Raw genomic sequence first — 51,188 nt, forward strand, 5'->3', positions numbered from 1 at the left:
ATTAGCAATGACAGGTGCAGCAACGGGTAACTATACTGCAACATCAGCGAGTACTACAGAAATAGCATTTACTGCAACAACAGGTGGAGATAAAGCGGATTTATCAGCAACTGTAGTTAGTGCGACTGCTGCGAATACATTAGTGAATGTTTCAGCTCCAACAGTTACTGACGGTTATGGTGCAAATGCTGCAATTACAACAGTAGATCTTCAAGCAGGGGATGTATTAAGTAGTGATTTACTTACAAGTACTGATACAACACTTTCAACAGATATGATGTTAAAAGCAGAGAGTACTTTAAAAGCAGGTTCTAAACTTGCTGTAAATACTGAAAACTCTGGAACAGTAGGTTTAAGTAACACTAACTTTAGTAATCTTTCTGATATTGATGTAACAACGCTTGAAGGTGCCATGAAAGCAATCGATACTGTTAGTGCAGCTATTGGTAATCTTGATTCTATTCGTTCAGAACTAGGTTCTACTCAAAATCAAGTTGTTTCAACTATTAACAACATTTCTGTTACTCAAGTAAATGTAAAAGCAGCTGAGTCTAACATCCGTGATGTAGACTTCGCAGCAGAAAGCGCAAACTTCTCTAAATTTAATATCCTAGCTCAGTCTGGATCTTATGCAATGAGTCAAGCAAACGCTGTACAACAAAACGTGATGAGATTATTACAATAGTAATAGCTCTTAACTTTTACATTTTCCAAGCCAAAGACCTTTAGGTCTTTGGCTTTTTTTATTTCCTCAAAATTACTCGAGATATTTTTTTAGTCTATCAATAAAAAGATTTCCTATACGTTGAAGTTCTTTGAGTAAGATAGTATCTATATTCTTTATATGTTTAGTTTCATCTATTAACTCTTGCGTATTAAAAATATCAAAAATATAACTTGGAATCATTTGAAGATAATAACGATAAATCTTGGAAAGTAATTGATCTCCCTCATTCGCTTCTGTCAGTTTTGAAGATAATTTAAGTAAGTTAGCGAGATACTCTTCGGAATTATTATAAGTTTTACCTTTATATTTTTTAACGATCTTAAGTAAGTGACTAGCTCGATTTATTTGATATCTAATTAAGTCTTTATCAACTTCTCTAAATTCATTTGACCCTATAGAATAGAAAAAATCTTTCAAAATATTATGCAGATCAGACTTATCTAATATTTCAAAAGAAGTTGTATCTAGTTCTTCTGCATGTAAAGGTTCACATCCATTTAGTTTTGCTCCGTCACTAAGGTTAAAAGCTTCTTGAGATACATCTTTAAGTACAGATGAAAATACTTTAAAGTGTTCCAGAGAACCTGTGAATTCACTCGTCGTTGGGGCAAGAGGTCTAAAGTTTCCTGGAACATAACTTATTTTTTGAGTGATAATATTTGTGTCATTCTTTCCAACTTTAGAGGCATGATGATATTCATTATGTGTTTGAAGTGTTTGAGCGTCAAGTGCCATATCTATACCTAGAAGATATAATTTTTTAACATCAAAGAGGAGCATTAGAGCATATGTATACTCTCCAACACTATTCGCTGTTAAGGCATAGAAGTCTTTTTTAAATCCTTGCATATTTGGTATAATAAAAGTATTTTCTTTTGTAAAATATTGAGTTACATGTTTATGTACAGTTGAGGAGAAGAGAAACAAACTCTTTTTAAAAAACTCTTTTTCGATTCCATATGTTAAGAGTAGTGATTGCTCATCCTGTGGATCAATGTGCATAACAATATCTGGTGTGATTGAGAATTTGTGCAAAAGTTTACAAGCAGAGAGAGGAGATACGATAATAAACTTATCTTTTTCCTTTTTTATAAATTCTATATTTTTTAATGTTGATGGTCCAGAGAAGAGTAATAGTACAGGCTTTTTAGAAAATATAGAGTTAAGGTATTTGTGAGAAACATTAAGATAGGAATAAGATTGTTGTAAATAATAGGGACTGTCAATATAATTTAAAAGTAGGGTTGCGTATGAGTATTGCATATAGTCTTGAGAAAATATATGGAGTTGTAATTTTTGTAAATCTTCAAAGTAGTCTTGTGTTAAGGTTATATGTTTAATATATAGATTAAATTGGTTGTTTTCTTGTATGAAAGGCAAAAAATTTTCTTTTGATTCTGATTCATTATCTTCAATGCTAAAGTAGAACTTGCAAGATTTTGCCATTTCAGAATAGGACGTTGTAAAAAGTGATAATCTAAATACCTCTAAACCTTTTTCATACACAAAGATATATCTAGAGTGGAACTTTTGAATAATTGAAGACAGATGAAGCCCTAGTCGTACATCTAAAAATAAAACTTTATTTATTTCTTTTAATCTTGTTGTTTCTTTATTAGCATACTCAAAATTGTAATAAATGGGTTTTATTGCTCCCCAGTAACCATTTTTAAACTCTAATGGCATCTCATCAAGTTCTGCTAGCATTTGTGGATGATAGCCTATGAATCTTTGTCCCTCGAAAATAGAACCTTGCTTACTTAGTGTTAATGCATCTGTTATACTTTCACTGTAATCTATGCTATTCATACCATAGAGCCATTCATTGGTAATGAGATTTCGGGCATCAAAATAGCCATCTTTATACTCTAGTGAGTATTGCTCTTGGTAGATATTATTTGCGATGTTATTCTCTAGAGCATTTAATCTTTGATATAGTTGAGGATGATTCTTTTGGAAATATTGTAAATTATTTTGATAAGTTGTAATAGCTTGATGATTTATTTCATTCATATTTAATTTTTCTTTTCCATTAAAAACCAGTTTGAGTCATCTCGGTCAGCATGAGGATCCTTATGATAAAAAAATCCATAATCAATTAATTCTACATCAGGGAAACGAGACATGAATTCACCAGGGAAATCACGTTTGAAAAGTTTTTTTTGATGTCCCCTATACACTACTTGTACAGGGTTAGGATCATAATATTCTACCATTAATATGTATTTAGAACTTGCGTTATAGAGTTTATCATATGCTAAAGGAAGTAAATCAGGGTTAATATGTATTAGAACTCCTTTGGTAAATGAAAGATCCCTTTGAAAATCAACTTTAAAGTCAAAGAGAGAAGTGTTGTATACATTAGCTGAAGTAGTGCTCTTTACAATTAAAGCCGCGTCTTTGTTTATTTCGACAGCGGATAGACTTGCACTAGGAAGTAACTGTTCTAGCGCTTTAATATTTAATCCGATATTTGAACCAAATTCAATTACACTTTTAATTTTTGAAGTTTTTTGAATGGTTTTTGATAGCATCATAATATTTGAAGCTATTAAAGTATTACCTTGATTTCGTTGGATATAGTCTGTCCCAAAATCTCCTGACCAAAAATTTTCTTGCTCTGTTTCAAATTGTTTCATGTTACATCCTCTATTTTTAAAGAGATAGCAAATATTATTCCAAATAAATAATTATTTTATTGCAATAATCATCATATTCGAAGATAAGTTATTGGCAATTAAAAACTCTTGAAATTTAGTCCCAAGTTCATCATATCGTTCTACGCATAGATCCTTAAGAAAAGAGTTTGCTTCATATTTATTTTCTAAAATTTTGTTTCGTACCAAATCAACATCCATTACCCCTGGAGTCGAGATAGAAATATCTTGAAATCCTATCTCTTCGAGTAAAATTTTGATAGATTTTTCATTAAAATAATTAAGATGTTCCATTTCTACTGAGTCAGATGCATCCATAAGGGTGCTAATATCAAATCCATTATAGTTAGGGAAAGTCATTACAAGCATACCGTTTTTATCTAGGAGATGAAATATTTTTTTTAAAACACTTTTTGGATCAAATATATGCTCAATAACTTCAAAAGAGACTATTACATCGAAAGTATCATTAATATCTAGTTCTTCAAAAATACCATTATAAACATCAAAGCCCATTTCTATTGAACGTTTATGTAAAGAGTCAGAAGCTTCTATACCAACAATTTTTTTAAAAATATCTCTTTTACTCATTTCTTCAAGGAACAAGCCGTAGCCTGCTCCTATCTCTAGTATATTGGTTGTTGCGATATTTTTTTCTTTACAAGCTTTTAATACTTGATTGACTCTCGGGATAAATATCTTTTCTCTACGAATTTCTTTTGAGGCAGGAAAAATATAATCATTAAAAAACTTATAGTTTACTGAACTACTGTAAAAGTCTTTTAAAATATCGAATGTTGGTCTAGGGGAAATATATAACATACTACAATACATACATTCTAGATATGAAAAGCTATGCTTTATAAATTTAATATGAGTGTTCTTTGTAGAACAAACAGGACAATCAACATCAATAAAATTATTTTTTTTCTCTATTAAATATGCTAAGTCTTGTTGAAACATTTTTTCATGTTTTTCTTTAAAATTAAATGGTCTAATATCATTTTCTTTAAACATATATAACTCCTTTGGTGTGTTTAAGTTTTTTTCTATATTCATTATATACCTTTCCCAAATATAATAAAATCATTTTTTTGATTCTTCCCGCCTTTACATAATGAATCTAATTTTTTTGGAAGTTCAATATTTGTCATTTGATGATCTCCCAATAGGTTCTCAAAACCTTGAAGCTTATGTAAAATAAACCATTCTATACCGCTCTTACTCATGTCTAACCAATGAAAAAATTGATGGACATCTACTTGAGAATTATTATATTGGATTTCTAGTTGCTGAGCTTCTATTTTAGTAATTCTTCCATGTCTTATTTCTCTGACTAAATGATCTCTTATTTTACGATAGCCCACTCTTTTATATTTTAGCAAGTCATGAAATTGATAATAAACAGAACTACCAGCTCTCTCATATATATCAAAACTTGATGTATTGTGTTGAGGCATAAATCCAAATTTTATCATTTGAGTATTTTGTTTTAAGGGATCCCATTTCATATAGTTACTTAAATAAATTCCTTTTATGCCACTACTTTCTAGTTTTGAAATAGATGGATATTGATAATAGTTAAGGTCTCTCTCTTGAACTTGAGCACCATTTCCAATTAATGTATTGGTATCTATTCCAAACAAGTCATGTTCTTTACGACTCCAAGCACTCATCTGAACTTTATCATGATGTGAAAATTTGCCAACTTGTTCTATCGCTTGATGCTGCCCCCATATAATTAAGGGAATCTTTCTATCTTTAGCAATATGAATTGGAAATGATGTATGTAGCGTTAAGAAAGGCAATAGTATATGCTCGTATTTTCGAAGTGAAGTTCTCACTAAATCTTTATATACTCTTATGTCAGGATTAAAAACAATAGAGTCAACATCAAAATAGGTAATAAGTTGATGAAGATTATGCCAACCAATATCATTTTTAAAATAATCATTAACGCAGATCACTAAAGGATTTAAGCCAAGTTCTATAGTTTTTAACAAAACATAATAATCTTCTGCATCCCCAATAACAGGGACAATACAATCATAAGTTCGACTTTTCTTTTTAACTTCCTTTACGATACTTCGAAGTTCTTCTTCTTTTTGATTCCAATTTATAGAATATTTTTCTAAATGAGTTGAACAGCCAGAACATTCGTTATGATATATTGATAATCCGAAAGGATGATTTGTATCATATAAACATTTACTACATTGTTTATACATGACGATAGCCTTTGATTGAATATTCTTCATGGAGCACTTTGTTATCAATAAGTATTGATGCTATATTTTGTTTTTCACATAGGCCTATAGTTTCTTTGCCTACTCCTCCAGAAATAATAAGTTTTGAATTTTTAATTTTAATTTTTTTTAGTATTCTATCGGTAAACTTATTAGATAAGCCTTCGTTTTGTATATCTAATAAAATAATTTCATTTGCATATTCTTGAATAAATTCAACATTGATAGAGTCATAAGGTATAAATTTATTTAAACTCGATGAAAAAATTTGTACAGTATTGTTTTTAAGTGTAAATGGTAGCATGCACTGAATTGCTTGGTGTCCATACAAATTGGTTGCATAATGAATAATATCAATGTTAGTATGGATAAATGCAGAAGAAAAAACTAAACGCTCAATGGGTAAATTATGTAACATATCAATATGTTTAATATCTCTCAGACCTCCGCCAAAGCTTAAGGGAGTCATACACTTTAGTTTTGAAATCTCATCAATATCTTTTTGAAAAGATTCTATCGTGTCTATATCTCTAATTGGTCTAATAATAGTTATTTCATCGCACTCGTAGGCCTCTAAAAAATCTATAGCATTTTGTAATTTGCCTAATGGTCTTAAATATCTCCAATTATAGGATTGATAACAATAACCATTTAATAAGATTATACTTGATCCAATTCTCATACTACTCCTTATAAAATCATAGAGATAAGGTTTAATCCAGTTTGTTGACTTTTTTCCGGATGAAACTGCAAACCGATTATGTTTTCTTTTATTGTTATAGAACTATACTGATTATATTGATCAGATATAGTTTTCGTGTATGCTTTTTCTTCATGATTAACAACAGCATATTCATGGTTATAAAAGACTCTCCCTCGAATATTTTTTTTTCTTGTGAGTTTTAATTGGCTATTAAAAGATTGATTTTTCATCTCATTTGTTTTAAAGTCAAAGTTTTCCCAGCCATTATGTGTTGAGTTAAGTAGTTTTTTTGTATGAGAATTTAAGATACCTAATCCCTCTACTCCATTGTCTTCTTCTGAATAATGACCTAATATTTGAAAACCAAGACATATACCTAATAATCTACCGTTATTATTTATATGATGGAGTATTGCTTTGTCAAATTCTTTTTCTTTTAATCTTTTCATATATGAACCTGCTGATCCAACACCGGGTAATATTATAAGGTTTGATTTAAGATCAGATGTTTTTCTGACTATATTTGTTTGTACGTTTAAGTGCTCAATTAAATTTTGAATAGATTTAATATTACCACTCCCTATATCGATAATGTCAACAAGCATAATCAGTACCTACTTTAAATTTTTTTATTGGTCTCTTGCCTTTTTGAATATTAAAAAGCTTTTTATTTGTCCATTTATTTGCAATATTCCAAAAGTCAATAGATGTTATACCAACATACATACAATAGTCTTTAATAATTTCTTCAGAACAAACACCATCAAATTGTTCCACTATTTTTATACCTTCATCTCTTGATATTATTTGTGCTCTAATTCTTTGATTGATAAAATCTGTGGCTAGTCCAAAACCATACTTATAATATTTAAGCATAAAGTTAATATGAATAAATTGTTCATCAAGCATTGAAGCATTTGATATATCCCCGGTAATAGATTCTTCTCCTGGTCTAAGCTCAAGACCTTGTAATGCTGCATATAAAGCATTATTATCATTACTCCAATCATCCCAAGCAGGACCAAGATAAAAGATATTAATATGCTTTTTATCAAATTCTAATTTTTCTGGATATATATAATGATCCTGAAGGTGTTTTTTAGCTAAACAATCATGAATCCAAGAATTACCTCCATCAGTAAGTGTATTGAGATTTCTTAAACTATTTCCATCAAAAGGGTCATTTCCTTCAACAGCAGAATCCCCTACCTGAAGAGCTGGGTTTTCACCCCAAAATATAGTATTAATACCAAGTTCAATTGCCAAACGTGGAACAGTAGAAAACAGTGACATTTCAGTTGATTTTGCAATATTACCAAATTTAATAAACGATTCTAATGATAAATGTGATGCACTTTGTGGAGCAGGTGTTGCAACAATGAGATCAAATCCCATTTTAATAAGATTAGATAAATTATTTGCGCCTACCTGGGACATTTGTCTAGGCGGGTATGCTCCACATACCAATAAAGGTCGAAGGCCTAATCGATCCCTTACCCAATGTGCTTGACGGCTACTATCTTTCCCTCCACTAACGCCAATAATACAGTCATAATCACTTTTTTTATTTTGTTTAGTCTTTTTTATTTTGTCTTTTAGAATGTTTAATTTTACATTAAATGTTTCTGATGCTTCTACATCAGAAAATTGACATGCGATGCAAATTTGATCATAAAACAAGGCATTTGGTCTTAAGTCGGTAGTTAAGCATTTCTTGCAATAGATCATAATTCTTTACTATCCATTAACTCAAATGATAAAGGTGTGTGTTTTGGTATATTGTTTTTTGCATTTTTGGTCAGTACTGTATTTAAATGTTTAGGGTGCATTCCATTAGCAGGACGTACACTTTTAATATTTTCTTCAGTGAATTTTTCACCCTTTTTGATGTTTTTAGATGTATAAAGACTTCTTGAAAAACATCTACTTTTTTCTTTGGAAGAAGTCATCTTATAATTAACCTTGCCTAAAAGTTTTTCTGTATCTCTTATAACTTGAATCATTTGCGCAAATTCATTTTTATTTAGAGAAAATTCGCAATCCGGACCACCAACAGATTTATCTAGCATAAAATGCTTTTCGATTACTCTTGCTCCCAGTGCTACTGCAACTGTAGGGGCAGTAACACCCAATGTATGATCTGAAAAACCTGAAATTACACCAAATGTTTGAGCTAAATTTGGTATAGTTTTTAGATTTGCATCTTCAAGAGGTGCTGGATAAGAACTAGTACATTTGAGTAGTATGATGTTATGATTTCCTGCTTCTCTACAAATTTCAACAGCATCTTGTATTTCGTCTATTGTAGCAATTCCTGTTGAAATAATGATAGGTTTCATTTTTGAAGCAGTATATCTAATGAGTTCATAATCTGTTATTTCGAATGAAGCAATTTTATAAGCAGATGGATTGAATTGTTCTAAAAAATCAACAGCTGTCTTGTCAAATGGTGTAGAGAATATGTCAAGACCAATTTCTCTCGCGTATTCAAATAACTCTTGATGCCATTCCCAGGGTAAATGTGCTTCTTGATATAAATCAAAAAGTTTTCTATTGTCCCAGAGAGTACCACCTTTCACAATAAACTCATTATGCTCACAATTTAAGGTTAGAGTTTCTGCTGTATAAGTTTGTAATTTTATAGCATTCGCACCAATTTCTTTTGCCGCCTTAATTGTTTCTTTTGCAATAGAAATTTCCTTCCCATGGTTTGCACTAAGTTCGGCAATGATAAATGTTCCATCTGTATTTAAATCAAAGTTACCTATTTTCATTATGTTATCCTATATTGCTTTTGCATATATAACTACTTGCCTTGTTAAACCAATCTCTGCACATGCTTTATAGTAATTAATATAGTTTTCAATTCCTTGATTGTACAAAAAGTTATCAACTTCTACTCTAGAAGTATGAGCAAGTTTACCCACTTCTTTATCTTTTACATAATTAGAAGCATTATTTGTTAGGTAGAGTTCAATAGGAAATTCACCCATTTTCATAATAATTTCATAACCTAAGCTTTTCAAAAGCTTTGCAAGAGAATTAAAAGTAAAATAATGTAAATGCTCAGGTGGGCATAGCCATGTATTGGTTGTGTAGTTTTTGCTTAATAAAAAATCTTGAAATGCAGAGTAATCATTAGGTACTGAAATCCGTAATAAAGATTTATCTGAAAGTAAGGATTTTATTTTTTTAAGTAGGTGTATAGGGTCAATTACATGTTCCAAAATATTAGATAAATTAATGAAATTAAAATATTTTTCTTGATTTTGACATAGACCTTCAATAGATTGAAAGAGATCTCCTTGTATTAAAGTGTGCAGCAACTCTGGATTATGGTAGTTTATTCCGTATGCTGAATAGTCTAAAGTTGTTACATCCCAATTGTTATCATGAAAATTTTTTGCAAAAAAGCCCTCTCCAGTACCTATATCAAGAAAATTGTTACTTTGTTGGAAGTATAAATTATCAAATATATGTTGAGCTACTTCTGCTTTAGATTTAAAGTATTGTAATTCATCATGAGTATATTCATGTGAATATTGAATACTCTCTTCTTGATAGTATTTCTGTGAATAATACGTTTGTAATTCTTTTTGTGTTGGTAGATTCTTGATACTAAAGTAACCATAATCACTTTGTACTATTTCCATCTAAGTCCTCCTTGAAAAATTGATACTGGTATCCTAAGAGAGCACTTCCATGTGACGCCAATATTTTATGTTCCATTTGTATGGAATTAGAAAGTGAGTTGTTCAGCCACCATAAAAGGTCTTGAAAACCAAAATAGTTTCGAATATATATTGTACTAGATATTCTTGGATTTATTTCAAAAATATAAAATTCAGTTCCTACTTTTCTAGTTTGGATATTGATACTTCCATGTAAATTAAAATGTTCAGATATAGTTTTTGCATATTTGTATAGTTGTGTTTCATTGGAGATTTTCGCGGATGAAGTCATTCCTCCAGTCAGTTGTCGTTTAAATGTAATAACTTCAAACTTATTATTGTCACGATAGACAGCTGTTGTGTACTCCTCGTCGGATGAGCCAATATATTTTTGTACTATATATTGAGCGTGATTTTTGAGTGTTTTTTCTAAATATTGTAGTTGCTCTATATTATTGATTATATAAATACTTTTTGAATGAATGGAATATCTACTTTTAATAATAATAGGAAATGATATTTCTTGATTATACTCGGTTAATAGATATGTTTGAGGTGTATTTACAGACAGGTTATTAAGATATAGCGAGGTCTGTAATTTATCAAAGAAACCGTTAATAATAGTTTTGTTGTTTATTAAAACTTTTATATTAAGCTTATCAAACATATCTCTATTGTTATTAAACCATACTATTTCAGCTTCAGAGATAGGAATTATTATTTTAATACAGTTTTCTTTAATAATATTTAAAACCTCTATTTTGTAGTTTGGATTACTAGTTTTGCTTATAGTATAAAACTTACAAATTTTATTAAAAGAAAAAATCTTTTCTTTTAAGTCTGTAGCAATAATACGAAATGATTCATTATATTGCTCAGAAAGTATATTTATAACATTAATGCCAATATCCCCACCTGCACTGGTTATTAAAATATTTATAGGTTTCATTTTGTCCTTTGTAGTACATTATAAAGATATTCTTTATCTTGTAATGCCAAAACTTCTTTTTCTAATTTACCGATATTATATTCATATCGGATATTTTCAATTTTTTTATCTTTTAAATCAACAATAGTGAAAGAACCATGATTAAAATCTCTAGGCTGACCTATTGAACCTGGATTAATAATAAATGTATCATTAATTTTTTTGCACATTGGATAGTGTGTATGGCCTAAAAAAATAAAAGGTACATTCAACTCAAAGTTAAAATTTGTATCTGGATAAATATATTCTTCTAAATAATTATTTGGTGAACCATGATATGCTTCGAATAAAGAATTTTTTTCATATGGTAATAAATCATTGAAAAATTTCATGCTTTTTTCATTAATAGATTCTGATAGCATAGAATATGACTTACCATATTGTAAATCTAATTTTTTAAGTGCATCAGCCTTGTTAAAAGAATTTAGAAAGTATGAATCATGGTTTCCTTTGATAGATATTAAGTTGTGAAGACTATTGAGTAGCTCTATAGATTCATTTTGGTAATAATAGTACCCGGCCATATCACCTAAAAAAAGATACTTGTCTGGATTAAGTGATTCCATTATCTTGAGGGCTTTTTCCAAGGAATATACATTTCCATGAATATCTGAGAATACTGCGATAGTCATTGTAGGTGTCTCCTAATAATATTTTCTGCTACTTCATAAGTGTCTTTTAGCTCTTTATTTTTAAATAATTTAAGAAAATATTTTTGATAGCTGCTATCTTTAAAATTTCTGATTTTTGATTGCATTTGTGTATCCATGACACCGGGGTCAACATTCAAGCATTTAAAATCATTGTACTCAAGTTTTATTGTTTCTAGTAACATCTCCATACTTGATTTACTGATGCAATATACAGACCATCCATCAATCGCTTTATTCGCTGCTCCAGATGATATATTTAATATTCTTTTATCTATTGGTAATTCTTTTGTTTTATTGATAAAGCTTTTTAATAGGAGAAAGCTTGATATTAAGTTAGTGTTAAAACTATTTAAAATTTCTTTAGTCTCTAAATTGTCTATTCTAGCCAAAGTGCCCATAGTAAATGCATTATTGATAAAAACAATTTTTTTAATATTTTGAATTAGTGCAGTATCTAAGAGTTTTTCAAATTCAGATATCTTTGTAAAATTAATATTTGATAAATCTATACAGAGATTAATATTATGGTCCGGATATATAATTTCTTTTCTATTAAGAGTAATAATCATATTGTTTTTTTGTAGTTTTTTAAATAAAGCATTACCAAGTCCTTGTGTTGTTCCTGTTATTATAAATAGATTTGATTTCATACTCCCTCAATTAGAGCTATTTTTGAATTCTTGCTTACAAGTATCATTTGTATAAATTGGGCAAGTTTATTCTTTTTGAATTTATCAATTACCATATACTTTTTCTTTTTAAGATATTTACACAGATACTCTTGGTTCTTAGCAGTCTTAATTGCAATAAAAGGTAAATTCATAAAATAGGCCTCATTAACACTAACACTTGGAGTGAGAATTGCGAAATTACTTTTTTTCATGAGTTTAGCTATAGATTTGGAATCTACATGAAGTTTTATCCATTTTTTATTTTTTATGTAGTTTCTTAAATCTTTTAAATTTTTATTAGATGATGTAGTAATGAGATTTACTTGTAAGTTTTCAAATAATTTTAATATTTTTAATATTTTTACATTTAGGTTAGCACTATCGGTACCACCCATAGCTATAAAAATTTTTGTTATGTTATTGTTTTTTTTGTATTTTCTATATTTTTCTTTATAAAATTCATCGCGTAAAAGTGTATAGTTACCTCCACATCGAAGTTCACAAGATTTAGGAATTAAGGTTTTATATTTTTTCTCATTCGCACCAATGTTATGATTTAAGAGTATGTCGCAATAATGCTTTTCGTAGGTGTCATCTAGGATAAATATTTTAACCTCAGTTTTTTCTTTGATATATTTTTCTATTTCATAGTTTATGTCATAATGGTCAATTATAAGTAAATCAATTTGTAACTCTTTTATAAGGGATACTAACTCTTTTTTATTATTTGAGAGTAGGTGAACTACATTATGTCCAGCATCTAAAATTTTGTTATTAATATTCCCCTTTAATGGGAGAGTCGCAAAAGTTATACTAGCATCTGGGTATTGTTTGGCTAAGACTAAGTCTCTCATAATATGACCAATACCAATATTTGAAGATGAGTCTGCTCTAAAAAGGATATTTGTTTTTTTTTGATTTAAAGAATTATAAATAAACTCTGCTCTTTGCCAGTCTTCTTTTGTGTCAATATCTTGTACTAAATGTCTAGGTAAAATAATAGGAATACTGTTTCTTCCAAACATGATCTCATCTGATTTTTCCCCTATTTTACTCCAGTAAAACTGTCCTGCATCTTGGTACGCTTCTTCTAAGTCCTGACTTCTTGTTACAAAGTGCTCCGGATAAAACATTTCACATCTACCATCATCATTGATTTTAAAAGTTCTTTGAATTGGAAATGGCATTGAGGTAGCACTAAAGACATTGATAGTATCAGTCTCTTTTAATTTTTTGTAACCTTCGAGGAGGTATTTTGATTGAAGTAGGGGAGCTGTAGCATAAATAGTACAGTAACACTCATATGCTTGACCCCTACTTTTGAGATATGCCAAAGTATGTTCAATTACATCTTGCGTTACAGTAAAATCATCTGCAAGTTCGGGAGGTCTTATAAATGGTACTTCTGCTCCATATTCTCTCGCAATATCTGCGATTTCATTATCATCTGTAGATACTATGACTTTTTCAAATAAGTTGGATTCTAAGGCAGTTTGAATAGAATAAGCGATAAGTGGTTTTCCAAAAAAATCTTTGATGTTTTTTCGAGGGATTCTTTTGCTACCTCCACGAGCAGGGATAATCGCTACAGCTTTCATTGTCTTGAATACTTGTTTAGTATCTTTAGCAGTGTGTCTGCTACATATTTGGCATCTTCTATGCTCATTTTTTGATGACATGGGATAGATATCTCAGAGGTAAAAAAATCTTCTGTACGAGGAAGTGAAACTTTCCCAAATTTTTCTATATAAAAACTATTTTTATATATGGGTTTGTAATGAACTTGGACATTTATTTTATTTTTCTGCATACTTTGAAATATTTCTTCTTTATGCGGGTAAAGACTTTTATCTAAAAGTATTGGAAAGAGGTGTCTTGAGCTTATTGTATTTTTATCTAGTTCGATGGTGGAAAATGCTTTCGTATCTTTAAATCTCTCATAATAATAAGTAGAGATAGCCTCTCTTTTTTGTATAAAACTATCGAGCTTCTTCATCTGCGTAACACCAAGGGAACCAGCGACTTCTGTCATTCTAAAATTATAGCCCATACTTGACATGTCAGAATCCCAGAGTTCTTTTTTAGTTATTCCATGTGATCGGATGCGCTTTAATTCTTTTGCATAATCGTCATTGTCTGTTAAAATCGCTCCACCTTCACTTGTTGTAATAGGCTTTATGGCATGAAAGCTAAAGATAGTCATATCAGCCATAGAACCGATCTTCGTATTGTTTATACTCGAACCTAAGGCATGGGATGCATCATCAATAAGTAATAAATCATACTTTTTTGCTATCTTCTGGATTTTTTGCATGTTAACAGGTTTACCTGCAAAGTCTACTGTAACGATGGCTTTAGTTTTTGGTGAAATGAGTTCTTCTATTTTCTCTTCATCTATGTTTCCATCCATCTTTATATCACACCATACAGGTTTCGCTCCAAGTGTTACAAACATATTTGAAGTTGCTACAAAACTAATTGGGGTAGTGATAATCTCATCGTCTTGAGAGATGCCAGATACTGTGTAGGCAGAAAAAAGAGCTGTTGTTGCAGAATTGAATGTGATGGCGTGTTTAGCACCGGTGTACTTAGATAATACTATTTCAAACTCTTCTACTTTCTTCCCCTGTGTTAAATATTTACCTTTTAATATATCGATAACACCATCTATATCATCTTGTTCTATACATTGCGTTGAGTAGCTTATGATTTCCATCTATTGCTCTTCTAGTTTACTTTGCTCTATTTTATGTAAAAGCTCTTTAGGTGAAAGCCAAATGTCATTATCTTTAGAGTTGTACTCAAACCCCACTTTTACATTTGTACCAACTTCCCCAATCTTATTTTTCATATAGTTAATTGGTGAAGAGAAATTGATACTTGGTTTTATGACATAATGATCTTTAAAGTCTATAGTAATGTGAGAATCATCCACTGGACACATCACTTCATGTAGTTTTTCGCCAGGACGGATTCCTATCACTTCTTGTTCTAGGTGGGGTGCGATAGCTTTAGCCATCTCTGTCATTTTCATTGAAGGTATTTTTGGGACAAATATTTCACCACCTTGCATACGCTCAAAGTTTTTTAAAACAAACTCCACTCCATCTTGAAGAGTTATCCAAAATCTTGTCATATTTGGTTCGGTAATTGGAAGAGAAGTTGCACCATTTTCAATTAATTTTTTGAAGTAAGGTATAACAGAACCCCGAGAACCCAATACATTACCATACCTTACAACAGAAAATTTTATTTCATGATTTCCAGTCAGGTTGTTAGCCGCTACAAAAAGTTTATCTGAAACAAGTTTAGAAGCACCGTAAAGATTTGCAGGAGCAGCTGCTTTATCAGTTGAGAGAGCGATAGTGTTTTTTACATTGTTTTCTATACAAGTATCAATGACATTTTGTGCTCCCATAACATTTGTTTTGATACACTCCATGGGATTATATTCCGCTATTGGAACATGTTTTAGAGCAGCTGCATGAACGACAAAGTCAACTCCTCTCATTGCCTTTTGTAATCTTGGCAAGTCTCGAATATCTCCTATGAAATATCGCATACATGAATCGGTAAATTTTTGAGCCATTTCGTATTGTTTTAATTCATCTCGAGAATAGATAATAATTTTTGTGGGCTTGTACCTTTGCAGAATTGTTCGAACAAATTGCTTACCAAAACTACCTGTTCCGCCAGTAATTAAAATAGTTTTGTTATTTAACATTTTATTCCTTTATATTATTGATATAAAAGCAAATATAGTACCAATTATAGTGAAGTAAGTGTATCTAGGTAAACAGTAGGTGGATTTTATTTGAAAAAGGAGAACTTGGAAGTGTTTCTTTAAAACCTTAGATTTGATGTAATCATCTCTAGGGTTTGAGGTAGACTTTAAATTAAAAAACAATTTTTGGCTAAAGATTTTGGATGAGATAAGTAAAAATTAATTATCCGAACTCTCAGCATCAATAAGAAGTTTCAAAGATGCAAACTGGTTGTTTAGTTTGTTTATGAGTGAATCATAAGCACTAAATTTTTTAGTTAAAGTTTCATAACGTACATCAAGAGACGCTTTTTGTTTGTCGTACTCAGAAATTAAGTTTGTTTTTGTATCACCGAGTTGCGTATTGAAGTTTGCTAAAAGTTTGTTACTTCCAGTGTATGTAAGCATTTTTTTATCTAGTGCTTGAAAAATACCGATAACTTCAGATGATGCACTAGTAGTTTCAGTTGCATCAACTGCAGATTTCCCTCTAAAGAGTAATTCTAAAGCTGATGGATCTGCTGCTAGCTTACTACTAAATGTTGAGTTGTCAAATGTCATAACACCAGTTTTATCTATACTTACTCCATAATCAAAAAGTGAGTTACCAGAAGTGTCTGTTTTGTTTATGATATTTGTAATATCACTCGCGATAGACTTGATAAAACTCTCAGAATTAAAAATACCTGCGACACCTGTTGTTTGATTATAGACTGTCATATCTTTGAGGTTGGACGTGAGTGTATTAAAGTTAGTAACAAAAAGTTCCATCTCTGTTTTAATCGTAGTGTCATTTTGTGTTACATTAAGAGAGGAAGTATCCGTTGCTCCATGACTTTTATTTAGTGTGATTGTTACACCATTTACAAGGTCGTCAATTGTATTTGTTGACCTTGTGATAGAAATACCATTCATTTTAAAACTTGCTTCTTTAGCTGTTTGGATATTGTTAAGATCTAATTGGTGGGCAAGACTTGAATGTGCTTGGGTACTAACTTCAGTTGCAGATGTTTGTGAACCAGTTGACGTAACAGTACTTGTGAAATCTAAACCAAATATTTTAGACTCCATAGTAAAGCTTCCTGCGGCATCAGTTGTTACCGTGTACAAATCATTGAGTGCAGAATCACCTTGGATAGCTAGAGCTATAGTAGTAGCTGTTTGGGCTGGTGTTTCACCAGCTACAAGAGGAATGGTTAATTCATTTGTCCCATCACTCCATGTGAAAGTGTCTCCATCTACAGCATTTCCGGTAAGAGTAACTGTATCTAATTGTTTAGTAAAACCAGTAGATGTAACAGCTTCTATAGATAATTGATCGCCTGATGAGATTGATGAACCTGTAAATTTTGTGCCTACAACATCAGATGCTATTGTAAATCCATCTGATGTAGCAGTTGCTGTGTAGAGTCCATGTAATGGGTTAGCAAGATCAGTACTATCGTTAATAGCTGCAGTAATTCTAACCCCTGTTTGAGTAGGAGTTTCACCGGCAACGAGAGGAATAGTAAGTTCATTTACTCCATCGCTCCATTTATAAGTATCCCCCGAAGATGCATTACCTATAAGTTTCACAGTATCGAGTTGTTCTTGTTGTTGTGAGTCTGTAAAGGTAATAGCTTCATTGAGATTATCTGAACTTACAGAAAACGAGTAAGCACTATCCCCAATTTTAAGATTTGTTGCCGTAGCATCAATAGCGCTATCATTAATAGCTGCTCGAATATCATCAAGCGTAGTAGCAGAGGTATAGTCTATCTCAAATGATTGACCAGCAACTTCTACTGTCAGTTTTCCTGAATCTATACCAGGGACTGCTGTGGAAACACTTTCAAAAGTAGTGGTAGCATTCCAAACATCTTTTTCTGCTTTGACAACTTCTGTGATATTAAAATTCTGTAAATCGGATCCAGATTGTGCACTTACTGAGACAAAGTCATCACTGCCACTAGTTTGACGACCTTGATACATACTTTCTCCACCTAAAGCAGCAGAGCTTTGTTTAAAGGTAGTCATAAAACCATCTAGAAGTTTATATGCTTCATCTTTTTGAGTAGATAATTCTAGTTTTGTTTCTATAGGTGTTAGTATAGCGGCATTATCTGCTTCTCTTAACTGATCAAGTAAATCAGCAGTAAGTACCCCTGAACCAATCCCGAGTGAGTTAACTCCAGCCATAATATATCCTTTTTCAAACTAAATTATAACTATAACATCGACATTTTGAGTAAATAATGTAATTTAATTTTTACTATAAAATAATAGTGAGTAAAGCTAAACAAATAAAGAAATACGCCGATAGTTTTAGGATGAAAGATTTATATACGGACAAAAAAGGATCTAATATGTATGGCAACACAGCACATAGCATTTATGCACAGAATAACGTAGGAATAGAATCTCCAGAAAAATTAATATCTATGCTTTATGAAGGGATCTTACGTTTTAATGCACAAGCTAAAAAAGCTATTAAAGATGGCGATGTTGAAAAGAGAGTCTATTGGATAAATCGTTCTATTGCGGTAATTGTAGAACTTATTAATACTTTAGATATGAAACAAGGTCAGATTGCTCAATACTTAGGAAGTTTATATGACTACGAGATTCAACTTTTAGGAATTGCGAGCGCAGAACAAAATATAGATAAAGTTGATGAAGTAAATAATGTTTTTAGAGAGCTTAATGCGGCATGGAAAGAAACAACAAATGTGGCTCAATAAATTTAAAATAGCAATCATTCAAAAAGATGCAGATTCTCTAAACATACTTTTAGACAAGGTGCCTTCTTTTAAAAACAAAGAAGATATTGAACAAGCTATGTATCTTATGAAAGAAGGACTTGAAGTTCTTTATATCTTGCAAGATGAAACAGTATCTTCTATGAGAAAGATCAAAAAAAATATCAACTTTTTAGGAACCTCTTTAGTAGACTCTTCCAGTTCGTTCAGTATAAAGTCATAATTTCTTTTTAGCAATTCCAAAGTTCAAACTTCTTAGGGTATACTCACTAATAACAGCACCTTTTCTCATGTTCAAGATATGTTCTACTGCATCAGCAATATCAGAAGATAAAAGTTTTTCATTTTCTTTTTTACTGGTTTCAAATCTCAGTTCATCATAAAAAGAGGATTCTGTCATATCTGGATTGATATTTGTGATACTAAGAGTACTTTTTCTAGTTTCTTCAAAGAGCGAGTCTCCAAAGGCTTTAAGTCCAGCTTTTGTTGCAGAGTATACACCTGCAAATTTACTCGCTTTAATTGCTTCTATTGAGTTAATGTTGATGAGGTAACCATCATTGTTTTTAAGAGAACGAAGTAGGACATTTGTGAGTAGCATAGGTGAAGTAAGGTTCAAAAAAGTCATATCTGTTATAGTTTGAGGACTGAGTTCTTCATGTGGCTCAAACCTCCCAAATCCTGCACAATGCACAAGAATATGAACACTCGTTCTTTTGAGGTTTTCACATAATTTTAGTGTTTCTTTTTCATTTGATAGGTCTGTTTGTATAGCATTGAAGTCATCATTATTAAAATCCTCTTCTTTTATACTTCTACTTATTCCAGTAACCGCATACCCCATCTTGAGAAGTCTTAAAGTGATAGATTTTCCAATCCCACCACTCGCACCTGTTACAATAGCTAGCTTCTTACTCATAGTTTACCCCACCTTATTTTAGTTATAATTATAGAATGAAAAACATATATATAACTGATTTAGATCACACATTCTTACGGAATGATTTATCTGTAAGTGATTATACTAAAAATACTTGGAACTCTTACTCTGAGGATTCTATTTTAAGTATTGCAACCGCAAGAACATATATGAAAACAGCACAGTTCTTAGGTGGTGTGGATATAAACGCTCCAATGATTTTACTAGATGGTGCATTGATTGCGACTATGGATAAAAAAATTATTGATACAAAATTTATGGGGAAAGATATCTCTGATATGATTATTGATGAGGGTTGGAAGTTTGGAATCTATCCTTTTATCCTTTCTCTCGCTAATAGTAAAAATCTTACAGAAGCTTTTTTACATGACGAGGTTTTAAACAAGCATCAAAGAGAAGTTTTAAACCGTTACTCGAGTGCAGATAATTTACAAAAACACTCAGGTATTCGTGCGATGGAAGAAAATTTTAAAATTGTATATATGGGTGAAGAAGATTTACTTCGTGAATTAGCAGAGCATTTAGAAAATATTTTTGGCAATGATTTAAAGTATATTTTAGCTCCAGAAGCCTATGTGGGCTGTTACTTCCTAACAATACTTCATCCAGAAGCTGATAAATCTCATGGGATTCAAACTATCAGTGAGTATATTGGGTTTGATTTGGAAAAATTGACTGTATTTGGAGATAACTTCAATGATATTGGGATGTTTAATTTAGCTGGCACTTCTGTAGCAATGGCAAATGCACAACCTGAGGTAAAAGATAAGGCTGATATAGTTTTAAGTCATAATAATGATGAAGATGGTGTAGCAAAATATTTACAAGGATTAAAAGGTGCGTAATTACTCAAGTATATTCCCTATGGTAATCATAGGGATTTTATTTTTTATTTTTGGATTTGTGACTTGGTTAAATGGTTCACTCATCCCTTTTTTAAAGGTTATCTGTAATCTTACAGAATTCCAAGCACTCTTTGTAACTTTTGCTTTTTATATTGCTTATACAGTTATGGCTCTACCAATGGCCTCAGTGTTAGAAAAAACTGGATACAAAAATGCTATGGCAATTGGTCTTGGAGTTATGGTTGTAGGAAGTTTACTTTTTATCCCCGCTGCTTTAAGTGCGAATTTCATTATTTTTTTACTTGCACTTTTTACTCTTGGAACAGGCCTTACTATCTTACAAACTGCATCAAACCCATATGTTGTTTTAATAGGCCCGATTGAGAGTGCTGCGATGCGGATTAGTATCATGGGTTTAATTAACAAAAGTGCAGGGGTATTAGTTCCAATTCTTTTTACGGCATTGGTTTTATCTGATATTGGAAGTATCTCAGGAGATTTATCCAACGAGGATATAGAAGAGTTAGCTAGAAGACTAATAATGCCTTACATAGTAATGGCGATAGTTTTAACAGGACTTATTGGATTGGTAAAGTTCTCTTCTATTCCTGAGTTAGAGTTTGAAAAAGAAGATGAGTACGATAAAGGTTCAATCTTACAGTTTCCTCGTGTAATCATGGGTGCAATAGCACTTTTCTTTTATGTTGGGATTGAGGTAATTGCTGGAGATACGATTGGTTTATATGCACAAGGATTAGAAGTTGCAAATGCAACGGCACTTACGTCTTACACTATGGTGTTTATGGTGTTAGGTTATTTGGTTGGAGTATTTTTTATTCCGAAGTATCTCTCACAAGAAAAAGCTTTAATATCTTCAGCCCTTGTCGGAATACTTTTTTTACTTGGAGTAGCTTTTAGCTCAACGGAGTCTCATGGTATTTCTGAATTTTTATGGGGATGGAGTGGAGTTGCAACATTACCTGATACGGTAAGTTTTGTAGCACTTCTTGGATTTGCAAATGCACTTGTTTGGCCTACTATTTGGCCACTTGCTTTAGAAGGTCTTGGAAAGTATACTGCTAAGGGAAGTGCACTTCTTATAATGGCAATTGCCGGTGGTGCGATATTACCATTGATTTTTGGTCGTATAGCACAAGCAACGGGAGATATGCAACTCTCTTATTTAGTAGGAATAGTGTGTTATCTCTTTATATTTATGTATGCAATCAAGTGGCATAAAATGAGTTCTTGGAAATAAAATGACTGAATTAAAAGAAATGGATGGTGGATTTACTTATCTAGAGATCATAAATGATACGGCATGTGCAGAGATAGCTTTGCAAGGTGCACATATATTTCATTTTGCTAGAAACGGTGAAAATCCTATTCTCTGGTTAAGTGATGAAAGTGATTTTGAGTATGGTACAGCTATTCGAGGTGGTGTACCAATATGTTGGCCATCATTTGGAATGAATAATCCAAAGTTACCACAACATGGATTTGCAAGAACTTGTCTTTGGGAGTTTATTGAAGCAAAAGATGTAGATTCAAGCACAACTGAAGTAAGATTCTTACTCAAAGATAGTGAAGTAAGTAGAGAAATGTGGAACAATAAATTTGAATTAGAATTAAAAGTTACCGTATCAGACGAGCTAATCATCGAGTTAACAACTGTCAATACAGATAAAAAATCATTCCAAATTACACAAGCCTTACATAGTTACTTTCATATCTCACATATCGATGCTGTTTTTATTGAAGGCTTAGAAACTAAACCGTACTTAGATGCATTAACTGGAATTATCTCACACCAAGAGGATAATATATTTTTTGATAAAGAGATAGATAGAGTGTACCAAGAAGTAAATAAAAATATACTACTCAAAGATATAAATCGAACAATAGAACTTGCCCATGTTGGTTCACTATCAAGTGTTATTTGGAATCCATGGATTGAAAAGGCTAAACGAATGTCTGCCATGAATGATGAAGCATATAAAGAGTTTGTTTGTATCGAGACTGCAAATGCTTATGCAGATTTTAAAGTTTTAGAACCAGGGGAATCCCACACACTCAAGGTAAGCATTTTTTCTTATAACTAAAATTTTATTTTCTTCAGTCTCCCCTTCAGAAGTTTCATAATTCGTCGATATACTATTGTTGGATAAATTCTCTTAAAGGAAGGTGTGATGAAAATTGGTGCTATACATTCTTTAGCAATGTCAGTACAAGCCTCAGCACAAATAAATAATAATGACCTAAATACTTCCTTAGAGAGGTTGTCTAGCGGACTGCGGATAAATAAAGCTGCAGATGATGCTAGTTCTATGCTAATAGCCCATCAATTAACTAGCGATGCATATGGTGTTATGCAAGAGATAAAAAACAGAAATGACGAGATAGGACTCTTACAAATTGCTGATAGAGCAATGGATGAACAATCTAGCATTTTAGAAACTGTTAAGGTAAAATTAGTTCAAAGAGCTAGTGATACGCAAAGTAGTAGTTCCATCTTGGCTATAAATAAAGACATAGGCAAATTACTCGATTCTTACGACGATATAGTAAAAACTACATCCTATAATGGAAAAAAACTTTTATCTGGAACATATCAATCAAGTAAGGGTTTAAATATCCAAAACACTGCAGTTTCTAGTATAGGGCATGTCTCTATAAAAGAGTTTGAAACAATTACCTTAGGTGGAACTACACAATTTACGCTAACAGATGGTGATAAGTCCATGACTTTTGAATCTATGGAAATAGGTTATACAAAAGGAACAGGAGTTGGTGAACTCTCCCGGGTTATAAATGCACAGAGTTCTGAAACTGGTGTGCAAGCTTCTTATGTGGTCAAAAGTATAAGTGCCCAAGCAATTCAAGCAGGTCTGATTGAAGATTTAAAGATTAACGATATTACAATTGGTAGTATTACGGTAGAAGATAATGATAACGATAAGTCACTTACATCCGCTATTAATTTACATACCACACAAACAGGTGTAACTGCATCCGTTGATAGTGAAGGTAAATTAGTTCTAGCAAGCCAAGATGGTCGAGGTATCAAATTAGATAATGCCCAAGACTTGAAAATATTAGCTGAAAACTATGGAAAACTATCTCTTACAAAGTCCGGTGCATCTGATATAGAAATTGATGCGACAGGTATTTATGAAGGGATGAACTTTACTCAAAAAAATGCTACATTAGATTATGTAAATAATCAAGATGTAGTTGAACGTGCAGGTTCAATTGATGCTGGAGGTTATTCTGAATTAACAGCAGATATGATTACTAATTATACGACAGGTTCAGGAGTATATAATACTAGTGACTTAATGAATATAGCGGCTGCAAAGACAACGTATAATTTAGATGGTACTGGTTATGCAGTTGCTATTATTGATACTGGGATAGATGCAGCACATGATTTTTTTGATGATAGAGTTGTTGTAAATTTAGATTTTACTGGAGAGGGTCTTACTGGGGATGTGAATGGGCATGGTACCCATGTCGCATCAACAGTGGGTTCTTCTGACGCTACATATACAGGAGCTGCCTCAGGAGTCGATTTAATAGGACTCAAAGCTTTAGAAGATGATGGTAGTGGAACTTCAGCTATGATTGAAGATGCATTGCAGTGGGTAATTGCTAATGCAGATACATATAATATTGCTGTTATAAATATGTCATTAGGTGATCCTACAAATAATAATACTGCCCAAGATGCTCTTAGTGTGTATGGCGATGAATTGGAAACATTAGCTAATATGGGTATTATAAATGTTGCTGCTGCAGGGAATAGTTATTCAACTTATGATCCTCTTCAAGGTGCATCATATCCAGCAAATTCAGCTTATACAATTGGTGTTGGTGCTGTTTTTGGAGATAATACATTAAGTGGAGCTTCTTGGGGAGGTCCAGATGGCAATATACTTACTCTCGGAGATAATGAGACAGCGTATACTGCAGAAGCAGATAGAATTACTCCATTTTCACAAAGAAGTACTGAGGTGGTTGATATTTTTGCGGTAGGTGCTCCTGTCTATGCTGCAGATTCGGCCAATCTCTCTGATGCAAAAATGTTAACAGGAACAAGTCAAGCTTCACCTCAAGTTGCTGGTATAGCTGTTTTAGTTCAAGAGTATGCAGAAAAAGAGTTTGGAAGAACATTGACATTAGAAGAAATGAGAGATCTCTTGGTTAATACGGCTGTTACTATTAATGATGGTGATGATGAAGATGATAATGTAGCTAATACCGGAGCAGACTATAAAAGAATAGATGCACTAGGCGCGATTAAGGCTCTTGCAGCATTAAAAGAACTGTTAGCACCAGCAGTTGAGCGTGGAAATACTATGTATGATCATGCTGGAAATAACAAAAGTGTAGATGAGATAACCCCTTTACTCATGACTATAGCGGATTTCGCGATAAGGGAACTGACAGCTGTCAGATCAGATATTGGCTCAACTCAAAATATGCTTCAATCAGATGTAAATTATAAATCTATTCAAAGTGTTCGACTTTTATCTTCTGCTTCACAATTACAAGATGTCGACTTTGCAGAGGAGAGTCAAAATCTCAGTAAAAAGATAATACTAGCCCAAGCTTCCACATTCGCAATGGCTAAAATCACACAACAATATGATATGATAGCTCAATTATTAAGATAGTTGAGGAAATATAAATGTCAAACTTTATAGAAGTTTTTGAAGATGTTTTAGATAGTGATTTTTGTGATGAGATGATTGAACTTTTTGAGAAAAGCCCACACAAACATCGTGGTACTACAAGTGGTGGTATTGATAGAACAAGAAAAAATAGTACAGATCTTCCACTATTTAGACATCCTGAATATAATCAATATCTTTATAAGATTATGCCAAAACTCGAAGCTAAGTTTGTAGAGTACGTAGAAAAGAATTATTTTATGATTGTTTCTATGTTTAGCTTGACATTATATCACCCAAAAACTGCAGAACCGACATTACTCACACATGAAAATTTTGAAGAGGTGGGATTACCACAAATAGAGATGTTGATAAAACAGATTTTTTATATATTACCACCTCAAATGCAGAAATACGAGAGAGGCATTGGGAGTTATAGTGCTTGGCATAGTGAAACGTATCCAGAACTAAACAATAACAATACTTTACATAGAGTATTACTTTATATCGTTTATCTCAATGATGTAGAAGAGGGTGGCGAAACAGAATTCTTTTATCAAGGTAAAAAAGTAAAACCAAAAAAAGGTTCTGTAGTTATTTCCCCATGTTATTTTACCCATACACATCGAGGAAATATACCTATCTCTAACAATAAGTATATTTTAACTTCTTGGCTACAGTTTAAAGATGCAAAAAGTATATATAAATAGATTTTTTATAAACCCTTATGTGTATCGTAAGCTAAACGCATCACTCCAATAGCGTAATTGGATGAGTTGTTGTAGCGCATAATTGTTTTTGCATAAGTTCTTAGGTATTCTAGTTCTGGTTTATTACATGCAAAACAGTTGTACTTTTTACCAGTTTTTTTACTCTGGGAGTATACAAAAGAAGCATCTTTATTTTTAAATTCATAGTCGTACCAATCAGCTTCTACTTTTGGCATTTTAGGAATTTTGCTCCAATCTATGAGTGTGGTGAAGTTTGCCTTTTTATGAAGATAACGACTTGCAGACATGATGGCATCTTCCATTTTTGTTAAATCTCCTACTTTATCTTTATAGCTGTCTATATAAACAAAACTACTAGGCATAAACTGAGGGATTCCAACAGCACCTGCATAAGAACTTGGAAGAGAACATTGCTCTGGTGCATAACCTTTTTTATAACAGTATGAGATGATTGAAACAAGGTTAGATTTCCCCATATTTAGTAACCATTTATCTCTTTTTGTTTTTACTTTTACTTTTACAACCAGGGTGTTAAAAACTTCAAAGGCATCAAAACTGGGTTTAATTATTCCAAGTTTTGTTTCTTTCATTAATATTGAAGCAACTATTTCTCGGTTTACTCCGTATCTTTTTTCTGCTTCATCATAAACTTTATCATATTTTTTTACATGTGCGATAATTTTTGGAACATACTTCACTAAAACGTTGTTTGCTTTTTTTTCATTTTCACGATGCTTTTGAATTTTGTCGGGGTGAAAAAGTTTGAAACTTCTTAAGTCCATTTTTTCAGTTTTACGAGATAATAAAAAAAGGTTTGCATCATGAACTGGCACACCTTTTTTTACAACTTTTTTACAGATCTCTTCATAGTGTGGTTTTTGAAATTCACAGTTAATATATTCTGCAAAAAGCATGGTCGTGGTAAGTGTGAGTAAAAGTAATTTACGAGTCAGCATGTAGTTCTTCTCTGTATTGAATTTCAATTTTTATAATCAATGTATAGCCTTATTTATATCTTCTAATCTTTGGGGTGTTCCGATGTCATGCCAATCGCTCAGATGTACTTCACCACTTATATTTTTATTTTCTATTGCATCTCTTAGTAGTGGGGCGAGCGCTGACTTTGTTTCACTTACACTATCAAAAAGTGCAGGATTATAATATCCTATCCCTGAAAATGTATACATATGCTCTGCTTCATTTAAAACTAAAGTATCATTTAAGCCAAAGTCACCATTAGGATTATGTGGAGGATTTTTTACTAAGATAAGATGCGCTTTTTTATCCTCTAAGTCAAAACTTGCATTAAAATCATAGTCGCAAAAAATATCTCCATTAACAACTAAAAAGGGTGCATCTCCTAAGAGTGAGAGAGCTTTTTTAATACCACCAGCACTTTCTAGTGCACCACTTATTTGTTCATCTGAGTAAGATATTTTCACTCCATAAGACGTACCATCGCCAAGATACTCAGGAATTTTGTATCCTAAGTGAGCTATGTTTATAACTATCTCTGAAAAACCAGATGCTACAAGTTTTTCAATATGCCAAATGATTAAAGGTTTGCCTTTAACTTCGAGGAGTGGTTTTGGAAGAGTGTCTGTAAGTGGTCGCATTCGCTCCCCACGACCAGCAGCTAATATCATTGCCTTGATGCTATATCTCTTTAAACATTTGGTTGAGTGGTTTTGTTTCTTCGTAGAGTTTTGCTGTGTCAAAAAGATATCTAAGTGTAAGAGGGATATCTTTGAGATAGCCTTTTTTCCCATCTCTTTTATAGAGTCTTGAGAAGATACCAAGGACTTTCATATGGCGCTGCATGCTTATAAAGTCAAACCAACGAATAAATGTAGCGTCATCAACTTTTATACCTTTTTTATCTCTAAAGTAAAGTACAAGTTTGAGTATATCTTCACGTTCAAACTCTATGTAAGAGTCTTCTAAAAGAGAGGCAATGTCATAACAAAGCGCTCCACTCATAGCATCTTGATAATCTATAATACCTACTTCACCCTGAGTTGTTTGCATAATGTTACGAGAGTGAAAATCACGATGCACAAACACACCTTGTGGTTGTTTTAAAATTTCATCAGATACATCATCAATAGTTTTCCTGATAATTTCTTTTTGTTTATTTGAGAGCACAACAGGAAGTAGTTCTATCATATACCATTCACTCATAAGATCCATCTCAAAAGTCAAAAAATCTTTGTCGTAGATAGGAAGTCCACTAGTATCTGCTTCTTGCATTTTTACAATTTCATCGATTGCTTTTTTATATAAGTTTTCAAAATTATCTAAGTCCAATATATCAAGATAATGTGTAGATCCAAAGTCTTCTAATATAAGATATCCAGCTTTAAGATTTTGTTCAAGAATTTTAGGTGCTTTAACATGTACAGATAAAAGCTTTAGTGTTACGTTTATGAAAGGTATGAGTGAATCAAGTTCAAGAGAAGAATCCATAAGTAAAAATTTTTTATTGGCCTTAGTAAGTCTATAGTATGCTCTAAAACTTGCATCAGCTGAGGCGACTTCAATCTCAAAATCTTTGTAGGCAGTTGTATCTAACCAAGCTTGTATTTTATCCATATTTTCCACCTAGAATTGAGTTCTTCCTAGCTCCTGTAACTGAGCGTAAATTTACTTCCTCATTGTTTATACGTTTGTATGCAAACCAAGCAAAGGCCATAGCTTCCATATAATCACCACTAATATTTAGGGCATCGCTTTTTTGTACTCCACCCGCAAAAAGATTATCTAAGCGTTGCATTAAAAAACTATTTTTCGCTCCACCACCACAAATAATAAGTAAATTTATATCGGTATTTTTCACTGCATTTGTAATGGTTTGTGCTGTGAGTTCTAAAAGAGTTCTCTGGATGTTTTCTTGGGGAATTGATTGAAATTCTTGGATATGTTTGGAGAGCCATTCCCAATTAAAATACTCCCTCCCTGTACTTTTCGGAGGACGAAGATCAAAGTATGGATCGGATAAAAAGCTTTGAAGTAGTGCTTCATCTACTTCACCAGATTCAGCAAACTGGCCATTTTGATCGTAAGGAAAGTATTTACACTCTTTGACCCAAGAATCTAAAAGTACATTTCCAACTCCTGTATCCCAACCTTTAAGGTTTTCGCCAAGTATAGTGATATTTGCCATCCCACCAATGTTGATAACAGCTGCTTTTTCTTTAACATGAGAAAATAAAAACTCATGAAAGGCAGGTGCAAAAGGTGCCCCTTGCCCACCATTTGCTACATCCATACTTCTAAAATCAGCTACAACTTTCATCCCTGTTTGGGTACTTACAACATTTGGACATCCAAGTTGCATTGAAAAAGGAAATTCTGACTCAGGTGCATGCCAAAGTGTTTGACCATGAAGGCCAATGGCTACAACTTCATGTATATTTATCTCATTTTCTTCCACAAAGGTGTTAACAGATGCTGCAAAAAGATTTCCAAGCTTTATATTTAACGTGCCTACTTCGGCTAGGGTTGTTTGATTTGTAATTAGCTTGAGTATTTCTTCTTGTAATTCTTTTGGGAATGGGTATTCGTGGGAATATACAAGTGTACAGCTAGCATTATCAATTTTGCAAAGAGCTATATCAACGCCATCAAGGCTAGTCCCACTCATAACACCTATATATAATGAACCCATTTAAACACTCTCTTTGAATATATGTTCCTTATGATAGCGTAAGTATTCTAATCGTTTATCATTCAAGAATACTGGATTTAAAATATAGGTACTTAAGTGTTCTTTTAGCTCATTGTTGAGATTTTTGGAGTAGATAATATTTCCATCATCTAAAAATGAAATATAACCTTGATCAAATAAAATATCCATGTTTCTACTTAGAAGTAAGCCATTATTTGCATCATAAGCTTCATCTGTATCTGAAACTATAAAGGGTTTAATATGACTAGCAACTAAAGATGGGTAGGCTAATTCTTCGAGCATACACTTTACTTCACTAAATATCTCACTGCTTTGTTCTTTGAGTTGATTTTTATAAATACGGTGAAGATAACCATCTCGTTTTTTTGATTTTACTAAAAGAGGTACTTGAATATCCTCTTCAAAGTACAACTCTTCACCAACGAAAACTAAGTCATCAAGCTTTTTTAAAAGATTTAAAAAGTGTGAAATTTGATTGTATTTTCTTGTTTGAAAATCAATGCTTTGCGCTTGTAGTTTTACCACTTCAACTTCAGAAAAATTTAGAAAACCTTTTTCTACTGAAGATATATTAACCTGCATTAAACCAATTATTTCATTGATATGAAGCTTCCCTACCTCTTCTAGTGTTTTTAAAAGAAAGTTGATTTGGTGAAGTGAAGAATCTTCTTTTACAGAAGCATTAAGTTTAGAGTTTGAGTATACAATTTTAGATAAAAGAGAGGAGCGTTTTCTATTAGTTTTTGCATCTAAAAAGAGGAGTGAATCTGGATGAATGGAGAGTAATCTTGGATTTATAAAGCCAAGTTTTACTAACTGATTGATCCGTTTTCTAACAGATATATCATTTATATTATCAAAATTTACTCTTGCCTGTAGTCTCTCATATTTTTCTTGAGAGTAGGGTTCTTTTTCAAATTCTTGAATGAATGTGGCCGTAATCTCTAAAGTACGAAGAAATTTATCACTGTTATAGTCAGTAAAAGCATTCGTTACACTCCAGTACTGCTCATAGTTTTGTTCACTCATTAGCTTGCTTTGTAATTCTCGTTTTTGATGATAAAAAGATACTCGGTATTTGTGCCTTTTTTATCTTTTCCAGTAATTTGGTAATTGTGTGGTTTTTCAATCACTTGTATATTTTTTGAATACCTAGATATTATCTCGATTAGGTCTTCTTTTGAAGGGTAAGAGTTGTTGTTGTAGCTTAAAAACCAATACTTGTAATTTGATAGTTTAGAGAAAAGTTTATCAAATAACTCTAAGGCTGATTTCTTTTCTCGAAAGTTATTTTCAAAAGGTTCTACTTTTTTTGAAGCTATATACTCGTCAACAAGAGAATAAAAACCATGGTAATTATTCATCGTACCAGTATAAGGTGGGTCCAAATAAATGATGTCTGCTTTAACTGAGTCAAGGAGGTTGAAAACATCATCGTTGTACGCGACATTTTCTTGCGTGTTATCAAAGACGGCATTATTGTAAGCATCTAGGTTTTGTAAAAAATGGTTTTTAAATGTTTTGTTATGATAGGCACGTTTTCTTTTGTACTTTTCGTAAGAGTACTCTTCATCACGAAGTTGTTTAATCTTATCCCAATTAAGATTGAACCGAGAATAGGGCATTTTTCGTATCATCGAACGTCTTATGAGAGTAAAGGCGATTGTTTTTTTATACTCAGATGAGAGTTTTTCGATGTTTTTTCTGTATTGGTCAAGTTCCATGCACTCGTCATTGAAAAAGAAAACTTCACCGTAATTTTTGTACATAAAACCTTTACTTGGTTTTCCTGAAAAAATTAGCTTGATATCATTTTCATCAAGAGTTTCACCCTTATTTTCTATAATAGATTTTGCGAGAAAATAATTGATTTTTAAGACATCATTACTAATAACTCTAAGTCCTCTTTTTTTTGCCTCATAGCCAATAGAGGAACCACCACAAAATGCATCAAAGATTGACTTTGTATCTTTAGGAAAATAATCGCATATCCAATCGGCTAACTTCTCTTTGTTCCCAATGTAGTTAACTTTAGGATATTGGTTATCAAACATCTAACATCTTTTTAACAGCGTTTGCAATTGCCTCAGCCATAAGTGGTGGGACAGCATTTCCAACTTGTTGTTGTTGTGCAATTGAACTACTTTTAAACTCAAAATCATCAGGAAAAGTTTGAAGACGTGCTAATTCACGAACGGTTAAAGCACGGTTTGCAAAGGGATGAAATACCTTTCTCATATCTCCAGTTACAGTGATTGAGGGTTTTGCACTATTGTACTTGATGTACTTTCTCACATCTCCAGATTTTGGACGAAGGTTTAGAGGGATTTTTTCTCGTCCTTCACCATCTTTAATGAAACCCATTTTATCAAGCATCTGCTGCGTATGGTTCATTGCTTTATGATTAAGAAGGGTTGATTCTTCACCGGATTTTAGTTTTGGTAAGTTACTTAGAGCATCTTTTACTGTTAAATGTTCAGTGTGAGAAATATCTGGGAAAACTATGGTTTCATTAACGCGTGAACCGATGAAAATCACTCTTTTTCTCACTTGAGGTACACCATAATCAGCAGAGTTTAAAATCTTGCATTCTACTGTATATCCGAGTTTGTTAAAGTCAGCGACAATCTCTTTTCTTGTAAGGTGTTTATTATGTGTGTAAAGTCTTGCTACATTTTCCATGACAAAGTACTTTGGGTTAGTGACTTTTACCACACGTACGAACTCTTGAAAAAGTTTGTTTCGAGGGTCGTCTATAAATTTTCTTCCAATATTTCCAGCAATCGAAAAACCTTGACATGGAGGACCACCAATAACTACATCAACATCATTTCCTTTTGTAAGTGCGATGATCCTTTCATCAGAGAGTTTAGTGATATCTTCTTCTATGAGAGTGTGGCTAGGAAAATTTGCTTTATATGTTTTGCAAAAATCTTTTTGAATGTCAACAGAAAAGATATTTTGAAATCCCGATCTATCAAAGCCCAGTGAGAAACCACCAGCACCTGAAAAAAGATCGATGTATTTTAAAGCTTTTATATCTTTGCCCTTTCTATGCACTAGTCCTTCCTCATAATTTTAAAGAAGTGTAGCAATAAATTTTTTTTTGATTGAATAGTATGTCAAATTGTAATGTTTTTATTATATCTAAAAGTTATTTTGTATCACTTGAAGCTGTTTGCATGACGCTAAATGAAACTAAAGTTCCTATAACAATTTGCCATGAAAACCCAATGGAGATTCCAAAGGCATAAGGTTGTAAAGCAAGTACAGTTAAAAATCCACCGCCCAAAGCAAAGGGAACAGTTGTTGTATTACCACGTGAGGTAAAGATAGCTGAGAAGTAAACGCCAAGTAGTCCTGTGTATGCAAAGGCCATAACCCCAAGTGCAAAACCTATGAGTGAGAGTTCTGAATATCTTTGCCAAAAGTAACTTAACATGGCCATAGCAGATAAAATAACTGCGAAAAAAAGTACTGCTTTTCTTGATGCTTGAACAAAATGCGGTTCTTCTACTCTGGCGTTTTTTAATTTCCAAGGTTTATATAAATCTTCTACAGCAACTGATGCCATTGCTCCCAAAACTGAGTTAGTGCTTGAGAGTGCTGCTGCAATTGCCCCAACGGTAACAAGCCCACGTAAACCCTCAGGCATTTCATTTAAGATGTAGTACATAAATATAGTAATATTTTCACCATCAAAGCTTTGCGCTACTTCTGCATTTTGATAGAAAACAAAAAGCAAGGATCCAATTGCCATAAAGACTAAAACAACGGGAATTGTAAGAAGTATGGAAATAACTAAAGATTTTGCTGCTTCTTTTTCATTTTTACATGAAAGAACACGTTGTGTCATATCTTGGTCAAGTCCAAAAGCTGCTATGTTTAAAAGAAGCCAACCTGTGAGTAGCCCGAGTATACTAAACTTTCCATCTAGTGATGTATCTAAAACACGTAGTTTATTGTTTTCACTGAGAACTTGTAGAATATCAACGTGTTCAAGTGAGTAGTAAAGGAAAACTAAAACTGCAACTCCAGCTCCAATATAGGTTATAGCTTGGATGATGTCGCTTAATATGACAGACTTTACCCCACCAAAGTAAGTGTATGCCAAAGCACCCAGAACTAAGATGATAATAGAAATAGCCACATGTGAAAAAACAATATCGCCAAATAAAATCATGGAGATTGCTAAAGAACCTATGTAGAGTCTTGCTCCACTAGCAAGTACACGACCAATCAAGAACATGATTCCCGCTTGCTTTTTAGCACTTTCGCCATAGCGTTTTTCTAAAAATTCATAGACAGTAACAGCTTTCATCGCATAAAATCTTGGAATAAGAACATAGGCAACAAATACTACTGCTAAAAGACCAGAAAAATAAAACCCTATAAAGGTAAAATCGTGTTTATAAGAGAACTCTGGAGCACCTAAAAAAGTTGCGGCTGATTGAGATGTCGCAAGAACTGAGATAGCTACAGCAAACATCGGCATAGCATTTGAACCTATAAAATACTCTCTCGTTGAAGTGATTTTTGTACGTGAAAATAGGTAAGAACTAAAACCTAAAACAAGAAAGTAAGCAATGAAGACAAACCAATCAAGAGAGGAAAAAGTACTATTCATGTAATACTTGGATTCTTTTGTTCGATTCTAGGATTCTTTTATAAGGTATAGCGCCATTCTTTACTTCAGTATAAATAGTTTCTATGAGTTCATCTGTATTTTGATTTGCTAACTGGTTTCCAAAAAGAAGGATGTCTACTCCTGCATTTATCGCTAAAGTTACTGTCTCCTTGAGTGTATAGTGTGAAGAGATTGCTTTCATTTGTAAGTCATCACTCACAACAACACCTTTATATTGCATCTCATCTCTAAGAAGTTTAGTATTGACATTATGAGAGAGAGTAGCTGGATACGTAGCGTCTAGTTTTTCATTAAAGACATGAGCTGTCATTATCATCTCTACAGAGTTTGTAGCAATGAGACTTTTATACGGTTCTAACTCTTTTTTATCCCAAGTATCAGTAATGTTTACAAAGCCAAGGTGTGAGTCCCCAAGAGAAGAACCATGACCTGGAAAGTGCTTTAAAACAGAAATTATTCCAGCTTTTTTTTGTTCTTTTATTAGGATTTTTGCGTATGAAGTTACACTTTTATTCGATGTTCCGAATGATCGTTCTAGTCCAACAATTACTTTATTTTTTGGATTTATCTCTAAATCAACTACTGGAGCAAAGTTGCAGTTAAAACCATGAGTTTGTAACATGTGAGACATCTCGGAGTATATTTTTTGAGTGTTAGCAAAAGAAGTGTTTGAGACTTCTTTTGCTGATGGAAATTGTGCGAACCCATAACTAGGTTTTAGTCGTGCAACACGACCGCCTTCTTGATCAACTGAGATAAGAAGCTTATGGTGAGTAAGGTTTTGAAGTTTTGAAGTGAGCTTTTGTAATTGTTCTGGTGAAGAGATATTTTTTTGTTTACTTCTGTCATTGTAAAAAATATCAAATAAAATAACGCCACCGAGTTCATACTTGTTTATATCTTTTATAAGTTGAGAATTTTCATCGACACTTTGCTTATCAAAGCCTACTATGAGCATATGTCCAATCATTTTTTTAAGATTTTCATCGCTGGTGGGAACTGAAAAAAGTGTTTGTATTAGAAAAATACAAAGGAATAAAAATAGTTTCACGAATGATCCTCTCGTTTAAGTATAAGATTTATAGCATCAATTTGATTAAATATAAGTGATTTAGTTGTTTCTTTTGTGACTTTTTGAGGTTCGAAGTGATCTGATACAACTTTAAGTACATGATAGTTTTTAATCGCGGGAGAGTGAATAACTGCGTCATAAAATCCAAATGATTCCATATCTACAATGTCATAAGTATTATCACTTATTTCATGCTCTACACAATTTAGCTGAGCAGGTGAAGTACTTTGCAAAGGCATACTTTTGTTATTATAAATTATAGTACCGATTTCTAGAAGTTGGCCGATGTCGTATTGCTCAGATGCACCACATATTCCAATGTTGAGATAAATATCTTCATCTGTTATATCATAGTGATTTATAAGTGCTTGTGTAGCGTGTGCTGAGGAAGTAACTCCTATACCACTGACTATGAGCATTATACTATCACTAGTAAAAACATTAAAGCCTGAAAGCTTTGTGGGACGTAGTTTATGCTTGTCAACAAAGGCTTGTGCTTCTGATTTTAAAGCAGTAACGATGTATAGCAATATAGTTCCTTGTGATCTTTTTTTATAAAATATTTTCTTTTATTATGTTAACATTGTACAAAAAAGATAGGAAATAGATTATGCCAATAGTAAATGTAAATTATTCAGACCTCAATTTTGATGAGATGGCAGCAGCTATCGGTTTAAAATCAAAACATATGCCAATGTTAGTAGGTAGTTTTTTAGAAGAGTCAGAACTAATTCTCACTAATATAGAAACAGCGATATCTAAAAATAACTATGCTGACTTAAAACTACATGCACACTCTATGAAAGGAAGTGCGGGAAATTTAAAATTTACAGAGATTTATGACATGACCAAAGAGATGGAGCTAGCTGCAGCAGAAGCTGATGCAAGTTTTGACTATAGTTCTTATCTTGATGCTGTAAAAAATGCAGTAGCGACGATTCCTAACTAGTTTTCTTACAATTCTTTGCCAATTAAAAAAAAATTGGTTATAATACTGCCGCTTCTCTTTAGACCTGTGCAATGGTTTTTTAAGATAATGTGTCAGGGTAGGAATACAGCAGCACACCTTAAATCATTATGTGCCGCAGGTATCTGGAGGGGAGTCTTAACTTCCTCAATATTAAATCAAATAATTTTACTTCACTTTTACAAGGGCAACTATGGACTCTTTAATGCATTTACATCTTTTTGCAGCTATTGCATGGATTGGTGGTTCGATTTTTATGTTTATCTTAGGGATAACTCTTACAGACAAACAAAAACAAAAAGAAGTGTATCCTCATGTCGGACCTATCTTTGGTTACTATGAATTGGCTTCATTATTCCTCCTAGTTACAACAGGAGTTTCATTAATTTGGACAAATGGTTTACTAGATTTACTTTTTACAGATGATAATAGTGAGGTTATGAACTTTTTAAGAGCAAAACTATGGATAGTGGCTTCAGTTGTACTTGCAACGGCAGTTCATTTTTATATAGCCTTAAAAACAAATGATATACCTAGAACAAATATAGAAAACTTTATTTCTCGTGGATCTTCTTTATTTATATTTTTTGCAAATCTTTTTATACTTCATTATGCGATTATGATTCGATCAATTCTTTAAGTACATTTGAGTCCAACACATATACAAAATCTCAGCTTTTATTAAAAGTAGTAGTTCAATACTACTTTTAAAGTCTCTTCCTTTTTTTTATCATTGAGAATATATTTTTCTTTATAATCATAATTAAACTGTAATTGTAGATTTTGTTCTATTCGAAAGTTTTGTGAAATTTCTGCAATGTATTGTTGTTTACCATTGTCGTAGTATCTGCTGGTTAGTTCTATATTTGTATTCATGTAACTGTATTTATCTATAACTGCGCCAAAGCTTATCCCAAGTGCTGATATAAAACTATCTTCTATATAAAATAGAGGGTCTGCTAAGGTATAGATATACCCAAATTCATTTCCCCAGCTAAATCCTCCACCTACACTGGCTATAAAATTGGCATTATCGCTGATGTAATTTCGGTCAAATGCAAATTTTGTTCTCCATGAAAATACATCAAAGAACTCTGATCTTTGTGCTAGTGATGTAATGGAAAGAATGGTAGCATTTTCCACTTGGAGAGAGTTGTCGATATAAGAGAGACTTAGATCTAAAAATTCTATTTGTGTACCTCGTAAAAATCCAAAAGAACTATCTTTTAAATCATGGTAAGCGGGACGTAAACCTAAAAAGCCTATCTTCTTATTTTCACGTACTCCAAAACCAGTTGATACCTTTATAGACCTATGGCTTTGAATGGGGTTAGACGGAGTTTGTATGGCTATTTTTTTGCCAACTCCAAGACTAGCTCTTTGTTTAGAAAACTCATGGAAGAGTGTGAGATACTTCTCTTTGGGTACCTTTGCATTTGTAAAAGAGTATCCTAGAAACTCTATAGCAGCTTCTAAAATATACATTTTCTGCTGTAGAGATTTTTTTTTATCTTTTAGAAGAGTTTTAGTATCTGTATTTGAAGTTACTAATGCACGAGGAAGATGGAGATACTCTTTTTGAAGTAGATCTTCATACTTGAGTAATATAGAGCGTTTAGAAGCCCTAAAGTGATGCCTAGTAATTAAATTTTCTTCATTGAGTATATGAATAGTTTCTAATGGTATGACCGCAAGATTGAACTTTTCTCGAAGTTTCAAGGAGGGACGAGCAACTTCTAGTAACCATAACATATTGTATGAACAGTTCTCGGTAAAGAAGTAGTAGAATGAATTTGCAGCATTAAGCTCCCAAATATGTTCAACCATTCTTTGTACTTCTTTTTCATTGAAGTTTAAGTCATACTCCCATATATCTCTTTGTTCTGTATCTCTATACTCTTTTAGCTTGTCGTAGTAGGGTAAGAGAGAGTATCTACCAAGATAGCCACCTATGAGACCTTTGATGGCAAATACAACACCATTCTCTGTTTCAGTATTAGCATCTGCCGCGTAGTTAACGGCATAAGATAAAAGTTTAGAGTCATAAGATGAGTTGATACGTAAAAATGTATGGCCAAACATTGATGCGGGCGAATTTACATGGGCTGCGGGAAAAACTATGGTAGCAGATTTTGGATCTAATCGTTTTAAAACTTTTTCATATTCTTTACATGCTACTTGAGGGAGATTTTGAATGTTTAGCTGTTTTTGAAGCCATCGTGTTCTAGCAGGAAATAAACATGCTGTGGCATTGTCATCAAAGTGAGTTTCATTGAGAATAGAATGTAGTGTAGTTTCTAGTTCACTCTTTGGATTAGTTTTTCCATCATTTGCCAAGAAGAATCGAGTATCATCAATTTCACTGACATTATTGTCCATGTGAAGGAGTAAGTGCCAATAAGGTTTGTTAGACAAGTTTAATTCATTTGCTTTGTGGAGATAATGATTAGAAGATGCATGTAAAAAACTAGTACAAAAAGTAACAAAAATGAGTTTTTTTAAAATGGGAGATTTCCTAAAGTAGGCGGTGTATAAGCGAGTTTCCTCGCTTATTTTAAAGATATAGACTATATAGTAGTAGAGATGTTATCTAAAACATTTGACATTTGTACATTTTGAGATGTATAGATACTATTATAGTTTGATTGAAGTGCAGAAGCGAAAGTTGCTTTGTCTTCAACTGATAAAAGTTCAGCTAGAGTATTGATAGATTCGCCATGACCAACAGCAATTTCTTTTGCAAGAACATCCATGTTAGATGCTACGAATTCAGAAGCTCTCTCATTCATAACAAATTTAGCTTTTTTACATCCAGAAGTTCCAGAAGTGATACCAAATGTTTGGTTACCAGAAGTACCGTTTGTAGTAGCTTGCAGTGAATACATAACTGCTGAGTCAGGATTCTTAATTATATCTCCACCTAAACCACAACCAGTTTGAGTGTTTGCTGCTATTGCTGATGTACTAAGAGCTAAAACAGCTACTGCACTTATTAAAATTTTTTTCATATATATGTCCTTATCTATTTAGATCGCTAATTCTATGTTCTATTAGCTTAAAAGTAAATTATTTTATGTTTTATTTCGATTGTATTGTACGGAGTGGGATTAAAAGGTGTATTTTGTATTCTATATAAAATAATGCTATGATAATAAGTATAAAGGAAATGGTTTATGAAATATACTTATATCTTGATTTTGTTTATTCTCAGTGCTTCTCTTGAAGCTTCAAGAATGAATTATACTTATTATCGTGCTGATGTTATTCCTGATAATATGAGTACAGGTATGAAAAAAGAGCGCTTTTATCATCTTGTTGTTCCTGCGGTTGAGAGAGTTCATTCTCAGCTCTTAGATTTTTATACTCGGGTAAAGAGTGATATAGACAATAAAAGAAGACCGACAAAATTAAAACGATTAAGAGAACAGCATAAAGCAAGTACAAACCTTGAACTTTTACAGGCTTTAAAGCCTCATCCTCCAAGTATTGTTATTGCTCAGGCTGCAATGGAGAGTGCTTGGGCTACTTCAAGGTTTTTTCGAGAGGCAAATAATGTTTTTGGTATGTGGAGTAAAAATCCAAAAGAATCCAGAATTGCAGCTGGCATGAAACGTGCAGATGGGAGAACAATTTGGCTAAGAAAGTTTTACTCTATTGAAGATTCTGTTCGAGAGTACTACAAGCTTATGGGGAAAGGGAAACACTTTAAAGCTTTTCGTAAAATTAGATACGAGACAGATGATGTTCATGAAATTGTAAAAAAATTAGATAAATATTCTGAGATTGGTCATCTTTACGGTGAAGAACTGAGTGCAATGATACGCTTTAATAAGCTAACTCATTACGATAAATAGGCTTAGTATTTCATCCCGTTAATGATATTATCAAAACTTAGCTCATAGAGCTCATCAAGATTATTTTGTATATGCATATGACCATCAATATAAAGATTCGCTAAACCGTGCATGTTTGACCAGATATATATAGCTTGAAGGATAGGGTCTTGTACTTTAAATACTTTTTTTTCCTGACCTTCTACTAAAAGAGAAACAAGCCTATGAAAATCTTTTGTACTCTCTTCATCCTTAAGATCGCATGACTCTTCTCTTTGTTGTGCTACAACATGTCCAAAAATCATTCTATATATATTTGGGTTTTGGAGTGCAAATCCTAAGTAGGCTTGCCCCATCGCTTTAAATCTGTTAATGACGGAGTCATTTGAAGTAAGGGCAGGGACTATACTTGCATCAAGTTTCTCAAAACCTGCGTGTATTACAGCTGTGATAAGTTCATCTTTAGAACTATAGTGTCTATAAATTGCTGAACGTGATGCGCCAAGTTTTTTAGTAAGTTCTCGTAGCGTTATACTCTCAACCCCATTTTCTTTCACCATTACTAGGGCTTCATTAATAAGTTCATCTTTTAAATTACCATGATGATAGGTGGATTCTTTACTTTTATTCATAATCTAATTTTAGCATAATTATTTAATATGTTGACATTGATTACATTTTTATGTTAACATTGTCAACATAAATGAAAAAAGGATTTTTTATGAAAAAAATTATTGTATCTTCGATTTTACTTGTATCTAGTATTTTTGCAATGAGTAACGTAGAAGTCGCACAAAAAAGTGATGATGTTATGAGTGGTTTTGTCGATTCTGTTTCCCAAATGGAGATGAAGCTCATTAACGCTAGAGGACAAGAAAAAATTCGTACGATGAGTATGAAAGTACTTGAGGGGAAAGTTGAAGACAAATCCTTGATGGAATTTACTACTCCTGCTGATGTAAAGGGTACAAAATTTTTAAATTATGAGCATGTAAATAAAGATGATGATCAGTGGTTATACCTTCCTGCACTTAAGCGGGTAAAAAGAATTTCATCTAAAAAGAAATCGGGTGCATTTATGGGCAGTGAATTTTCTTATGAAGATTTGAGTGCTTTTAATGTAAACAAATATACCTATGAAAACGGAGAGGCGCAAGAAAGCGGAAGTAACTTTGTTGTGGAATCTGTACCTGTTTCAAAACACTCAGGATACACAAAACGTATCTCTTACGTGGATAAAGAAAGCTTTTTAATCCAAAAGGTAGAGTACTACGATAGAAAAAAACAGCTTTTAAAAACAGCTACATTTTCAGAATATAAAAAGTTCGGTGAAGTGAACCGCATAGGGAAAATTCATATGCAAAATATTCAAAATGATAAAACAACCATACTGGTTTGGAGCAAAGAGAAAATTAAGACAGGACTTACAGCTAAGAAATTTCATAAGAGATATTTAAAGTAGTGAAAAAGCTATTTCTTTTGATTCTCTCAAGTCTTAGTCTTTTTGCTGAGTTTGAAGTGAGTGGGCACGTGGACTTAGATTCCGAATTTTATCTTAGTAAAGCATCTTCTCGTGAGAGTTCTTCTTTTACTGCTAAGCAAACCTTAGAATTAAAATACCTCAAAGATGACTTCACTATCTATACAAAACTGTATGCACAAGAAGCCTTCAATGATTTTTTAGAACAAAATAGTCAAACACATAGAACATTTGCGAGAGTAGATGAGTTTTATCTCAAGTTCGATAGAGAAGATGATGCCTTTCAAATAGGAAAAAGTATAAAGTTTTGGGGTTCTTTAGAGTTTCGCAACATCGTGGATGCTTTTAATCCAAATGAGTTTAGAGATGATATGTTTTCAGTCAATAAGTTAGGTGTTTATAATGCCTCGTACTCTTACTTCACCGATAGTGGTGTAGTAAGTCTCATTGTAAAGTTCCATGAACAAGATTTAAAAATGGCACAATTTCCTTATGTGTATTATCCGTTTCCTGAGTTTGTCTCGTATGAGAAAAATCTGCAAACATCAAAAAGTCAAAATAGACCATCTGTATATCTAAGTTACAGTGGCTCAACAGATACAGAGTATGCACTTGATTATGCTTTTATATATGAAAACGGATACGATTCGCAAAGGTACTTCAGCTCCGTCGTGAATCAACCAACCCGCTATGTACAAAATGCTTATCTTGTGGATAAATTTATGACATACAATACCTTGGTAGTTGGTGCAACACTTCTAAAGCTTGAAGCTCTTTACGGGGATGTTGAGAGTGGGGTAGCTGTTGGGGATTATTCTCATATTGCTTTTGGAATTGAGCATACATTTGAAGATTTTGAATCTGGTTCGGCTCTTGGTTTTATTGGTGAATATTATAAATACACTACATACGAATCTAGTAAACTTAGTGACCTACAACTGTATGAGACTATGCAAGATGATTTGTTTATAGGCTTACGATACACACTTAACGATGAAGATGATACATCCATTGTTGGTGGAGTTGTAGCAGATATGGAATATAGTGAACAAAGCTATTATGCAAAGTATGAAAGTAGGTTTGGAAATAGTATAAAAGTAGAGTGTGATTACTACTATATAGAGCCATCAAAAAAAGTACAAACTGCTTACTCACTTTTAGGAAGACACCAAAGAGTAGGTGTAAATATCGCATATTACTTTTAGGAGAATAAATGAATAACTTTGTAGATAAAATAATTAAATTTAGATGGGTTATCGCTATGTTGATTCCACTCATCACCGTCATGATGGCGTCTTCATTAAAAAATTTGGAGTTTGAGGGAAGTTATAGAATTTGGTTCGGTGAAGAATCTAAGATTTTAAAAGACTATGATAATTTTCGTGCGATCTTTGGTAATGATGATGTAATTGCAATCTCGTTGAAGGTAGAGGAGGGTGTATTTAACAAGGATACTCTTCAAGCCATAGACAACATAACAAAAAAGCTTTGGGAGACAGAGTATATCGCTAGAGTTGATTCGATTACAAACTATCAATATGTGCATGCTGATGAAGAATATCCAGATGAAATTATTGTTGAAGATTTTATAGAAAATATTGATTCTTTGAGCGAAGCTGATTTAGAACTAAAGAAAAAAGTAGCACTCGAACAAGACTTGATTGTAGGAAAGTTAATATCTGCGGATGCTACAACGACTATGATTGTTGGACGAATGACACCAAAAGCTGGAGATGACCCAGAGGTTAGTTTTAAACTACGTGATGCAGTGCTCAAGATAATAGAACCTGAAGTAGAAAAATATGGATATACTTTTTATCTTAGTGGTGGACCTATTATAAATACTGCTTTTATAGAAATAGCACAACATGATGGTGGAATATTTACTCCAGCTGTAATACTTGTAGCAATGTTTTTACTTTTACTTGTGTTTAGAAAATTTTCATTGAGTTTACTTAGTATCGCTGTTGTAATTTTTACATTTTTGATTGTTCTCTCTATTCAAGTTATACTTGGCTTTAAGCTTAATAACTTCACCGCAAATATTCCTGTGTTTGTTGTAGCTATCGGTATTGCTGATGCAATGCACCTTGTATGGATTTATATAGTTGCTAGAAAAATGGATATGGATAATTATGAGGCTATTCATTATAGTGTGAGTAAAAATTTTCTTGCTCTACTTTTAACATCTCTGACGACTGCTGTAGGGTTTGCATCTTTGAGTATCTCTAAAGTTATTCCTATCCAAACACTAGGTATTGCAACTGCTAGTGCAGCTGTACTAGCCTTTATACTGACTATCCTTTTTGTACCAGCATTATTGGCTATTTTAAATCCTAAAATAAAAGCACAGACTAAAGAGGAAAATAAAAATCATAATATTTCCTCTAGCTATGTAGATTTCATACTCAATAACAATACTAAGATTCTCATAGTATCTACGCTTATTTTTATAGGTATAGGCATAGGAATATTTCAAGCAACCGTGGATTCAAATACAGTTCGTTATTTTAAAGAAAACGTTCCATTTCGTGCAAGTACAAAATTTATACAAGATAATTTAACTGGACCAATGTCTTATGAAATCATAGTAGACTCTAAAAAGAATGATGGAATTAAAGATCCAAAATTTTTAAAAACTGTTGAGAAATTTTATAAAGAATATCATGAGGCATATCCGGAAGTGAGACATATTAGTTCGCTTATGGATGTAGTGAAAACATTTAACGATGTTATGGTTGGGTCAAAAACAATTCCTGATAATCAAAATCTTATCGCACAGTATCTATTGCTCTATTCACTTTCATTACCTCAAGGGATGGAGATAAATGACAAAATGGATATTAATGAGCGTTTGTTGCGTGTGAGTGCATCTATAAATATGGTAGACACTTCAAAAGATTTAGAGATGATTGAGTGGGCCCAAAAGTGGTGGGATAAGACACCCTATAGTGCTGAAGTAAATGGACAAACGCAAATGTTCGCACACATGCAACATGATGTGACAAATACGCTTATCTACTCTATAACATTGGCAGTTGTACTTATATCTATAATTATGCTGTTGATATTTAAAAATCTAAGGATGTTACCACTTTTTATAGCTCCAAATATCCTTCCAATAGCACTCGTCGTTGGTGTAATGGGTTGGCTAGACATAGATATAGATATGGGAGTAGCAATTGCTGGTGCTATCATCATAGGAGTTGCAGTGGATGATACGATTCATTTTATGGTGAAGTATGTAGAATCAAGAAAACGTGGTGAAGATTTACGTAGTTCACTAGAATATGTAATGAGTTATGCTGGTAGTGCGATTATCTTTACTACTATTATTTTGAGTCTTGCATTTTTAGTGTTTGTATTTAGTGACTTTAATCCAAACTACCATTTTGGTGTAGTAACTGCTACTGCATTAGTTATCGCTGTGTTAGTTGATTTGGTTACATTACCTGCCTTGTTGTCAAAGATAGATGATAGAGAAAAGTCTTTGTTGTTATAAAAAATAAACTAACAAAATTCCTCTACGAATAACTTAATAATCATTATATAATGTAAGTATGGTTTTAATATCCTAAACCCTATAGATTTCTAGGCTCATACTAAAAGGAAGTTAAGATGAAAATTTTATTAACAGGTGCGAATGGCTACATAGGAAGAAGACTTAAAGAAAAGCTTTTAAGTGAAGATGTTTCTCTACGTTTACTTGTACGTAATCCAAAGAGCTTAGGTGCAAATCTTCAGGCTGAAGTTTACCAAGGGGATGCATTTGATGTTGCTTCACTAGAAAATGCTCTCGATGGAGTTGATGTAGCTTACTATCTTATACACTCTTTACAAAACAAAAACTATAAAGAACTTGACAAACTAAGTGCTCATAATTTTTTAAATGCAGCAATTAAAAAAAAGGTAAAAAAAATTATATACTTAGGTGGTCTTGGCGTTAAAGAGCATGCAAGTAAACATCTTTTGAGTCGGATAGAAACAGGAGAGATACTCTCAAGTAGGCCAAAAGAGATAGAAACTGTTTGGATTCGTGCGGGAGTAATTATAGGTTCTGGGAGTGTTAGTTTTGAGATTATCAGACATATAACTGAAAAACTACCTGTCATGGTAACTCCAAAATGGGTTAAAACCTTAGCGCAACCAATAGGTGTCGATGATGTAGTCGCTTATCTTAGGCAAGCAAAAGATCTCTCTCTAAAAGCTAATGTAGTAGTTGATATTGGTAGTCAAAAGATGACATACAAAGAGATGATGATTGGTTGTGCTCATGCACTTGGGTTACGAAGATGGATTTTCCCACTTCCGATTCTTAGTATAAAACTCTCTTCATATTGGTTGAACTTTTTCACTCCAGTACCTTATAATATTGCACGCTCACTCATAGAAGGGCTTTCATCTGAGGTTATTGTACAAAATGAAAATGCAAAAAAATATTTTCCCTCTATAATTCCTATGAGTTTTGATTTAGCAGTAAAAAAAGCTATACGAGAAATGGAAGAAAACCAAGTATTCAGTCGTTGGAGCGATGCTGGTGGAGGAGGAGATATCTGGGAAAAAGAGTTTAAAAATGATTCCTTATCTGCAGTACTCTTGGACCGTCAAATACTTCCATTAGATGATGTATCAAAAGAGTCACTCTATCGTACATTTTGCTCTATTGGAGGAGATGAGGGATGGTTTGGATATGACTGGCTTTGGGAGATTCGAGGTGCTACAGATAAAATGCTCGGTGGTGCAGGACTCAATAGAGGACGAAGAGATGCTTACCACCTTAGGGTAGGGGAAAGTGTTGACTTTTGGAGAGTGGAAGACCTCAAAGAGAATGAGAGACTTCTCCTTAGAGCCCAAATGAAAGTTCCTGGAAAAGCTTGGTTAGAATTTAAGATTCAAGAGGATCAATTTATTCAAACTGCCTATTTTTATCCACGTGGACTCTTAGGAAGACTTTACTGGTATATACTTATACCTGTGCATTATTTAGTATTTGGAAATATGATTCGCTCTATTATGAAGAAATCTAAAAATGAAAGTTAAAAGTAGTCTTAGAAGACTATAGAGACGTGAAGTCTCTATAAATAGGTATAAATATTATATCGATTTTGTTCTATTAAGAAGAATAGGAACAAATAAAAGTGAAACGATAACGGCAGCTATAGTTCCAGATATGAGAGCAACTCCAAGTCCACCAAATACAGGATCACTAGCAAGAAGTGCAGAACCTAAGATAATAGCGATAGCTGTTAACATAATAGGTTTTGCTCTTGTAGCACTTGCAATTGCAATTGCTCTTCTTTTCTCAATTCCTTTATCTTTAATAAGCCCTTGAGCAAAATCTATAAGTAAAAGAGAGTTTCTAGAACTAATCCCCATGAGTGCAATAAATCCAATGAGTGATGTCGCGGTCAAGAAGAATGTCTCATCTGTTACAAGGTTCGCAACCCAGTGACCAACGATAACCCCGATGATAGAAAGGAAACTTCCACCAAGAACAATTCCACTAAGTGCAAATGATTTATAATAAACAACAAGTAGTAAGAAGATAAGAATAAGTGCAGCAATAAATGCACCACCTAAATCTCTAAATGTATCAAGTGTAACTTTCATTTCACCATCAAATCGTAAAAGAAACTCTTCAGCAGTTGTTTTGTCCTCGAGCATTAAGTCAAACATATATGTTGTGATACCAGGTACTTTAGTAACTATATATCTGTCTGAAAATTGTTCAATCATTTGTTCTCTTGTATCAAGTAGTGGATATACTTGAGAGACCATATCTGTTTCAGCAACAACGTTTACCATTGTTTTTAAATTTTTATGATAAATCATAGGAACGGAAAGCTCTTCTTGAATTTCTACAACTTCAGTTAAAGGAATCATCATTCCTTTCATGTTCATAAGACTAAGTTGGCTTAGCTTATTTTTAAGAAGTTTTTCTGTATCTTTTTCTATTGTTTGGCTCTCTTCACTCAGTGCAACGAAGATAGATATTTGATCGTTAAGATCGATTGTATTTTTAACAGCTACCCCCATACCTTCAAATGCAAGATAAAGAATTTGATTTACTTGTTTGATACTCAGTCCACTTTGTGATGCTTTTTCTACAATAGGACTTAGTACATACTTTTTATAACGCTCATCAGCCATAATATCAACGTCAACAAGACCATCAGTACGTTGTAAGATATCTGCTACCTCTGCAGCTAAAACAATAGTTTTCATATTGTTCTTTCCATATACTTCAAGAACTATAGAAGCTAGTGTTGGTGGTCCAGCTGGCATCTCTGTCATCTTGATAACAGTCCCTTTTACGATTGGTTGACATGCATCTTTGATAACTGGACGTAGTCTCTGTACCATGTTAAATGATTTTTCTTCTCGTGAGTTTTTATCGCTAAGATTTATAACAATCTCTGCAAACTCAACACTCATTTTCATGCCACTTCCCTTTACGAGACCAGCGTAATCAAGTGGTGCACCTTGCCCTAAAAATACTTCCATATCTAGAACTTCTGATTCTTTTTTCATAACATTTGTTACACATTGAGAAACAATGGTAGTTTGGTTTATAGAACTACCTTTAGGCATATCTACATAAATTGTAAATGTGTTTGTACTTTTTCCTGGTAACATTTTTGCAAGTACAATCTTTGTTGGAAGCATCATAATTGCACCTGCGAGAGATGCAAATATAAGTAACATTACCAATAGACTTTTCGCAGGTACGTTTAAAATACCAAATATAAAGTTTTCAAATCTACCACCTTTATGGTCTTTAGTAGTCATTATTTATCTCCCTCTTGTACTTTTGGTGCTTGTGTATCTGCTGTTTTTAGCTCTTCTGTGGGATCACAACAAATTGTGTGTCCATCAGTTTGTTTCACTTTTAATAGTTTTTTACCTAAATAAGGTGTAAATATATATGCAATAAATAGTGAAGCAAGGAGTGCAACTGGAACATTGTATGGAATAGGCTTCATAAATTCACCCATCATTCCCCCAACAAATGCCATCGGTACCATTGTAAGGATAATTGCTAGAGTTGCTACATTTGTAGGAGCTCCAATCTCATCTGTTGCGGTGATAAGAAGTTCATCCATATCTCTGTGCTCACTTCCATGCATATGCATGTGTCGGTGAATATTTTCAATTACAATAATAGCAGCATCCACAAGGAGACCAAGTGAAAGTAAGAAGGCAAAGAGCGTAATTCTATTTATGGTTTGGTCTGTCATAAAGGCGATAAAAAGTGTAATAGCTAAAATTGCAGGAACTGTAAAAGTAACGATAAGAGATTCTCTCCAACCAAGAAAGAATACCAACATAATTGCAATAATAACAATTGTAATAACGAGGTGATGAACTAACTCATTAACAGCTTCGTTTGCACGTTCTCCGTAGTTTCTTGTAATAACACAGCCAATGCCAAGTCTTTCAAGTCTTTCTTTGTTGTTTTTTAGAAGCTCTTTTACATCATTTGCCACAAATACTGCATTTGTTCCAGCAAGTTTTGAGACTGAAAGTGTGATTTGCTCATATTCTGAACCATCTTTAAAGATGATGTGTGCGCTTTGCTTATTTTGTACATCAATTCCATCTGTTACAGTTGCAATATCTCTTAGGTATGTAGGACTTCCCATATACTGAGCAACAATGATATTTTCAACATCTTCAATAGAGTCAATTGCATTTTTGATTCCGAATACAACGAGTTTATTATCCTTAGTGTTAAGTTTTACTTTTGGAACTCTAATAGCAATCGATTCTATACCTTGAACAATTTGCCCTAAAGATAAATGATACCCTTTGAGTTTTGCTAAATCAACTTCAACATTGTACTGTTGCTTATGTGCACCTTTGAGTTGCGTTTTTGCGACATTATCAAGTGCAGAGATATCTTTTTTAAGATCTTGAACAACTTTGAGGTATTGAGGATAGTCAATTGCTTTATGCTTCTGATAGAAAGCTATACCAACGATAGGGATATCAATATCAATATCAAATGGCTTTACCATCGGTTGCATCACATTTTTAGGAAGCATATCCATATTTTGCATTACTTTATCGTAGAGTTTAAGGTTTGAACTTTCTCTATCTTGACCTATATAATACATAACATTTATAATAGCTACATTGTCCACACTCATGGCATAAATATGTTCTATCCCTTTGACTTCTCTTAGTTTTTGCTCGAGTGGCTCAACTAAAATTTTCTCTATCTCTTTAGGCTTTAGACCAGGTGCAGGGATGATAATACTACCACCACTAATAGAAATCTGTGGATCTTCTTCACGAGGCATAATCTCTAAAGAGATATAACCCATCGTGAGTAAAAATACGGCTAATACCGCTGTAAGAGGGCTGTATATAAAGCTTTTAGCAAGTGAACCAGCGTAATCAGTGGTTTTGATATGCGATAAATCTTTTTCTTCCATTGTGTAATTCGCTCCTATATTGAGGGATTTTAATTGTATGATTATACCTTGTATAAATAAAATGAAGCATAAATCTTTACCTGCTTGTGATACATTTTTAAGAGAGTATAATTATGAGTATAAGTTATACAAATGATGAGAGGAGAGAAGAGAAATGTTACTAAATTATATAAAACTCGGTGGCACGCTGTTTATCCCTGCAATACATAAAAGTTTAGAATCCACACTCCATGGAAAAAAATATAAAAATTTAAAAAGTGTAGCTGTTGATATAGAAGATTCTATTGCCGAAAATGATGTGAAAGAAGCTCTTAAATGTATAAAAAATATGCTGAAAAATTTTAAAAAAACAGAACTTTTTGTATTTATAAGACCAAGAAATATTGAGGTTTTAAAAGAAATTCTACAATATGCAAACATTGAAAAGATGGATGGCTTTATACTTCCAAAATTCTCTCTTGTTAATGCTCAAGGGTATTTAGAGTTACTTCGAGATACAAAGTTCTTCATTATGCCAAGTATAGAAGGTACGGAGTTATTTGAGAGTGCTAAGCTCTTAAATCTGCGAGATATATTACTTTGCCATAGTGAAAAAATTATTTTAATTCGGTTCGGTTTAGAAGATATGTTACGTCAGTTGAGGATGAGAAGAAAATGTGAAGATAGTATTTTTGATTTTAGTGTTACTTCTTCGATAATAGGTAACTTTTTAGCCATATTTAAAAGTGCTGGATTTGAAGTTAGCGGAGGGGTTTACCCCTGTTTTGAAGATAAAGAAGGCTTTAAAAGGGATGTTATAAAAGATTTAAAAGAAGGTTTGTTTTCTAAAACTATTATTCATCCATCACAGATTGAGATTATAAATGATGTATATAAAGTGAGTAAAAAAGAGTATGAAGATGCTAGAAAAATCACTACCTTAAAAGCTGCTATAGGAGTAAATGACGCTAAGATGTTAGAGTCAAGTACTATGATCCCTTATGCACAATATATTCTCCAAAGAGCAGACGAATATGGTATTCAAAAATAGATTCATAAGTAGAAAATAAATTAAAG

General features: G+C 32.8%; 48 protein-coding genes, 1 other RNA gene and 1 pseudogene. 17 read left to right on the top strand and 33 right to left on the bottom strand.

What is annotated here, in order from left to right:
- Positions 1-685, top strand: a 685-nt coding sequence (locus ACI9TV_RS05510; protein WP_415249766.1) for a flagellin, incomplete at its 5' end; no start/stop codon positions are given.
- Between the two features lie 72 nt (positions 686-757).
- Here the strand turns inward: ACI9TV_RS05510 and ACI9TV_RS05515 are convergent.
- From ACI9TV_RS05515 to fliD, 17 genes and pseudogenes are all read right to left on the bottom strand, one after another.
- Positions 758-2,740 carry a 6-hydroxymethylpterin diphosphokinase MptE-like protein gene (locus ACI9TV_RS05515; RefSeq protein WP_415249767.1) on the bottom strand — a complete coding sequence of 661 codons (1,983 nt, stop codon included), beginning with the start codon at positions 2,738-2,740 and terminating at the stop codon, positions 758-760.
- A gap of 2 nt (positions 2,741-2,742) precedes the next feature.
- Entirely contained in the window at positions 2,743-3,366 is a 624-nt protein-coding gene (locus tag ACI9TV_RS05520) for a pseudaminic acid biosynthesis-associated methylase (protein ID WP_415249768.1), read from the bottom strand.
- Between the two features lie 51 nt (positions 3,367-3,417).
- Positions 3,418-4,401, bottom strand: a complete 984-nt coding sequence (locus tag ACI9TV_RS05525) for a class I SAM-dependent methyltransferase (RefSeq protein WP_415249769.1) — start codon at positions 4,399-4,401, stop codon at positions 3,418-3,420.
- Between the two features lie 41 nt (positions 4,402-4,442).
- Complete coding sequence (locus ACI9TV_RS05530) at positions 4,443-5,612, bottom strand: N-acetyl sugar amidotransferase (protein ID WP_415249770.1); 1,170 nt, start codon at positions 5,610-5,612, stop codon at positions 4,443-4,445.
- Positions 5,605-6,312 carry a HisA/HisF-related TIM barrel protein gene (locus ACI9TV_RS05535; protein WP_415249771.1) on the bottom strand — a complete coding sequence of 236 codons (708 nt, stop codon included), beginning with the start codon at positions 6,310-6,312 and terminating at the stop codon, positions 5,605-5,607. The genes ACI9TV_RS05530 and ACI9TV_RS05535 overlap by 8 nt, the downstream gene beginning before the upstream one ends.
- Before the next feature lie 8 nt (positions 6,313-6,320).
- Positions 6,321-6,938, bottom strand: coding sequence for an imidazole glycerol phosphate synthase subunit HisH (gene hisH / locus ACI9TV_RS05540; protein ID WP_415249772.1), 618 nt, complete (start codon positions 6,936-6,938; stop codon positions 6,321-6,323).
- Complete coding sequence (locus tag ACI9TV_RS05545) at positions 6,928-8,061, bottom strand: N-acetyl sugar amidotransferase (RefSeq protein WP_415249773.1); 1,134 nt, start codon at positions 8,059-8,061, stop codon at positions 6,928-6,930. Before ACI9TV_RS05545 ends, hisH begins: the two co-directional genes overlap by 11 nt.
- Complete coding sequence (gene pseI, locus ACI9TV_RS05550; protein ID WP_415249774.1) at positions 8,058-9,107, bottom strand: pseudaminic acid synthase; 1,050 nt, start codon at positions 9,105-9,107, stop codon at positions 8,058-8,060. Before pseI ends, ACI9TV_RS05545 begins: the two co-directional genes overlap by 4 nt.
- Positions 9,108-9,116: 9 nt before the next feature.
- A complete protein-coding gene (locus tag ACI9TV_RS05555) occupies positions 9,117-9,986 on the bottom strand; it encodes a class I SAM-dependent methyltransferase (RefSeq protein WP_415249775.1) in 870 nt (289 codons plus the stop codon).
- The gene (locus ACI9TV_RS05560) at positions 9,967-10,953 is read right to left on the bottom strand and encodes an ATP-grasp domain-containing protein (RefSeq protein ID WP_415249776.1); all 987 of its coding nucleotides are present in this window, start codon (positions 10,951-10,953) and stop codon (positions 9,967-9,969) included. The genes ACI9TV_RS05555 and ACI9TV_RS05560 overlap by 20 nt, the downstream gene beginning before the upstream one ends.
- Complete coding sequence (locus tag ACI9TV_RS05565) at positions 10,950-11,624, bottom strand: metallophosphoesterase family protein (protein WP_415249777.1); 675 nt, start codon at positions 11,622-11,624, stop codon at positions 10,950-10,952. The genes ACI9TV_RS05560 and ACI9TV_RS05565 overlap by 4 nt, the downstream gene beginning before the upstream one ends.
- Entirely contained in the window at positions 11,621-12,295 is a 675-nt protein-coding gene (locus tag ACI9TV_RS05570; RefSeq protein WP_415249778.1) for an SDR family NAD(P)-dependent oxidoreductase, read from the bottom strand. Before ACI9TV_RS05570 ends, ACI9TV_RS05565 begins: the two co-directional genes overlap by 4 nt.
- Entirely contained in the window at positions 12,292-13,251 is a 960-nt protein-coding gene (gene pseG, locus ACI9TV_RS05575; protein WP_415249812.1) for a UDP-2,4-diacetamido-2,4,6-trideoxy-beta-L-altropyranose hydrolase, read from the bottom strand. The genes ACI9TV_RS05570 and pseG overlap by 4 nt, the downstream gene beginning before the upstream one ends.
- Positions 13,225-13,914, bottom strand: a pseudogene (gene pseF / locus ACI9TV_RS05580) (pseudaminic acid cytidylyltransferase); the annotation flags it as partial. The pseudogene pseF and the gene pseG, both read right to left, overlap by 27 nt.
- Entirely contained in the window at positions 13,911-15,026 is a 1,116-nt protein-coding gene (gene pseC, locus ACI9TV_RS05585; protein ID WP_415249813.1) for a UDP-4-amino-4,6-dideoxy-N-acetyl-beta-L-altrosamine transaminase, read from the bottom strand. The gene pseC and the pseudogene pseF, both read right to left, overlap by 4 nt.
- Before the next feature lie 6 nt (positions 15,027-15,032).
- Positions 15,033-16,040, bottom strand: a complete 1,008-nt coding sequence (pseB, locus tag ACI9TV_RS05590; protein WP_415249779.1) for a UDP-N-acetylglucosamine 4,6-dehydratase (inverting) — start codon at positions 16,038-16,040, stop codon at positions 15,033-15,035.
- 219 nt (positions 16,041-16,259) lie between these two features.
- Positions 16,260-18,257 carry a flagellar filament capping protein FliD gene (gene fliD, locus ACI9TV_RS05595; protein ID WP_415249780.1) on the bottom strand — a complete coding sequence of 666 codons (1,998 nt, stop codon included), beginning with the start codon at positions 18,255-18,257 and terminating at the stop codon, positions 16,260-16,262.
- Positions 18,258-18,424: 167 nt separating this feature from the next.
- Here fliD and fliS point away from each other — a divergent pair, with 167 nt between their 5' ends.
- Both fliS and ACI9TV_RS05605 read left to right on the top strand, forming a co-directional pair.
- A complete protein-coding gene (gene fliS / locus ACI9TV_RS05600; protein ID WP_415249781.1) occupies positions 18,425-18,799 on the top strand; it encodes a flagellar export chaperone FliS in 375 nt (124 codons plus the stop codon).
- Complete coding sequence (locus tag ACI9TV_RS05605) at positions 18,786-19,040, top strand: hypothetical protein (protein WP_415249782.1); 255 nt, start codon at positions 18,786-18,788, stop codon at positions 19,038-19,040. Before fliS ends, ACI9TV_RS05605 begins: the two co-directional genes overlap by 14 nt.
- Here the strand turns inward: ACI9TV_RS05605 and ACI9TV_RS05610 are convergent.
- Positions 19,035-19,736: an SDR family oxidoreductase gene (locus tag ACI9TV_RS05610; RefSeq protein ID WP_415249783.1), complete on the bottom strand. Its 702-nt coding sequence runs from the start codon at positions 19,734-19,736 to the stop codon at positions 19,035-19,037. The genes ACI9TV_RS05605 and ACI9TV_RS05610 overlap by 6 nt on opposite strands.
- A gap of 35 nt (positions 19,737-19,771) precedes the next feature.
- Here ACI9TV_RS05610 and ACI9TV_RS05615 point away from each other — a divergent pair, with 35 nt between their 5' ends.
- From ACI9TV_RS05615 to ACI9TV_RS05635, 5 genes are all read left to right on the top strand, one after another.
- Complete coding sequence (locus ACI9TV_RS05615) at positions 19,772-20,602, top strand: HAD-IIB family hydrolase (RefSeq protein WP_415249784.1); 831 nt, start codon at positions 19,772-19,774, stop codon at positions 20,600-20,602.
- Complete coding sequence (locus ACI9TV_RS05620) at positions 20,595-21,860, top strand: sugar MFS transporter (protein ID WP_415249785.1); 1,266 nt, start codon at positions 20,595-20,597, stop codon at positions 21,858-21,860. The genes ACI9TV_RS05615 and ACI9TV_RS05620 overlap by 8 nt, the downstream gene beginning before the upstream one ends.
- 1 nt (position 21,861) lies before the next feature.
- On the top strand, positions 21,862-22,704 hold the full coding sequence (locus ACI9TV_RS05625; protein WP_415249786.1) for a D-hexose-6-phosphate mutarotase: 843 nt from the start codon (positions 21,862-21,864) through the stop codon (positions 22,702-22,704).
- A gap of 87 nt (positions 22,705-22,791) precedes the next feature.
- Positions 22,792-25,278: a S8 family serine peptidase gene (locus tag ACI9TV_RS05630; protein WP_415249787.1), complete on the top strand. Its 2,487-nt coding sequence runs from the start codon at positions 22,792-22,794 to the stop codon at positions 25,276-25,278.
- A 14-nt stretch (positions 25,279-25,292) separates the two neighbouring features.
- Positions 25,293-25,985 carry a 2OG-Fe(II) oxygenase gene (locus ACI9TV_RS05635; protein WP_415249788.1) on the top strand — a complete coding sequence of 231 codons (693 nt, stop codon included), beginning with the start codon at positions 25,293-25,295 and terminating at the stop codon, positions 25,983-25,985.
- A gap of 5 nt (positions 25,986-25,990) precedes the next feature.
- Here ACI9TV_RS05635 and ACI9TV_RS05640 read toward each other — a convergent pair whose 3' ends face one another.
- From ACI9TV_RS05640 to ACI9TV_RS05685, 10 genes are all read right to left on the bottom strand, one after another.
- Positions 25,991-26,962 (bottom strand): lytic murein transglycosylase, encoded by a 972-nt coding sequence (locus tag ACI9TV_RS05640; protein WP_415249789.1) that lies wholly within the window; start codon positions 26,960-26,962, stop codon positions 25,991-25,993.
- A gap of 36 nt (positions 26,963-26,998) precedes the next feature.
- Complete coding sequence (gene murU / locus ACI9TV_RS05645; RefSeq protein WP_415249790.1) at positions 26,999-27,652, bottom strand: N-acetylmuramate alpha-1-phosphate uridylyltransferase MurU; 654 nt, start codon at positions 27,650-27,652, stop codon at positions 26,999-27,001.
- A gap of 10 nt (positions 27,653-27,662) precedes the next feature.
- Positions 27,663-28,598 carry an aminoglycoside phosphotransferase family protein gene (locus ACI9TV_RS05650; protein ID WP_415249791.1) on the bottom strand — a complete coding sequence of 312 codons (936 nt, stop codon included), beginning with the start codon at positions 28,596-28,598 and terminating at the stop codon, positions 27,663-27,665.
- A complete protein-coding gene (locus ACI9TV_RS05655) occupies positions 28,591-29,673 on the bottom strand; it encodes an anhydro-N-acetylmuramic acid kinase (RefSeq protein WP_415249792.1) in 1,083 nt (360 codons plus the stop codon). The genes ACI9TV_RS05650 and ACI9TV_RS05655 overlap by 8 nt, the downstream gene beginning before the upstream one ends.
- Entirely contained in the window at positions 29,674-30,723 is a 1,050-nt protein-coding gene (locus ACI9TV_RS05660) for an HNH endonuclease (RefSeq protein ID WP_415249793.1), read from the bottom strand.
- Positions 30,723-31,748, bottom strand: coding sequence for a DNA adenine methylase (locus ACI9TV_RS05665; protein ID WP_415249794.1), 1,026 nt, complete (start codon positions 31,746-31,748; stop codon positions 30,723-30,725). Before ACI9TV_RS05665 ends, ACI9TV_RS05660 begins: the two co-directional genes overlap by 1 nt.
- A complete protein-coding gene (locus tag ACI9TV_RS05670) occupies positions 31,741-32,754 on the bottom strand; it encodes a DNA cytosine methyltransferase (RefSeq protein ID WP_415249795.1) in 1,014 nt (337 codons plus the stop codon). Before ACI9TV_RS05670 ends, ACI9TV_RS05665 begins: the two co-directional genes overlap by 8 nt.
- A 94-nt stretch (positions 32,755-32,848) precedes the next feature.
- Positions 32,849-34,321 carry a sodium:solute symporter gene (locus ACI9TV_RS05675; RefSeq protein WP_415249796.1) on the bottom strand — a complete coding sequence of 491 codons (1,473 nt, stop codon included), beginning with the start codon at positions 34,319-34,321 and terminating at the stop codon, positions 32,849-32,851.
- Positions 34,314-35,393, bottom strand: a complete 1,080-nt coding sequence (locus ACI9TV_RS05680) for a glycoside hydrolase family 3 protein (protein ID WP_415249797.1) — start codon at positions 35,391-35,393, stop codon at positions 34,314-34,316. The genes ACI9TV_RS05675 and ACI9TV_RS05680 overlap by 8 nt, the downstream gene beginning before the upstream one ends.
- Positions 35,390-35,944, bottom strand: coding sequence for a hypothetical protein (locus tag ACI9TV_RS05685; RefSeq protein ID WP_415249798.1), 555 nt, complete (start codon positions 35,942-35,944; stop codon positions 35,390-35,392). Before ACI9TV_RS05685 ends, ACI9TV_RS05680 begins: the two co-directional genes overlap by 4 nt.
- Positions 35,945-36,024: 80 nt before the next feature.
- Here ACI9TV_RS05685 and ACI9TV_RS05690 point away from each other — a divergent pair, with 80 nt between their 5' ends.
- From ACI9TV_RS05690 to ACI9TV_RS05700, 3 genes are all read left to right on the top strand, one after another.
- Complete coding sequence (locus ACI9TV_RS05690) at positions 36,025-36,363, top strand: Hpt domain-containing protein (RefSeq protein ID WP_415249799.1); 339 nt, start codon at positions 36,025-36,027, stop codon at positions 36,361-36,363.
- 55 nt (positions 36,364-36,418) lie between these two features.
- Positions 36,419-36,516, top strand: an RNA gene (ffs, locus tag ACI9TV_RS05695) — signal recognition particle sRNA small type.
- A gap of 58 nt (positions 36,517-36,574) precedes the next feature.
- Positions 36,575-37,021, top strand: a complete 447-nt coding sequence (locus ACI9TV_RS05700; protein WP_415249800.1) for a hypothetical protein — start codon at positions 36,575-36,577, stop codon at positions 37,019-37,021.
- A 41-nt stretch (positions 37,022-37,062) separates the two neighbouring features.
- Here the strand turns inward: ACI9TV_RS05700 and ACI9TV_RS05705 are convergent, their stop codons facing one another.
- Both ACI9TV_RS05705 and ACI9TV_RS05710 read right to left on the bottom strand, forming a co-directional pair.
- Positions 37,063-38,760 (bottom strand): DUF4105 domain-containing protein, encoded by a 1,698-nt coding sequence (locus tag ACI9TV_RS05705; RefSeq protein WP_415249801.1) that lies wholly within the window; start codon positions 38,758-38,760, stop codon positions 37,063-37,065.
- A 188-nt stretch (positions 38,761-38,948) separates the two neighbouring features.
- Positions 38,949-39,389 (bottom strand): DUF3015 family protein, encoded by a 441-nt coding sequence (locus ACI9TV_RS05710; protein WP_415249802.1) that lies wholly within the window; start codon positions 39,387-39,389, stop codon positions 38,949-38,951.
- Positions 39,390-39,554: 165 nt separating this feature from the next.
- Between ACI9TV_RS05710 and ACI9TV_RS05715 the strand changes: the two genes are divergently transcribed.
- Entirely contained in the window at positions 39,555-40,235 is a 681-nt protein-coding gene (locus tag ACI9TV_RS05715; protein ID WP_415249803.1) for a glucosaminidase domain-containing protein, read from the top strand.
- A 2-nt stretch (positions 40,236-40,237) separates the two neighbouring features.
- Here ACI9TV_RS05715 and ACI9TV_RS05720 read toward each other — a convergent pair whose 3' ends face one another.
- Positions 40,238-40,846 (bottom strand): TetR/AcrR family transcriptional regulator, encoded by a 609-nt coding sequence (locus ACI9TV_RS05720; RefSeq protein WP_415249804.1) that lies wholly within the window; start codon positions 40,844-40,846, stop codon positions 40,238-40,240.
- A gap of 89 nt (positions 40,847-40,935) precedes the next feature.
- Between ACI9TV_RS05720 and ACI9TV_RS05725 the strand changes: the two genes are divergently transcribed.
- The 4 genes from ACI9TV_RS05725 (at position 40,936) to ACI9TV_RS05740 (ending at position 46,734) form a co-directional block, all read left to right on the top strand.
- On the top strand, positions 40,936-41,676 hold the full coding sequence (locus tag ACI9TV_RS05725) for an outer membrane lipoprotein-sorting protein (protein ID WP_415249805.1): 741 nt from the start codon (positions 40,936-40,938) through the stop codon (positions 41,674-41,676).
- Positions 41,676-42,899, top strand: a complete 1,224-nt coding sequence (locus ACI9TV_RS05730) for a hypothetical protein (protein WP_415249806.1) — start codon at positions 41,676-41,678, stop codon at positions 42,897-42,899. The genes ACI9TV_RS05725 and ACI9TV_RS05730 overlap by 1 nt, the downstream gene beginning before the upstream one ends.
- Before the next feature lie 8 nt (positions 42,900-42,907).
- Entirely contained in the window at positions 42,908-45,196 is a 2,289-nt protein-coding gene (locus ACI9TV_RS05735; protein WP_415249807.1) for an efflux RND transporter permease subunit, read from the top strand.
- A gap of 116 nt (positions 45,197-45,312) precedes the next feature.
- Positions 45,313-46,734, top strand: coding sequence for an SDR family oxidoreductase (locus tag ACI9TV_RS05740; RefSeq protein WP_415249808.1), 1,422 nt, complete (start codon positions 45,313-45,315; stop codon positions 46,732-46,734).
- 54 nt (positions 46,735-46,788) lie between these two features.
- Here the strand turns inward: ACI9TV_RS05740 and ACI9TV_RS05745 are convergent, their stop codons facing one another.
- Positions 46,789-48,483, bottom strand: a complete 1,695-nt coding sequence (locus ACI9TV_RS05745; protein WP_415249809.1) for an efflux RND transporter permease subunit — start codon at positions 48,481-48,483, stop codon at positions 46,789-46,791.
- Entirely contained in the window at positions 48,483-50,132 is a 1,650-nt protein-coding gene (locus tag ACI9TV_RS05750) for an efflux RND transporter permease subunit (protein WP_415249810.1), read from the bottom strand. The genes ACI9TV_RS05745 and ACI9TV_RS05750 overlap by 1 nt, the downstream gene beginning before the upstream one ends.
- A 154-nt stretch (positions 50,133-50,286) precedes the next feature.
- Between ACI9TV_RS05750 and ACI9TV_RS05755 the strand changes: the two genes are divergently transcribed.
- Positions 50,287-51,162, top strand: a complete 876-nt coding sequence (locus tag ACI9TV_RS05755) for an HpcH/HpaI aldolase/citrate lyase family protein (protein ID WP_415249811.1) — start codon at positions 50,287-50,289, stop codon at positions 51,160-51,162.
- Positions 51,163-51,188 lie beyond the last annotated feature (26 nt).

The organism is Sulfurimonas sp., assembly GCF_047622445.1.
Classification (GTDB): Bacteria; Campylobacterota; Campylobacteria; order Campylobacterales; family Sulfurimonadaceae; genus Sulfurimonas.

Coding starts and splice junctions, on each gene's coding strand:
- ACI9TV_RS05735 (WP_415249807.1), top strand. CDS start 42,908: ATGAATAACTTTGTAGATAAAATAATTAAATTTAGATGGGTTATCGCT.
- ACI9TV_RS05755 (WP_415249811.1), top strand. CDS start 50,287: ATGTTACTAAATTATATAAAACTCGGTGGCACGCTGTTTATCCCTGCA.
- ACI9TV_RS05675 (WP_415249796.1), bottom strand. CDS start 34,321: ATGAATAGTACTTTTTCCTCTCTTGATTGGTTTGTCTTCATTGCTTAC.
- fliD (WP_415249780.1), bottom strand. CDS start 18,257: ATGGCTGGAGTTAACTCACTCGGGATTGGTTCAGGGGTACTTACTGCT.
- ACI9TV_RS05660 (WP_415249793.1), bottom strand. CDS start 30,723: ATGAGTGAACAAAACTATGAGCAGTACTGGAGTGTAACGAATGCTTTT.
- ACI9TV_RS05650 (WP_415249791.1), bottom strand. CDS start 28,598: ATGGATAAAATACAAGCTTGGTTAGATACAACTGCCTACAAAGATTTT.
- ACI9TV_RS05745 (WP_415249809.1), bottom strand. CDS start 48,483: ATGACTACTAAAGACCATAAAGGTGGTAGATTTGAAAACTTTATATTT.
- ACI9TV_RS05740 (WP_415249808.1), top strand. CDS start 45,313: ATGAAAATTTTATTAACAGGTGCGAATGGCTACATAGGAAGAAGACTT.
- ACI9TV_RS05565 (WP_415249777.1), bottom strand. CDS start 11,624: ATGACTATCGCAGTATTCTCAGATATTCATGGAAATGTATATTCCTTG.
- ACI9TV_RS05700 (WP_415249800.1), top strand. CDS start 36,575: ATGGACTCTTTAATGCATTTACATCTTTTTGCAGCTATTGCATGGATT.
- ACI9TV_RS05555 (WP_415249775.1), bottom strand. CDS start 9,986: ATGGAAATAGTACAAAGTGATTATGGTTACTTTAGTATCAAGAATCTA.
- pseI (WP_415249774.1), bottom strand. CDS start 9,107: ATGAAAATAGGTAACTTTGATTTAAATACAGATGGAACATTTATCATT.
- ACI9TV_RS05640 (WP_415249789.1), bottom strand. CDS start 26,962: ATGCTGACTCGTAAATTACTTTTACTCACACTTACCACGACCATGCTT.
- ACI9TV_RS05635 (WP_415249788.1), top strand. CDS start 25,293: ATGTCAAACTTTATAGAAGTTTTTGAAGATGTTTTAGATAGTGATTTT.
- ACI9TV_RS05605 (WP_415249782.1), top strand. CDS start 18,786: ATGTGGCTCAATAAATTTAAAATAGCAATCATTCAAAAAGATGCAGAT.
- ACI9TV_RS05545 (WP_415249773.1), bottom strand. CDS start 8,061: ATGATCTATTGCAAGAAATGCTTAACTACCGACTTAAGACCAAATGCC.
- ACI9TV_RS05630 (WP_415249787.1), top strand. CDS start 22,792: ATGAAAATTGGTGCTATACATTCTTTAGCAATGTCAGTACAAGCCTCA.
- ACI9TV_RS05720 (WP_415249804.1), bottom strand. CDS start 40,846: ATGAATAAAAGTAAAGAATCCACCTATCATCATGGTAATTTAAAAGAT.
- ACI9TV_RS05520 (WP_415249768.1), bottom strand. CDS start 3,366: ATGAAACAATTTGAAACAGAGCAAGAAAATTTTTGGTCAGGAGATTTT.
- ACI9TV_RS05655 (WP_415249792.1), bottom strand. CDS start 29,673: ATGGGTTCATTATATATAGGTGTTATGAGTGGGACTAGCCTTGATGGC.
- ACI9TV_RS05525 (WP_415249769.1), bottom strand. CDS start 4,401: ATGTTTAAAGAAAATGATATTAGACCATTTAATTTTAAAGAAAAACAT.
- hisH (WP_415249772.1), bottom strand. CDS start 6,938: ATGCTTGTTGACATTATCGATATAGGGAGTGGTAATATTAAATCTATT.
- ACI9TV_RS05750 (WP_415249810.1), bottom strand. CDS start 50,132: ATGGAAGAAAAAGATTTATCGCATATCAAAACCACTGATTACGCTGGT.
- ACI9TV_RS05690 (WP_415249799.1), top strand. CDS start 36,025: ATGCCAATAGTAAATGTAAATTATTCAGACCTCAATTTTGATGAGATG.
- ACI9TV_RS05610 (WP_415249783.1), bottom strand. CDS start 19,736: ATGAGTAAGAAGCTAGCTATTGTAACAGGTGCGAGTGGTGGGATTGGA.
- ACI9TV_RS05665 (WP_415249794.1), bottom strand. CDS start 31,748: ATGTTTGATAACCAATATCCTAAAGTTAACTACATTGGGAACAAAGAG.
- ACI9TV_RS05705 (WP_415249801.1), bottom strand. CDS start 38,760: ATGGACAATAATGTCAGTGAAATTGATGATACTCGATTCTTCTTGGCA.
- ACI9TV_RS05535 (WP_415249771.1), bottom strand. CDS start 6,312: ATGAGAATTGGATCAAGTATAATCTTATTAAATGGTTATTGTTATCAA.
- ACI9TV_RS05570 (WP_415249778.1), bottom strand. CDS start 12,295: ATGAAATCAAATCTATTTATAATAACAGGAACAACACAAGGACTTGGT.
- pseB (WP_415249779.1), bottom strand. CDS start 16,040: ATGTTAAATAACAAAACTATTTTAATTACTGGCGGAACAGGTAGTTTT.
- ACI9TV_RS05725 (WP_415249805.1), top strand. CDS start 40,936: ATGAAAAAAATTATTGTATCTTCGATTTTACTTGTATCTAGTATTTTT.
- ACI9TV_RS05715 (WP_415249803.1), top strand. CDS start 39,555: ATGAAATATACTTATATCTTGATTTTGTTTATTCTCAGTGCTTCTCTT.
- ACI9TV_RS05710 (WP_415249802.1), bottom strand. CDS start 39,389: ATGAAAAAAATTTTAATAAGTGCAGTAGCTGTTTTAGCTCTTAGTACA.
- murU (WP_415249790.1), bottom strand. CDS start 27,652: ATGATATTAGCTGCTGGTCGTGGGGAGCGAATGCGACCACTTACAGAC.
- ACI9TV_RS05560 (WP_415249776.1), bottom strand. CDS start 10,953: ATGAAACCTATAAATATTTTAATAACCAGTGCAGGTGGGGATATTGGC.
- ACI9TV_RS05530 (WP_415249770.1), bottom strand. CDS start 5,612: ATGTATAAACAATGTAGTAAATGTTTATATGATACAAATCATCCTTTC.
- ACI9TV_RS05625 (WP_415249786.1), top strand. CDS start 21,862: ATGACTGAATTAAAAGAAATGGATGGTGGATTTACTTATCTAGAGATC.
- ACI9TV_RS05515 (WP_415249767.1), bottom strand. CDS start 2,740: ATGAATGAAATAAATCATCAAGCTATTACAACTTATCAAAATAATTTA.
- fliS (WP_415249781.1), top strand. CDS start 18,425: ATGTATGGCAACACAGCACATAGCATTTATGCACAGAATAACGTAGGA.
- ACI9TV_RS05615 (WP_415249784.1), top strand. CDS start 19,772: ATGAAAAACATATATATAACTGATTTAGATCACACATTCTTACGGAAT.